The following is a 55,909-nucleotide window of genomic DNA, read 5'->3' on the forward strand; positions in this document are numbered from 1 at the left end:
ACCGACCGTCCGGATCGGCTTGGCCATTCCTAGCGTCCCCTGCCCACCGACCAGCCGGTCGCCGACACCGCCCTCACCCTTCTCGCCGTGGCAGGAAGCGCATTGCTGATCGAACACCTCGCGTCCGTGGCTGACTGTGCCGCGGCCCTGCGGCAGATTGCTGCCGTCGCGCCCAATATCGATGTTCCAGCCCGCGATCTCAGTCGGCGCCGCCGGCCGTCCGATGCCGTAGGCGGTTTGCGCCCGTGCGCTCGCCACGCAGGCCAAGATCAGGATCGCGAACGCGACGCACCGAAGCTCACGCCTGCGCATTGGCCACCTCGCCGTTCGCCGCGATTCGCCAGGGCCAGATTGCATTGTTGTGATAGAAGTGATTGTCGCCTCGCACTGCGAGCAGCTCGGCGAGCGTCGGCTGCACATAGCCGGTCTCGTCGATGGCGCGGCTCTGTATCACCGCCGGCTGACCATCCCATCGCCAGGGCAGACGGAAGCGTGTCAGCGCACGCGTCAGCACCGGCTCCTGCAATTGCGCGTCCTGCCAGTTCTTGCCGCTGTCGACCGACACCTCGACACGCGCGATCTTGCCGTGTCCACTCCAGGCAACGCCCGTGATTTCGTGGAAACCTGCCGCTGTCAGGCGCTGCCCGCCCGAGGGACGCGTGATGATCGACTTGGCTTCCATGTAGAAGCTGAATTCACGCGCGCTGCCGTCCGGCATCAGGTCGGTGTATTTCGAGGTCTCCTCGCGCGAATAGATCGGCTCCGCCGTCACATGCAGGCGCCGCAGCCATTTCACATTCATGTTGCCCTCGAGGCCTGGCAGCAACAGCCGCAAAGGATAACCCTGCTGCGGGCGCAGCCGCTCGCCGTTCTGGCTGTAGACCAGCATCGCGTCCTCCAAGCATTTCTCGATCGGGATGCTGCGGGTCAGCGCGGCGGCGTCGGCGCCTTCTGCGACTACCCATTTCGCCCCGGGCTGCAGTCCGGCCTCCTGGAGCACCAGCTTCAGGCTCACACCGGTCCATTCCGCGCAGCTCAAGAGACCGACGAGATCCGACGCCGTCTTGCCGTAGGGCTTCGTGTAGACGGGGTTGCCGGAGCATTCGAGAAAGTAGATGTGCGACTCCGACGGAAACCGCCGCAGTTCGTCCATGGTGAAGATCAAGGGACGGTCTACGAGGCCGTGCAGCATCAGCCGATGTTGCGCGGGGTCGATCGTCGGGACGCCACCGTGATGGCGCTCATAGAACAGGCCATTCGGCGTGATGATGCCGTCGAGCTCCTGCAACGGTGTCCGGCCCGACGCGGAAATGTATTGCTTGAGATTGGGTGAGATGTTCTTGACGACGCTTTTCTCGAATGGCGACGGCGAGCCATAAGGCTGGCTTCCCATCGGCTCGCCCGGCGCCCTCATCCATTCGGGCACGTTGGGCGGAAGGTTGTCCGTCTCAGCGGCCGCAGACGCGCCTGCGCCGAGAACAGCGCCACTCACCGCCGCGGTACTGCCCTGCAGGAAGCGTCGGCGTGAGGCCTTCGCAAGATCGTCGTTGGCGCTTCTTGTGCTCATCGTGAGTCCTCGGCTGGCGTTCGGCACGCATAAGACCTTCCGAGAAGCGCTTTTGCAATTCGTCCGCGTTTCAAAAGCAGGCGGATTTCGATCAGGACTGATCTAAATCCGCTTGCGGCAACAGCAGTTCCGTTCTTTGCGACGCACAACGCCTGGCCAACGGGTCCGTTTCACTCGCCCGGCGCAATCGCGTTGCTCGGCGTGGGCCGGTCGGTGATCTGCTGCCCGAACAGACTGCCGATCAGCTCGACGGCGGTGCGAGCAGTGCGCCCGCGCTCGTCGAGGAATGGATTGAGCTCGACGATGTCGACCGACCCTACCAGCCCGCAATCGTGCAGCAGCTCCATGATCAGATGTGCCTCGCGGTACGTTGCCCCGCCCGGCACCGTGGTGCCGACGCCCGGTGCGACGCAAGGGTCGAGAAAGTCGACATCGAAACTGACATGCAGCACGCCGTTTCTCACCTTGACGCGCTCGATCACGCGCCGGATCAGCACGGCGACGCCGAACTCGTCGATCTGGCGCATGTCGGCAACCCTGATCCGGCGCGCGCGCATCAGATCCCTCTCGAGCTTGTCGATCGATCGCGTCCCGAACAGATCGAGCCTGTCGGGATCGATCGAGGCACGCGGATCTTCACCCAGCAGGCCGTCGAGGCCCGGCTCGCCACACAAAAAAGCCGCCGACATGCCGTGCATGTTGGCCGTGATCGTCGTCTCCGGCGTGTTGTAATCAGCATGCGCATCCAGCCAGAGCACAAACAGCTCACGTCCGCACTCGCGCCAGTGGCGAGCCATTGCGTTGACCGAGCCCATCGACAACGTGTGATCACCGCCAAGAAAGATCGGGATCGCGCCGGTCTGCGCGATCTCATAGCCGCGGCAGCTCAGCATGCGCGTCCAGCGCTGGATCTCCCGGTAGTGATTGGCCTTTGCGGGCGGCCTGTCAGCGAGATCCGCTAGTTCGGCGACGGAGAGATCGCCGTAGTCAACGACCTCGAAGTCGAGGCTCTCGAGCAATGTCGTAAGGCCGGCGGTACGCAGCGCCGCAGGTCCCATCAGGGTGCCACGCTGCGAAGCCCCCATGTCGATGGGCGCGCCGAGCAAGGCGATGCGCCGGGCTCGATCCGTCATGGTCCGGTCGGTCACGGCAATCTCCTGGGTCAGCAAGGTTGAACCTTGAGGTCGTGCCTCGAGGTATTGCCTGGCGCCAGCCTAACAGAGATTCGTGCCCGTCGTTTCACGGGGAGCCAATCCCCGCTCTGGAACTAAATCCCTGGCGCCGAATTGCCAGCCCAAGGCCGGCACCCGCCGTTGATGACGGCGCCTGTCGCGGATAGCCAAAGGCCTTTCGGCCCGCTGTTCAAAACGAGCGCACGCGCGGATAGCCAAAGGTGCCGGTCTCAAACTTATCGTCAGGCGTGGAGGTCGCGAGCTTGAGCACGGAAGTACCGCAGCCCAATCCCCAGCCCGGCATGGCCGAGCGCGCCATCGACGCAGCAACCGACGTGTCGCGCACGATCGGCGAAGTCGCGGGCGGTTTGCACGCCGCAGTCGATCGCCTCACCTTTGCAATCGAGCAAGCGCGAAGGCCCGGCCGGCCGCTCGCAACCGTCGCGGCGATCACGCGCGAAGCGCCTCTGGCCAGCCTCTTCGTCGCCTTTCTCTTTGGCGTTGCGGTCGCGCGCCGGCGCTAGCGATCGGAATCCGCCGCGTATGTTCGTTCAGGCGGCGCAGACGAAGCGCTTCGGCGGGCATCGGCCGGCCGAAGAAATAGCCCTGCCCTTCCGCACAGCTCCTGGATCCGCCTGAACATGTCCAGCACACGCCTCTCGTCGAGCAGCAGGATATCCTCGGTGACCTCGAGTTCGAGCAACGAGGGCGTGAGCCCCGTCGCGTCGAGGAGCTCCGCAACCGTATGCGCGAGATCGCCGGAGTGAAGCTGCGACGGCGACAGGTTGATTGCGACACGGGCATTTCGGCCGGACAACTCCCAGGCCCGCGCCTGCCGGCAGGCGGCCTCCATCACCCAGTTCGTAATCCGCTCGGATAGTGCCGAGGTGTTGACCACCGGCATGAACTCACCGGGCGAGACGTAGCCGCGTACAGGATGCCGCCAGCGGATGAGCGCCTCGGCCCCACCAGGCTGCCATCGACCAGGCGAGCCTGCGGCTGGTAGAGCAGTTCGAACTCGCCACGGTCCGCGGCGAGAGCAAGCTCGCTTTCGAGCGTCAGCCTGTTCTCCAAGTCTTGCCTGATGGTACTTTCGAAGATCACATGGCTGCTCGCGCCGCGTGGCCTCTGCCTTGGACAGCGCGAGATGGCTGATGTTCAAGAGCTCGTCGGCGCTGTTGCCGCCCTGCGGGCCAGCACCGTCCCCTTCCTGTCGCAATGGTCGGCACTCACTCTCACGCTGGCAGGGGCGCTCACGCTCTCCAGCGCGCTGCGTCTCTGCCTGGAGCGCGGCTAGGCAGGCTGTCCCTAGCGTCAGCTTTTTGCGCTGCACGCCCCGCGCGCAGCCCCTTTTGGGCGCCGTCTCTCACCGACTTGCCTAAATTTAATCCCTTAGCTTGCTCACGATCGCTCGATCCGGGAGTTCCCAATGACCATGTTCAGTCAAAAGTGATTGAGATGGAACCATGAAGAGGGTGTTTGCGATCCTGGCTTTCCTCTGCGTGCTGGGCGTCGGCCAATATTTCGTCGTCTCCAAGTTCGCCATTCGTCACGAGACGCTGAGTCTGTTCGATGCCGCGCGCCAGCGGCCGATCACGGTCGACCTCGCGGTGCGGCGCGACTACGAAACCAAGGCCAATCTTGGCCTCTGGAAACTCCCGCTCGCCATCATCAGCAACGGTAATACCGTGAAGGCTACCGAGTATTCGTTCCTTGCCAACGCGCTCGCGGCGCGCGGCTATCTCGTCACGAGCATCCAGCAGGACCTGCCGAGTGATCCGCCGCTGATGACTCATGTCGGAGAGCCCTATGTCGGCCGGCGTCAGGTCTACATCCGCTGCGAGGCTAACATTCTTTTCGTGCTCGGCGAGCTTAAGAAGCGGCAGGAGAACGCCGAATATGATCACATCACGCTGGTCGGCCATTCCAACGGCGGTGACGTCTCCATGTATGTCGCTCATCAGCATCCGGAGCTGGTGTCGAAGGTGATCACGCTGGACAATCTGCGCGTTCCGTTCGTGCTCAGCGACCGCTTGAAGATCCTGTCGTTCCGCTCGAAGGATCCGAATTTCGTGACCGACCCCGGCGTCCTGCCAACGGCGGAAGAGGCCAAGGCGCGCGGCATCGACATCGTCGATACCGGTGCGCAGCATACGGAGATGAGCGACCGCGGACCGGACGCGGTCAAGGAGAAGATCCAGGCGACGCTTGACCGCTTCCTGCGCGACAGCGCCAGCAGCGCGCTCGCGCCGGCCGATACGACCAGTCCGATGATCATGAACCCCGCCGATTACTAGCCCACCTGCCTTGCGCCAGATCAAGGCGCCTCCGGTTTGGGCGCGATAGGAAGGCCACCTCGCATCGGAGGGGCATATGCCGTACCATACCGAGAGCCTTGGCCTGCCCGCGGCCGGAGCGGCGGCGCTGCTTCATCGACTCTATCGCTCGGTCCGCAGACGGCTCCGATCGATCATTGCCCGCATTGATCTCTCACAGTTCCCGGGATCGTGCTGCGGCTGAGTACGATGCTTTGCCACTGCCGGAAATGCAAATCCCTGCCGGTTGAACCGACAGGGATTTGCGCAGGCGGCGGCTGACTCAGGACTTACCCTTGCCGGACTGCATGAAGCTGCCGGTCATTTGGCGCATATGGTCGCCGGCACTGGTGAACTGGCTGCGCAGGAATTCGGACTGGATCTGCATGGCTTCCTGAAGGTCGGTGGCATGAACGAGCTTGCGTGCATGCTCGAACGCCGACTTCATGTTCTGCTCGGTGAACGCGAGCGCCTGCTTCGACACCTCCGTGCCCGCGCCCGGCACCGTCGACATCGATTTGGTGGCGGCTTCGAAAAACATGCCGAATGCCTTTTCCGCCTGGTCGATCGTCTTCTCGGCCAAGTCGCGCAATTCGGCCGGAACTTCGATCTTCGGTTCGATCATGTCGCACTCCTCCCTCTTTTTCTTACTGATTATCACACTTGGCGCATCGGCTTCCAGCGGCCAGACCCGGCGCCAGGCGCAATCGGGCGGCCCGGCTATACGGCGGCACGAACCCAAGGACAGGCGCGGCGCCGGCGCGTCGCCTGCCTTACGAGAGGGGACGCTCGGGGAGGGATTCGTCAGTGGCGAGGTCTTCGACGAGCTTGATGACCTCAAAACGCTGCCGGGGCGCAAGCTTCAGAAACGCACGCAGCAGGCGCAGGCTTTCGACGGTACTGCTTGCGGGCGCGCCGAGCTTGAGGTGCAATTCAGCCGCGAAATTGAAGTTCTTCATCTCGCACCTATGACAGGGGTCGGCCTTCGTTGGTCGTACGTCGCGGTCTGGCTCGAGAATCGAACGCCATCGCGGCGAAGGATTCTCGGCCGGGGGCACCTCAGGAGATTGGTACGCTAAACCGCACATCCAAGCGGATGGCCGATCGGTTGCAACTATGCCAAGAAACAACCCCTCAGGCAAGCCAAACCATCAGCGCAGCGACGCCTCGCCAGCATCGCACCACGGCAATTCCGGATAACAGGAATATGCATCGACGTCACCCACCTGCGTCAAGAAGCGGCATCGCTGCACACGCCCGCCTTGATCGACCTCAATGCCGTGGCATTGCTCTTGGCTTTGTGTCTGAATGTGAACAGAGCTGCGGTTCGCAATCGACTTGAGAGATCGCTTCCGATCGGGATTGTCGAAGCCCTGGGCCGACCCGCGCCCGCTTCTTCAGGATATACACGTAATTGTTGAGTCCGATCTTGGACGGTTGCATCGCCGACGAAACGAAAGTCGATCTCGCAACCGATCAGTTTCATTTGACGCGTCCCCTTGAAGCCCCACCTTGGCCTCCGCTCGCCGCGTCACGGTTCATCGATCCCGATATTTTCCAATCCGTGAACCGCCATTCAAGTTCGGACGACCAAGCCGTTGCGAAACGGCCACGCAGATCACGGGCGCCATGGCTGACTGACCTCTTCGATTCGGGCGCGCCTCAGCACCAAAGGACGACGGCATGCTTTCTCGCTGCGATGTCATCAAGGGCACCACGGTTGCGCTCCTCACTCTCTGGATACCCGTCGCATGGGCGCAGGAGACCAAAATGAACCTCTTCAAGATCGTCACCATGAAGGACGAAATCATCGTAGGATTGTCAGCCGAGGAGCTGCAGACACTCGGCGGCAATGATGCGAGCGCCGTTGCGCACGCGCTGGCGCAGAAGGGCGACCTCACCGTCTGGCAGTACAACGTGCGTCGCGGCCAGAACGGCGAGTTGCAGCAGGCACCGACCGCCAAGATCGGGCTCCTGGCCAACGCCTCGCTCCGCGTCGAGCCTTATGCGACGCCGTACCAGATCGCGCCGCATCCGTAGGCGGCGAACGGGCACGCCGGCGGCCTGCCGCTCTCATCGGCGCCTTTCCGCGCGCGGCGTTCCCGTTTCCGTCGCAAAGCCGTAGACCAGCGCAAGCCGGTCGAGACATTCGCGGAACCGCCGCGCGAAATAGTCGTTCCAGCGCTGGCTGCGCACGGCGCGGCGCTGCCCGATCTGATCCATGGTCAGGCCCAGGACCAGCACGTCGTGCACCAGCGCGGCACCGTCGGTGCCGAGTTCGCGCTCGACGCGGTTCAGCCGCAGCACCGCCTGACGCTGACTCTCGGTAACCGCCTCGCGCATGCGCACGCCGTCGACATATTCGCGGGTCGGATCTACCGCCTGGGGACCACGCTCCGCCCGCTCCCAGTCGTTCTGGAAGGCGCGACCACCGCGGTATTGCGCCTCGTCGATCTGGTGATGGGAATAGAGCCGGCCGAGCGGATCACTGCGGATCGAGCGCATCGCGACGATCTTCTCGCCCGGTTCGAGCGCCAAGGGATCATCGACCTCGATTTCGGCCACTTCGGCATTGAACGGCAGATCGCACGCGCGCCGATCGTAGAGCTTTGCCAACCTGTAGGACTTGTTGCGTCTGGCGCGTATCACGCGGACACTCCTTGAGAAATTGACGATGGAAACGACGGCCGTCAGGCGGCTGAAACGAGCCTCAGCACGACGGGGCCCGTGGCGCGCGCGCCCGTGCCGGGCCCGCGCGTCAGATGAAAATGCGGCGTGCAATAGCTCGCGCCAGGCTGCCGGGGATGACCGCAGAAAGTGATCTCCTCTTCGTCCTTGTCGCCGCCATAGGGATAGCGGCAGTCGCCCGGCGTAAGTTCGAGCAGCGAGATCAGGCGCGGCTTGATGCCCACGCAGCGCAATTTCACCGGCCCGGCCGGCTTCGTCGCTGATTTCGGCGGCACGCTCCAACTCTGCAACGCCTGCGGCCGCGGTAGAAACGGACAGGGCTCGCCGGGAAAGGTCGGGACGATCGATGGACTCTTCATTCGCGAGGGCGCGGCGAGCCCGAGCCGCTTGGCGCGGCCGACCACCGCATTGCGCGTATAAGCCGTTCCGAATCTTGAGTTAATTTCTCTTCCGATCTCCGCATAAGACATGCCCTTGAGAAAATAGTCGCGAAGCGCGTCGGAGTGCTCCGACGTCCAATTGCCCGGTTCCATGCTGCTGTCCTGTGATGCGCCCCTCTCCGGCCGCACGGCCGGGATGGCGAACACACATTCCGGTATTCCGAAGCTCAAGTCAAGTGATAATTCTGATATTCATAATTGCATCAATTCCGAATTTCGGATTAGAAGAGACGAGGCCATGGGCAATCGAGGGAATCACCATGTTGGACGTTGCGATGATCGAGCGGGGTCTGGAGAAGACGGGCAAGAGCAAGGGCGGGCTCGCGGCGGCGATGGGGGTGCGCCCGGGTGCGGTGTCGGAAATCCTCGGCGGCGAACGCCTGGTGAAAGCGTCGGAAATTCTGCCGATCATGGAATACCTGGAACTGAATCTTGCGCCGATCATGGGCCGGGTCGGCGCCGGCGCCGTGATCGAGCCGGATTTCGAGCAGGTTCCGCCGGAGGGGCTAGGCGAGATCGTGCTGCCTTTTCCGATCATGGAAGAAACCGTCGCCTTCGAGATCGTCGGAGATTCGATGCTGCCAAAATACGAGAGCGGCGACGTGATCGTGGTCTACAAGGACCAGCGCTATCCGCTGTCGAGCTTCTACGGCGAGGAGGCCGTGGTCCGGCTCAAGACCGGCGAACGCTATCTCAAGACCATCGAGCGCGGCAAAAGCCCGTCCGTGGTCAACCTCACCAGCTTCAACGCCAAGCCGATCGTCGGCGTCAAGCTGGAGTGGGTCGGTGAGATATGCCTTTCGATGCCCAAGGGCCAGCTCGAGCGGCTGCGGGCGAAATCCGCGCGTCCGCGCAAGAAGGGCAGGTAAGCGGAAACTGGCGCCGATTTCCGATTCTTGGAAATCGCGCTTGACCAAATTCCGTTTTTCGGAAACACTCTGCCGCAAGCTCGCGCCACGCAGGCCGCGGCAGGGACAATTTGATGCAATATTTCGTCGTGATGATCGACTATGGGCGACGCGGCCGCGAAGCGATCGTCGATCCCGAGATCACGCGGCGCGAGGTCATCTCGCGCGTCGCCTCGGGTGAATACAGCAACATTTCCTTCATTCACGAGATCGCGGATAGCTCGGTCGAAGACGTGACCGAGGCCATCCTGACTGAGGCCGCCCTTCCCCGGGTTCCACCTGACGAGATCGACCTCCAGGCGATCCACCTCGATCATGCCCGCGACCTGCGCAAGCATGAACGGACGTGACGCAGGCGTCGAACGCCTGCGTCATCGTGCGATCGGACCTCACACCAGGAGCACGGTCGATCCCGTCGTCTTGCGGGCAGCAAGATCGGCATGCGCCTTGGCGGCGTCCTTCAGCGGATAGGTCTGGTGTACCTCGATCTTGACCGCGCCGGACTTGACGACGTCGAATAACTCATTGGCCATCGCCACGAGATTCTCGCGCTTGGCGGCGTAGGTGAACAGCGTCGGCCGGGTGACGTAGAGCGATCCCTTCTGCGCGAGAAGGCCGAGATTGAGCGGCTCGACCGCGCCGGAGGACTGGCCGAACAGCGCCGCGACGCCGAGCGGCGCGAGGCAGTCCAGCGACTTCAAGAACGTGTCCTTGCCGACGGAATCGTAGACCACCGGCACCTTCTTGCCGCCGGTGATCTCGTCGACCCGTTTCACGAAATCCTCGCGCGTGTAGATGATGACATGGTCGCAGCCATGCGCCTTGGCGAGCTTGGCCTTCTCGTCGTTGCTGACCGTGCCGATCACCGTGGCGCCGAGACGCTTGGCCCACTGGCTCAGGATCGTTCCGACACCGCCGGCCGCGGCATGGAGCAAGATGGTGTCGCCGGCTTTCACGCGATAGGTCTGCCGGATCAGATATTGCGTGGTGAGGCCCTTGAGCATCATCGCCGCCGCGGTCTTGTCGTCGACGCCGTCAGGCAGCTTCAGCAGCCGATCCGCGGGAATCAGCCGCGCCTCGGAATAGGCGCCGAGCGGCGAGGCGCCATAAGCGACACGATCGCCGGGTTTCAGGTCCGTGACGCCGGAGCCGACTTCCTCGACGACGCCGGCCGCCTCGCTGCCGAGCCCGCTCGGCAATTGCGCCGGGTAAAGGCCCGAGCGGTTGTAGATGTCGACGAAGTTGAGACCCACGGCGGTGTGACGGATACGCGCTTCGCCCGGTCCGGGCTTGCCGACGCTGACCTCCTCCCAGACCAGGACTTCCGGACCACCGGTCTTGTGAAAACGAATAGCATGCGTCATGGGCGTTGCTCCCTTATTGTTGGAGTTGAGGATCGGATCAGCGGTTCGGGCCGTGAAATAGGCATTTAATCCGCCCGTTACAGTACAGGGACGTAACAAGAATGTCACAGCGAACGACAAACGCCCATCGTTCCAGCTCTGTTCGAAAGAGTTGATGACGGTATCGGGGCGCTCGGCAGTACCTTCTGCGCGGGGTTCGGTGGTTGTCTGCGAAGGAGACCCGAGATGCCAGCCTATGTACAGCATCATCAGGATATCGATATCGCGCCCGTGAATTGCCCGACCTGCATGGGGTTCCTGCCAATGTACGTGCGCGAGGTCGAGCCGCATTGGAGTCTTGCTACGATCGACTTCGTCTATGAATGCGCCGATTGCGGCGCCGAGCTCAGGCAGACTCTCCACAAACCGGAGGTGCTGCGGCACTGACGGGGCGTATTTCTCCCCGTGATCTATTTGCGCTAAGCGGAAAATCACCCGCTCGCGCGGATCTGGCTCCTCCCAAACGAGGCTTGTTCTTTGCCGGGAACGCAGGCAGAACAAGCCGCAAGCAAGACCTTTGGGAGCGCCCATTCGTGGCTGATCAGAAGGCCTCGACCTCGATCGAGGCAGTGGAGAGCGGCCTCGCCGCGCAGGGCTACATCGCGAGCCGTCAGATCGCGACCGCCGTCTATTTGTCGCAACAGATCGAGAAGCCGATCCTGGTCGAAGGCCCCGCGGGTGTCGGCAAGACCGAGCTTGCCAAGGCCATCGCCGCTTGGCGCGGCATGAAGATGGTCCGCCTGCAATGCTACGAAGGCCTCGACGAGGCCAAGGCCCTCTACGAGTGGAAGTATGCAAAGCAGCTTCTCTATACCCAGATCCTCAAGGACAAGTTGGGCGAAGTGCTCGGCGGCGCGCAGACCTTGCACGCCGCGCTCGACCAGCTCCACGACTTCGGCGACGTGTTCTTCTCCAAGGAATTCGTCGAGCCGCGGCCACTGCTCCAGGCGCTGGAGCAGCCCGGCGGCTGCGTCCTGTTGATCGACGAGATCGACAAGTCGGATGCCGAGTTCGAATCGCTGCTGCTGGAGATCCTGTCCGATTTCCAGGTCACGATTCCCGAGCTCGGCACAGTCTCCGCGATCACACCGCCGACGGTCATCCTCACCTCCAACAGCGAGCGTGATCTCGGCGACGCCTTGAAGCGGCGCTGCCTGCACCTGCATATCGGCTTCCCTGAGCAGCGGCTCGAGGAGCGCATCGTCGAGAGCCGCGTGCCCGGCATCTCGCAAACGCTGCGCCGGCAGATGGTCGGCTTCATCCACGAGATCCGCACGCTCGACCTGAAGAAGCTGCCCTCCGTCAGCGAAACCATCGACTGGGCGCGCGTGCTGGTGCTGCTCCAGGCCGCCGAGCTCGATACCGAGATCGTCAAGGACACGCTCAACGTGCTCTTGAAATACGAGGCCGATATCGAGGCGGCGGCGCCCCAAGTTACGACTTTCATTGCCAAGGCGGCGCGGTCCAACGTCTTCGGTTGACGCCGATGCGCGAGAACCTCCATCGTTTCTTTCGAGCGGCACGCGGCGCCGGCGTCCATGTCTCGCCTGCCGAAAGCATCGATGCGATGCGCGCGGTCGCCCAGGTTGGCTTCTCCGACCGCGACGTCTTGCGCGATGCGCTGCTATTGACACTCGCCAAGTCGCAGGACGAGAAACTCGCGCTCGGCGACTGCTTCGATCTGTTCTTCAGCCAGCCGGAACCCCGGCAGGAGCAAGCCGGGGCCGGTAACGGCGATTCAGCGCAAGAGGCGGATCAATCTCCCTCGTCCGGTGTGGCCAGCGACGCGGGCGGCAGTGAACCTCCCGAGGGACTGGGCTCGCTCGCACAGATGCTGCTGTCGCAGGACCGCAATGCGATCGCCGCGGCGATCGCCAGCGCCGCTGGCGCGGCCTCGCTATCCGACATCCGCTACTCCACCCAGCGCGGGATCTTCTCAAGCCGCATCCTCGATGCCATGGGCCTGCAGCGGCTGCGCGACGACCTCGATGAATTGACCGCGACCAACCCCTCGCTGGCCGAACGCCTGCGCGCCGCCCTCGACGGCTTGCGCGAAGCAGTCCGCGATACGGTGTCGCAGGGGCTGGCGCTCTACGCCCGCGAGGAGGCCGAGAATCTCCGCAACGAGATCCTGCGCAACGCGCCGCTCGCGCGCATCGAGCGGCGGCAGGTCGAGGAAATGCGCGCGCTGATCCGCCGGATCGCGCGGCGCCTGCGCGAGCGCTATTCGAAGCCGCGCAAGCGCCAGCGCCGCGGCCATCTGGACGTGCGCCGCACGTTGCGCCGCAATGCCGCCTGGGGCGGCGTGCCCTTCCTCACCGCCTGGAAGCGCAAGCACCGCGACCGGCCGAAGATCGTTGCGCTCTGCGACGTCTCGGGCTCGGTCGCGCAGGTATCGGATTTCTTCCTGCTCCTGATCCATTCCCTGCATGAAGTGGTCGACGACGTCCGCTCCTTCGCCTTCTCCTCGCACCTGATCGAGGTCAGCGACATCCTGGAGACGAAGTCGCCCGAAGACGCCATGGCCGAGATCATGTCCAAGGTCGGCTTCGGCTCGTCGGACTACGGCTCCGCGCTCGTCGATTTCGAGAAGGAGTGGATGAGCACGCTGACGCCGCAAACCACGGTCATCGTGCTCGGCGACGCCCGCAGCAACAATCTCGATCCCCGCGCCGACATCTTGCGCCGCATCTCCGAACGCTCGAAACGGCTGGTCTGGCTCAATCCCGAAGGACGCCTCGCCTGGGGTTTTGGCGATTCCGAGATGCCCCGCTACGCGACTTTCTGCAGCGTGGTGCGTCAATGCGCCACTGCGCAGCAGCTCGAGCGCGCGGTGTCCGATATCGTGGCGACGTATCAGTAAGCCGCGATCGCGTCAGCGGAAAACACAAGGCCGGCGCTCAGCCCCGCATCAACTCGGCGTGCGCGAGGTTGCACTCCCGGAAGTGATCGGCAATTTCGTCCAGCGCGCGCTGTTTCCATTCCTCGGCCTGCGCGAGCCAGAAACCCCGGCGCTCCGAATCGAGCGCAGCACGCACCCGACAGAGGGACTCCTGACTGCGAATCTCTACCAGCCTGTTCATGCACTCCACTCCTGCCGCGTGTGAAGCCATTCCCTGATATCACCGTAACAGAGTCTTGAACAACGCGTCTCGGATTTCTGTGCACATCGCGACGCAGAATGGGACACGGCGTTTCCTGTGCACCGCGGCAATTCGCAGCGCAACATCAATTGCAGATCAGCAATTAGTGATCAAAGAGCGGAACGATCTTCGTCCACGAACGATCTTAACACTTGTGGTGCAATGAACTGCGGCAATTTGTGAAGAGACGTTCTAAACGCCCCACCGAATTCCGGACTCAATGTCGTCGCATGGTCTTCATGCACCGCAGTTAAGTGGTGCCCGCGAACGATACTATCGCTTGAGGCAGCATGAGCAACGACGTCGACTTCGACCTTTCATCGGACCAATGGGAAGCACTGAAGGCGCTTCGCAATCCGGCATCGACTGGTCACCTCTCGAAGGCGTATGTCGTCGAAGGACTCGCCAAGCTCGGTCTCGTCGTCATCGACGACGGCGTGCCGGCATTGACGCCGACCGGACGCAAGGTCCTGGTGCGGGGATCGTGCCGACTGCTGGACGTCGCCGCATGAAGGCTGGCCGCTGCCGCGCTCTTGTGACCGCTCGCAAGTCGCCTATGCGGGCATGCCGAAGAGAATGCAGACAGGACTTCCAACCTGGACGGTTCGGTCCGTCCTGACGAGGCGGCCGCTGTCGGCATCGCGCTCGAAGAGCACGACGGCGTCGCTGTCTTCATTCGCCACGAACAGGAATTTGCCTGTAGGCCCGAGCGCGAAGAAGCGCGGTGTTTTTCCACCACTTGCGCTCCAGTCAACAGGCGTCAGTCGTCCGCTCGCAGCGTCGACGGCGAAGACCGCGATACTGTCGTCGCCGCGACTGGAGGCGTAAACGAAGCGTCCATCGCCCGACACTGCGATCTCGGCCGCGCGGCTGTTGCCGGTAAAGGCATCAGGCACCGCGGAGACGATCTGGAACGGCGCAAGGGCGCCGGTTGCCGGATCGAAGCGGTAGCCGGTGACAGTCGAATCGAGCTCGTTGATGACGTAGGTGAGCCGCCCGCCCGGATGGAACGCAACATGACGTGGACCGGCTCCCTCGCGCGCCTGCACAGGTTTCGTGGCAAGGACGAGCTTTCCCTTCTCGGCATCAATCCTGTAGGTGAAGACAAGGTCGAGCCCCTTGTCCGGCACCACAATGAACGCGCCCGATGGATCGAACTCGACCTGATGCGGCTTGGCGAACGGCTGCTCTACGCGATGCGGCCCGATCTTGCCTTCCAGCTTGACGAGGTCGATTACGACGCCGAGCGAGCCGTCGTCCTGCCGCGACAGCAGCGCAAGCGTCGAAGTGATGTGATTGGCGACCACCACGAAGCGGTTGGTCGGATCGATCGCGAGATGGACGGGGTTCTTTCCTTCCGTACTCTGCCGATTGATCACGGCGAGCTTGCCGCTCACAGCATCGATCGCCATCGCCGAGATGTCGCTGAGGTCGCCATGCACCGTGTAGAGGAAACGGCGCGTCCGGTCGAAGGCGAGAAACGATGGATTGACGAGGTCGCCGAGAAGCTGGACGTGGCGCCAGGTGCCGGTGGCATTGTCCATCGCGTAGACATTGAGCCCGTCGCCACGGGCATTGCGCTCTCTGGTGGTGCGCGCCCCGACATAGACGAATGAGCGTGAGCCTTCGATCATGCTGTTCTCCGGATGGGACTTCCGCGTTTGAGAGAGCACCGGTACGCCGGACCATGCGGTCGCGAAGGTGCCGACGGCGAGGAGGCGCGCGAGCGTGCGCCGCGATAGAGGCGCATCCTCAGCGTGGATTGACGACTCCGGGCCCGCAATAAAATCCATAGGCGTTAATCCCCCATATTGTTTTTTATTTTTTAAAACACAACTCTGGACAAGACGCAAGAACGCCCGGCGACGCTTGTGCCGCGCGTGCTGGTAAGCGACATCTCTTCACATCAGGACCAACCCGAGTCGGCCAATGCCACGTCCCAATCTCGCGACCCAGATGACGGCGCGGATCCTCGACTACATCCGCGCCAACGGCCTTCAGGCCGAGCAGCATCTGCCGAGCCAGACGCTGGCGGATGCGCTGCGCGTCTCGCGCGCGCCGATCAACGCGGCGCTGCAAATCCTCGAAGACATGCAGGTTGTCCGCTCCGAGCCCAATCGCGGCTTCTTCCTGGTCAAGAGCGCCGCTGAGCTTCCCGACCTGCCGGAGGCGGAGGACACCGAGCCGGAGCGCGAGGATGAATGGTACTTTGCCATCGCCGAGGACCGCCTTGCGGGAAAGCTGCCGGACAAAATCAGCGAGAACGAGCTGATGCGCCGCTACGGCCTCTCACGCACGCGTCTTTTGAAGATCCTCACAAAAATAGCCGATGAAGGCTGGATCGAGCGCCTGCCCGGCAATGGCTGGGCATTCGGCCCGCTTCTCACCTCGCGCGAGAGCTATCAGCAGGGCTATCAGTTGCGCGTCGCGCTGGAGCCGCAGGCACTGCTGCTGCCGAGCTTCGAGATTGATCGCGCGGCGTTCGCGGCCGCGCGCGAGCAGCAGCAATGGCTGCTCGACGGCGGCTACAAGCGCGCGTCGCGCTCGGAGATTTTTGCTGCCAATGCCGAGTTCCACGAGATGCTGGTCGGCTGCGCGCGCAATCCGTTCTTTCTTGATGCCGTGAAGCGCGTGAACCGGCTGCGTCGGCTGGTGGAGTACCACATCACGGTGGACCGCAGTCGCCTGCCCATCCAGTGCCGCGAGCACATCAACATCCTGACATTGCTGGAAAAAGGCCTGCACCAGGAAGCCTCGGACTTCCTTCGCGTCCACATCGAGGGCGCCGGCCTGATCAAGGTCCCGAAGGTCTGAAAGCGGCACTATTGCATTTTATACTATAAAATGCATACATCCCCACAAGGCGCCGCCTGTGGGGGGAGGTTGGCGTTGCCTGAAAGCCCCAAGGAATCGCAGCAAGGGAACGCCAATGTCCGCCACGGCAGCGACCATCGAGCAATCCACCGCGCGCAAGGTGTTCTGGCGCATCGTGCCTTATTGCTTCGGCCTCTACGTGATCTCCTATCTCGACCGCGCCAATATCGGCTACGCGGCACTCCAGATGAACAAGGAACTCACGCTGTCCAGCGAAGCCTTCGGCTTCGCCGCCGGCATCTTCTTCATCGGCTATTTTCTGTTCGAGGTGCCGAGCAACGTCGCCCTCAACAAATACAGCGCGCGTGTCTGGATCTCGCGTATCCTGATTAGCTGGGGCGTCGTCGCTACCGCAAGCGCCTTCGTGCAGAGCGCGACGCAGCTCTACGTCCTGCGCTTTCTTCTTGGCGTTGCCGAAGCCGGGTTCTTCCCCGGCATCATCATCTACCTGACTTACTGGTTCCGCGCCAAGGAGCAGGCGACGACGGTTGCACTGTTCACGGCGGCCATCCCTGTGTCCTATCTGATCGGCGCGCCCCTGAGCACCTGGATCATGGACCACGTCGCCGGCTTCGGCTTGAGCGGCTGGCGCTGGATGCTGCTGCTGGAAGGTGGCCCCGCCATCGTCGCCGGTATCGTCAACTTTTTCATCATGACCGATCGGCCCGAGCAGGCGAAGTGGCTCACGCCGCAGGAACGCGACTGGCTCACGGAAGAGCTGCGCAAGGATCGGACCGGCCGTCGCAATGTTCAGCATCTCGGCATCATCGCCGCGATCACCAACCCGAAAGTGCTGTTCCTGTCGGTGATCTATTTTATCTACCAGGTCGGCAATCTCGGCATCGGGCTCTGGATGCCGCAGATCATTAAGGGCCTCTCTTCGACGCTGACCAATTTTGAAGTCGGTCTCGTCGCGATGCTGCCTTACGCGTTTGCAACCGTGGTGATGGTGCTGTGGTCACGCAACTCTGACCGGACCGGCGAACGGCAAAGGCATTCAGCGATTCCGCTATTGTGGGGCGCAATCGCGCTCGCGCTGACCGGCCTTGTGGTCCAGCCGGCGATTGCGATGACGCTGATCTCGCTCTCGCTCGCCGGCATCTACGCCTTCAAGTCGCCGTTCTGGTCGTTGCCCGGCCTGTTCCTGACGCGCTCGACCGCGGCCGTGTCGATCGCGGCGATCAACTCCATCGGCAATCTCGGCGGCTTCGCCGGCCCCTACGCCATCGGCGCAATCAAGGATTGGACCGGCAGCACCTATGGCGGGCTGCTGTTCCTCAGCGGGTTATTGTTCGTGTCGTTCCTGATGACCTGGTTCGCCAGGATGGAAAGCGCCGACGAGGCACAGACGCAACCGGCCGAGCAACACGCCTGACTGCACGGTCAGGTCCTAACGATGATCGATTTCGCAACGCTGCTGAGCGGGTCGCAGACCTATCGCATTGCCGACATGGCGGCCGTAGCGGCCGAGGATCTCCCTCGCCTGCCCGTGATCCTGCGCATCCTGCTCGAAAACGTCCTGCGCAACAGCGGCGACGACCGCGATGAATCGGTTGCCGCCATCCTCGGGTGGCTCGCCAGTGGACGCAGCGAGAGCGAGATCGCCTTCCAGCCGTCGCGCATACTCATGCACGACACGACCTGCGGGCCTGCGCTGGTGGATATCGCGGGCTTGCGCGCGTCACTTGCCGAAGCCGGCGGCGATCCGACCCGCCTCAATCCGGTGCTCCCGGTCGACATATCGACCGATCACTCGCTCGGCGTCGACGTGTTTGCGCAGCCGGACGCCATAGCGCGTAACATGGCGCATGAACTCACACGCAATGGCGAGCGGTATCGCTTCATGAAATGGGCGAGCCAGGCGCTGAGCGGTGTACGCGTGCATCCGCCCGGCACCGGCATCATGCACACGCTGAACCTCGAACGGCTGGCAAGCGTCGTCACGACGTCGAGCCGCAACGGCGAGACATGGGCCGTTCCCGACACGCTGATCGGCACCGACAGCCACACACCCATGATCAACGGGATCGGCGTGCTTGCCTGGGGCGTCGGCGGGCTCGAGGCCGAAAGCGTGATGTTCGGCATGCCTGTGACGATGCGCGTGCCCGATGTCGTCGGCGTTCGCCTGACCGGACGCCCGCGTGAGGGCGTGCTGGCGACCGATCTTGCGCTGACCGTCACCGCGCGCTTGCGGCAGGTTGATCTCGCCGACCGTTTCGTCGAGTTCTTCGGACCCGGCGTCTCCGCGCTCTCGGCTGGCGACCGCGCCGTCATCGCCAACATGACGCCGGAGTTCGGCGCCAACTCCGGCTACTTCCCGATCGACGGTCGGACGCTCGACTATCTCGGGCAGACCGGCCGGTCGCGCGAACAGCTCGCCCTGGTGGAAGCCTATGCGCGCCATCAAAAGCTCTGGTTCGATCCCGAGGCGACGCCGCGCTACACCGAGACGATCAGCATCGATCTCGACGCGGTCGAGGTGAGCCTCGCCGGCCCGCGCCGACCGCAGGATCGTATCGCGGCCGGCAATACCGCCGAAGCGCTGTCGCTGGAACGCCGCTTTGCAGGCACTGATGCGGATCGCGCAAGCCCGCCGGCCGATGGTGCGGTCGCGATTGCCGCGATCACGAGCTGCACCAACACGTCGGATCCGAGGCTCCTGATCGCCGCGGGTCTCCTCGCCCGCAAGGCGCGCAGCCTCGGGCTCAAGCCGCCCGTCTGGGTGAAAACATCGCTCGCCCCCGGCTCGCCGACCGCGGAGCGCTACTTGCGGCGCGCCGGCCTGCTCGACGATCTCGCGGTGCTCGGCTTCGGCATCGTCGGCTATGGCTGCACGACCTGCATCGGCAATTCCGGCCCGCTGGCGCCGCGCATGGCCCGCGCCATGGCGGAACAGCAAATGACGCCGGTCGCCGTGCTGTCAGGCAACCGCAATTTTCCCGGCCGCGTGCATGCCCAGATCGAGCACGCGTTTCTCGCTTCGCCTCCGCTGGTCGTCGCCTTCGCGCTGGCCGGCGATGTCGCGCGCGACATCCTGCGCGATCCGATCGCGCACGATACGGCCGGCATCGAGGTGCGCCTCGCCGACATCTGGCCGACGGGTCGCGAGATCGATGCCGCGCTGGCGATCGCGCGCGACGCGAGCGACTACTCCGGTGCCTATGACGCCGCGGAAGCAAGCGCCGATTGGGCCGCGTTCGAAGCTCCCGGCGCGGCGCTGTTTCCCTGGGACGACGCCTCCACCTATATCCGCCGCCCGCCATTTGCGGACTTCGGCTCCGGAACGCGCCTCGGACACTACGCGGCGACGCCGCTCCTGGTGCTCGGCGACGACATTACGACAGATCACATCTCGCCCGCGGGCGCGATCGCGGCGAATAGCGAGGCGGCCCGCTACCTCGTCGCACGCGGCGAGGATCCAAACGACCTCAACGTCTTCGCCGCGCGCCGGGGGAACTGGGAGGTGATGCTGCGTGGGCTCTTTACCAACAAGAGCGTGCACAACCTCCTCGGCCCCGACCTGCCGGCGGGACAGACGATCCTCGCCGCCTCCGGCGAGCGCGTCTCGCTCCGGCTTGCCGCCGAGCGCTATGCGGCGGAGAAGCGCCCGGTTGTCATCGTGGCCGGCGAGCGTTACGGCATGGGCTCCTCGCGCGACTGGGCTGCGAAGGGCGTCGCGCTGCTCGGCGCGCGCGCCGTGCTTGCGACGAGCTTCGAGCGTATCCACCGCTCAAATCTGATCGGGATGGGCATCTTGCCGCTGCGGTTGCCGCCGGATCGCCGACCGCAAACGCTGGGCTTAAGGCCGGACGACAGGCTCGAGATCGACGCGCCCTCCAAAATGCTCAAGCCGCGCGCGGCGATCACCATTCGCATCTTGCGAGACGACGCCGAGATCGACTGCTTTGTTGCGATTGCCGCGGTAGAAACCAACCTCGAATGCGCGACTCTGCGCGTCGGCGGATTGCTGCCGCTCATCTTGCGACGGCACTCGGGCGGGTCCGGCGTCTCGGCCGGCACGGGAGACATCGCCCCGGCGGGTCAGTCATTCCAATGGAGCAGCGGCGTTCCGAACGCCCTGCTCCAGACGGACAGGAAGCGGGGAAACCAGGAGTGAGCCACGGCTCCCCGATAGGCCCAGGTGCGGTATTTCAGACCTTCCTCCGACAACAGCTCCTGATATCCGCCGTGGACCTCGGTCGCGGTACGAATGTCCTTTAATATCCCCTGGGCGTAGGACCGATAGACATCGCTTCCTGAGAATTCATCGTAATCCAGCATGCGATCGGCAAATTCGACGTTGAACGTCGGCCAGGAGGAACGTCCCTGGTAGGCGGGAGCCGCAATCTTGTGGATCACCTTGTTCCGTGGATTATCCGCGGACACCAGGAAGTGGAATGTCCCGGGTATGCGAAAGCGCGGTTCGGCGATAATCAGATCAGTCGTGGCTGCGAACAGCTCGCGTTCGCGCGCCTCGCTCAGATCCCAAAACCCGTGATGCACATTGACGAAATCCAGGGCGACGGAAGATGCCGGCGCACCCGCCGGGCCATCGAGGGAATGCCTGATATAGCCCTCCTTGCCGAACAGACGGAGCAGGTCTTGCTTGTATTGCGAGAGCTCGCGCCCGAGCAGCGGCTTCAGCTCGCATCCGTCGATGACTCCGAGTTGCACGCCCCACACAAACGTCGTGTAGACGCATGCGTTGGTCACGAAACGCCTGCGTTCAGCGCGGGTGTCCGTTGCCGCGGAACGAGGTGCGGTGTCATCGCAAAGCAAATACCTGACGCCATAACGATCGAACGGCTCCAGCTCACTTGCGAGCCGCAATATCGCGCGCTTCAGGTCGATGCCGTATTCGGCCAGCAGCAGACGGCCGGCATGGGCGCATTGTGACATCGCCAGATAGGACGTTTCCCTCCGGTCGGCGCTTATCATCTGTTGCAGACCGGCAAGGATGCCCAGCAGCGTGTCCGAGGGGCGTGAAAAGTAGTTCACGCCGAGATACCGCGCGCGGCCTGCCGGGACGATGGTCGTCGTGACGACGTTGGCGCGAACCGCCTCCAGCATCAGGCGGACGCTCTTTTCGAGCAAACGAACGCGCCGGATCGCGTCCTGCGAATCCATGATGGTTTCGGGATCGAGCACGTCGGGATAGAACCAGGCGAAGTCGCGCGGGTAATAGGCGGATGCATGCGGCGCTCCCGTGACGAGGAAGGACTCGGTCACAGAAAACGCCTTGTTCATCGAGGACCGGTAGAGGTCCTCGATCGCCGAGGACAAATGATGCGACTCTCTCAGGAAACGATCACCGAGAAAATTCACCGCCTGAAGCGCGTTGGCGATCCAGGTCGCCGCTACGCCTTGGTAAAATCGATTTGCGCGATCGGATGGAAAGGAAATGTCGCTGTTCATATTCGTGATCGGATGATGTCGTGTGATCTCGAAGGCTGGCCGTCAGCACCCTAAACAAGCTTGATTCGTATCTCTACCCGATGACTTGCGGGATGGTAACTTGCGGGCCATCGTCATCCCGCGTCGGCATGCCCTTCCCGCGGTCGGAAATTCTCGATCACCCTGAGCAGCACGCGGGCACCGGCATCGGCGTCGGCGAGCTCGACATGCTCATCAGGGTGATGGCTGATGCCGCCGCGGCAGCGTACGAAGATCATGGCGACGTCGGCGATGTCGATCATGGCCATGCCGTCGTGGCCGGCGCCGCTCGCCAGTTCGAACACCTGGCAGCCTTCGGCTCCGATCGCCTCCGCGATCTGCGCCTTCAGCCACGGCGCGCAAGGCGCGGTGCGGTTCTCATGGGTGATGTCGAGCTGCAGCGCGAGTTGCCGGCGCTTTGTGATCGCCTCAATCTGGCGGACGATTTCGGCCACCGCGCGCTTGCGATGCATGTCGGTCGGCGCGCGCATGTCGATGGTGAACGACACCTCGCCTGGAATGACATTGGTCGCACCCGGCCTCGCCTGGAGATAGCCGACGGTGCCGACCAGCCCATCCTCGTCGGTGCGGCAGAACTGCTCGATCGCGCCGATGCACTCGGCTGCGCCGGTCAGGGCGTCACGCCGCAGCGCCATCGGCACCGTCCCGGCGTGACCTGCCATGCCGGTGAGCCGCGCCGCGAGCCGCGTCGCGCCGGCAATCGCGGTGACCACGCCGACAGGCAGGTGCCGCGCTTCCAGCACAGGCCCTTGCTCGATGTGCAGCTCGAGATAGGCGAGCAGCTCGCGTCGTGCGCGCGCGGCGGCGCCGATATGGTCGGGATCGAGGCCGAACTGCACGAGCGCCTCGCGCATCGAGACGCCGTCACGGTCACGCGCACTCAAGACGCTTTTATCGAAAGTCCCGGCCACCGCGCGGCTGCCGAGCAATGTCGAGGCGAAGCGCACGCCCTCTTCGTCGGCGAATCCAATAACCTCGATCGCGAACGGCAGGCGCTTGCCGCGACGATTGAGGTCGGCGACGCAGGCGATCGCCGTGATGACGCCCAGCGGCCCATCCCATTTGCCGGCGTCGCGCACCGTATCGTAGTGCGAGCCCAGCATCAGGCAAGGTGCGCCTGGCCGCGCGCCCTCGTAGCGGCCGCAGACGTTTCCGATCGCGTCGAGACGGGCGCTCATGCCGGCCTCGCGCATCCAGCCGAGGATGAGGTCCGCGGCCGCGCGCAGCTCCTTGCTGAGATAGATGCGCGTGAGCTTGCCCGTCTCCTCCGAGATCGCAGCAAGCTCGTTGATGCGACGGACGATCTCTTCGCCGAGCGATGCATCCTGAACGGCGGTACCAGCAGCCATCTCGGTCAAGCTTCCCATCCTGGGGACTGCGCCGAGGCGCAAGTCCTGGTGACAATCGATACAAGTTCGGTGCCAGCGAAAAATCCGTGGCCGGCGCCCGCCCCAGTCGATGACTGGTTAGCACGGTTGCCGCGGCCGGCAGACCGCTCAGCCAACGCGATACACACTCAGCAGCCGGTTAACGCTGCTTAACTCCCTTGCATACAACTATGGAATACTGCCCAAATAATAACCACACACTTCTCTGCCAAAGATTCAGACATGGAATTTTTTGCAGCAATATCATTATATTAAATCCGAATGCTCGCCTGATAGCCTCTGGCACGAAGCTTGCGACACCTTGTTCCGGGCTCCGCCAGACCGGCGCAGCCGCCAGAGATCGGGGCGGTCCATCCCCCAAGGGAGCATCCAATGGATTTTGGCAGGATTTCACGACGGCATCTGTTGCAAGGCGGCGCGGCGCTTACCCTCGGCGCGGCGGTCGGCGCACGCCCGGCCTTCGCGGCCGAGACGACCATCGGGTTCATCTATGTCGGTTCACGCGACGACTACGGCTACAACCAGGCGCACGCGCAAGGCGCGGCGGCGCTGAAGAAGATTCCTGGGCTGAAGATCATCGAGGAAGAGAAGGTGCCGGAGACCGACGCCGTCGAGAAGACGATCGAGTCCATGATCAATCTCGATGGCGCCACCCTGCTCTTCCCGACCTCGTTCGGTTACTACAATCCGCACATGGTCAAGATGGCCAGCAAGTACCCGAAGCTGCGCTTCGAGCACTGCGGCGGCCTTTGGAGCGACAAGGACCCGAAGAACGCCGGCAGCTATTTCGGCTACATCGACGAGGCGCAGTATATCTCCGGCATCGTTGCCGGCTACACCTCCAAGAGCGGCAAGCTCGGCTTCGTCGCCGCGAAGCCGATCCCACAGGTGCTGCGCAACATTAACGCCTTCACGCTCGGCGCCAAGCTCGCCAACCCGAGGGCCACGACGCAGGTGATCTTCACCGGCGACTGGTCGATGCCGGTCAAGGAAGCCGAGGCCACCAACAGCCTGATCGACCAAGGCGTCGACGTGCTGACCTGCCATGTCGACGGTCCGAAGACCATGGTCGAGAACGCGGCGCGCCGCGGCGCCTTCGTCTGCGGCTATCACACCAACCAGTCGGCACTCGCACCGAAAGCCTATCTCACCGGTGCCGAGTGGAATTGGGAAGCGCTCTATCCCAAGTTCGTCAAGATGATCGCCGCCGGCCAGGAGATCCCGAACTTCTACCGCGGCGGCCTGAAGGAAGAGATCGTCAAGGTCTCGCCCTATGGCGAAGCGGTGTCGGCGGAAGCACGCAAACATGCCGACGACATCAAGGCCAAGCTCGCTGCGGGTGCCTACACCATCTTCAAGGGGCCGATCGTGGACAACAAGGGCAAGACGGTGATCGCGGCCGGCACAGATCGCGGCCAGCAGGATCCCGAGCTCGAGAAGATGGACTATCTCGTCGAAGGCGTGATCGGAGCGACTTCGTGACAACGGAAGCGGCGGATCCCGTCGGTGCGGTCGGGGCCGTCGCCCCGGCCGCTGATGCGGGATTTCTCCAGCGCCACGGCGCGACCATCGAGTATGTCCTAATCCCGGGCGCGGCGCTCGTCGGCGCGCTCGCGGTGTTCGGCGTTTTCGTCGCGCTGTTCGGCAAAAACCCGCTCGATCTCTATTTCTATATGTATCAGGGCGCCTTCGGCACCTGGTTCTCCTGGCAGAACACGCTGACGCGCGCGGCGCCCCTGATCCTTACCGCGCTCTGCACGGCACTGCCGGCGCAACTCGGCATGGTCATCATCGGCGGCGAGGGCGCGCTCCTGATCGGCGCGCTGTCGGCGACCAGCGCCGCGTTGGCGCTGCAAGGCCTGCCCCCGCTCGCGATCCAGATCGCCATGGTCTGCGCCGGCGCGATCGGCGGCGGCTTGTGGATCACGCTGTCGGGCGCGCTGCGTCAATATCGCGGCGTCAACGAGACGATCTCAAGCCTGCTGCTCGTCTATATCGCGCTCGCGATCCTCAATCATCTCGTCGAAGGCGTGATGCGGGACCCCGCCAGCCTCAACAAGCCCTCAACCCGCGAGATCGGCGCCGCCAACATGATCGGCACGATCCCCGGCACGGACGTGCATTGGGGTCTCGTCTTCGGATTGATCGCGGCCATCGCCGCCTACATCCTGATATATCACACCGTGTTCGGCTTCGCCGCGCGGGTCGCCGGCGGCAACATCCGCGCCGCGAAGATCGTTGGCCTCGGCGTCAGCAAGCTCATTTTGACGATCTGCTTCCTCGCCGGCGGCGCCGCTGGCCTTGCGGGCATGGTCGAGGTCGCAGCCGTGCAAGGGCGCACCAATGCCAATCTCGCCGCGGGTTACGGCTTCACCGGCATTCTCGTCGCATTCCTGGCGAGGCAAAATCCGCTCGCGATTATCCCTGTAGCGATCCTGCTCGGCGGCATCAGCGCCAGCGGCGGGCTGTTGCAACGCCGCCTGGGGCTACCCGATGCCTCCGTGCTGGTGCTCCAGGGCGTCATCTTTGTCTTCGTGCTGGCAAGCGATGCGCTCTACGGCCGCATCGGATTTCTGAAAGGCAAGTCCTGAGATGGCGGACGGATCGATCGGACTATGGACCGTGCCGCTCGCCGTGCTCGGCGGCGCCATTCGCGTCTCCACGCCGTTCCTGTTCGTGAGCTTAGGGGAATGCATCACGGAGCGTTCGGGCCGGATCAATCTCGGTCTCGAAGGCACCCTCGTGATGGGTGCGATGAGCGCGTACGGCATCTCCTTACTCTCGGGCTCGCCGTGGCTGGGCGTGCTCGCCGCAGGCATCACCGGCGCCTTGCTGGGTGCGCTGCATGCCGGCATCTGTTCGCTGCCGCGCGTCAATGACGTCGCGGTCGGGATCGCCTTGATGCTGTTCGGCACCGGACTCGCGTTCTATCTCGGCAAGCCGCTGATCGAGCCGACTGCACCACGCTTACCCGCAATCGATTTTGGCTGGTGGAGCGACATTCCGCAGGTGCGTGCCGCGCTGCGCGTCAACGTCCTCTTCCTGATTGGCGTTGCGCTTGCCCCGATCCTCTATTGGGCCTTCCGCACTACACGATGGGGCCTCCTGATCCGTACCGCGGGCGAGAGCTCGGACGCCGCGCGCGCGATGGGCCACTCCGTGCTGCTGATCCGCCTGCGCGCGACCATGGTCGGCGGCTTCCTCGCCGGCATCGGCGGCTCCTTCCTGTCGCTGTTCTATCCCGGAAGCTGGAACGAGGGCCTGTCCTCAGGCCAGGGCATCACGGCCGTGGCGCTGGTGATCTTCGCGCGCTGGGATCCCCTGCTGTGCCTGTGGGCCTCGCTCGCCTTCGGCGGCGCCGCGGCGCTGGGCCCGGCGCTGCAATCGGTCGGCGTCACCTCGGGCTATCATCTCTTCAACGCCGCGCCCTATATCCTGACGCTGGCGATCATGATCATCACCTGCTCGCCGAAGCGGACGCTGACCGGCGCTCCCGCTGAACTCTCGATTACACGGTAATCCTGCGCATCCACGAGGTCGTCCATGCCCGAGCGCTATATCAAGTCCGAGCCATACGCCTGGCCGTATAACGGCGACCTTCGCCCGGCTAACACGGCACTCGTCATCATCGACATGCAAACCGACTTCTGCGGCGTCGGCGGCTATGTCGACAAGATGGGTTACGACCTCTCGCTGACGCGGGCACCGATCGAGCCGATCAAGAAGCTGCTCGCGGTCATGCGCAAGCAGGGCTATCACATCATCCATACCCGCGAAGGCCATCGCCCTGATCTGTCCGACCTGCCCGCCAACAAGCGCTGGCGCTCGCGGCAAATCGGCGCCGGGATCGGCGATCCCGGTCCCTGCGGCCGTATCCTGGTGCGCGGCGAGCCCGGCTGGGAGATCATCCCTGAGCTTGCGCCATTGCCTGGCGAACCCGTCATCGACAAGCCCGGCAAGGGTTCGTTCTGCGCCACCGATCTGGAGCTGATCCTGCGCGTCCGCGGCATCGAGAACATCGTGCTGACCGGCATCACCACCGACGTTTGCGTCCACACCACCATGCGCGAGGCCAACGATCGCGGCTTCGAATGCGTGCTGCTGCACGACTGCTGCGGCGCGACCGACAGGAGCAACCACGACCACGCGCTCAAGATGATCAAGATGCAGGGCGGCGTGTTCGGCGCGGTCGCAACGTCCGACGCCCTGATCGGAGCGATCTCGTGATCATCGGCGAGACGCCACCGCCGAGCGGCGCCTTCGGCGTCGATGCCATCGCCATGACCATGCGCTTCGGCGACTTCCTGGCGCTGGACAATGTCGAGCTGAGGGTCCGCCCGGGCTCCTTCCATGCGCTACTCGGCGAGAACGGTGCCGGCAAGTCGACGCTCGTCAAATGCATCATGGGCTACTACCGCGCGACCGAAGGCGACGTCCTCGTCGGCGGTCGCGAGCAAGCGATCAGCAACCCCAGGGACGCCCACGCGCTCGGCCTCGGCATGGTCTACCAGCATTTCACGCTGGTGCCGGCTATGACCGTAGCCGAAAATCTCGTGCTGGCGCGCGACGACGTGCCGGCCGTGGTGAACTGGCCAAAGGAGATGAAAGAGCTCGAGGCCTTCCTGGCGCGGATGCCCTTCAAGGTGCCGCTCGGCGCGAGAGTCTCGGACATCTCTGCCGGCGAGCGCCAGAAATGTGAGATCCTCAAGCAACTCTATTTGAAACGCCGCTTCCTGATCCTGGATGAGCCGACCTCGGTGCTGACGCCGGCGGAAGCCGACGAGGTGCTCGGCATGCTCCGCGACATGGTCGTGAAGGGCGAGCTGACGATTCTGATGATCACGCACAAGTTCCGCGAGGTCATGGCTTTCGCCGACGAGGTCACGATCCTGCGCCGCGGCAAGCTCGCCGGACACGGCAAGGTCGCCGAGCTGACGCCGGATGCGATGGCGCGTACCATGATCGGCGCCGAGGAGCTGACGGTGCAGCCGGCCCGCACCGGTGAAGCCGGCAAGGCGCGGCTGGAGCTGGCAAAACTACGCGCGCTCGACGATGCCGGCGCGATCGCCGTGCATGACGTCTCGCTCACGGTCCGCGCCGGCGAGATCGTCGGCATCGCCGGCGTCTCGGGCAATGGGCAGCGCCAGCTCGTCGAGGTCCTGGCCGGCCAGCGCGAGGCGGATAGCGGTGAAATCCGCGTCGCGTGCGATCCCTATCACGCCAGCCGCGAGGAGATGCGCCGGCACAGGATGTCGCTCCTGCCCGAGGAGCCGCTCAAAAACGCCTGCGTCGGCGGCATGAGCGTCGCCGATAACATCGCCTTCCGCGAATTCGACCGTGCGCCCTTTGCATCTGGCGGCTGGTGGCTCAACCGCGGCGCCTTCCGTGACAGCGCAAAGAAGAAGATCGCGCAATACAGAATCAAGACGCGCACGCCGGAGACCCCGATTTCGGCGCTGTCCGGCGGCAACGTGCAGCGCGCCGTGCTTGCCCGCGAGCTTGCCGGCAACGTCGAGGTTCTGATCGCCGCCAATCCCTGCTTCGGGCTCGACTTCGCGGCGGTGGCGCAGATCCACGCCGAGATCATGGCCGCACGCAATCGCGGTGCCGCCGTGCTGCTGGTCAGCGAGGATCTCGACGAACTGCTCGAACTGTCGGATCGATTGGTGGTCATGTTCCACGGCGAATTCGTGTATGAAGTACGGACCAGCGAAGCCGACCTCACGGTGGTCGGCCGGCATATGGCGGGACATTAACCCGCGGAGCGGCGATGAGCGGCACATCGGGACGCGACCAGCACTTCTTGCGCTTGTCCTTTGCGGTCGCCCGCCGCTCCCTCACCCATGGCAACCATCCCTTCGGCTGCGTCGTGGTCGATATTGACGGCAAGGTGTTGATCGAAGCCGAGAACGGCTACATGCCCGACCATGACGGCACCGCCCATGCCGAGCGCCTGGCGGCTACACAAGCGTGCCGCATGTTCAGCCGCGAAGTCCTGGCAAAGGCGACCCTCTATTCCTCCACTGAGCCCTGCGCGATGTGCGCCGGCGCAATCTACTGGGCCGGCATCGGCCGCGTGGTCTATGGCCTCAGCGAACACCGCCTGCGCGGCCTCACCGGCGATCATCCGGAAAATCCAACGCTCGACCTGCCATGCCGTGCTGTTTTCGCCAGTGGCCAGCGTCCCATGGAGGTCGTCGGCCCGCTGCTCGAAGACGAAGCCGAAGCGCTGCACGACGGCGTGTGGACGAGGTGAGCGCTGTCGTAGGGTGGGTTAGCGAAGTGTAACCCACCACTTCTCTCTAAACGCGGAAAGTAAAGAGGTGGGTTACGCCTACGACTAACCCACCCTACGATTCTATTCTTCAGACGCAGATGACGCCGCGCATTCCCGCGCGACGCCATCCTTCTGAACGTCCTTCCGCCGATCAGAACTTCATGGTGACACCACCATAAACTGTGGACTCGGTGCAGCTCTTGGTGCTCTGGCCGGTCGCGGCGATCGTGCAGACGCCGGGCATGGCGTTGTGATCGAGGCCGAACTTGTTCTGCCAGTAGCGATAGGCGACCCAGAGGTCGACGAAGTGCGAGTATTTGTCGCCCCAGACCGCCTTCGACGCGTCGAAGGTGAGGCGGATCGGCTCGCTGTTCAGCTCGGTCTTGGTCGCTGTGGAGAAGCGGCCGACGCCCGAGAGCGCAGGAAGGCCGTTCGAATCGCCCTTCGGGCCGTACCAGCCGGCACGGCCGCTAATCGACCAGAACTGCATGCTGGGCGGCAGGAAGCCGAGGTCCATGTAGTAGTTGATTTCGACCGCCCAGGTCGGGTTGTAGCTGACATTGCCATCCGAGTTACAGACGACGCCCGCAGGCCCGGCGACGAACAGGCCGCACTGGGTGAAGGCGTTGTGGTTCGAGAATTCCCAGTACATCAACGGCGCGACGTTGATGTAGCCCTTGTAGGGAAGGTCGAAGGCAAACTGCAGACCCGCGACGACGTCGCGTTTCGCCGGCGCGAGGAAGGTGTTCTCGCTGTTGCCGTCCATACCGACTTCGAACGAGATATTGTGCAGCGGCCCCATGGTGAAGGCCTTGGTGTTGAACAGCTCGTTCCAGCCGAAGGTCGAGCGGAACAGGCCGTAGATCTCGGTGGCGCCCGCGCAGTCGCCGGCACCGCCGGTGATGGTCACGCCAGGCGCAGTGCATGGTGAGGCCGGATCGTTGTGACCCGACTTGAACATCGAGATGGTGAAGAAGTTGGTGCCGTAGGACCACAAGTCGAAATGGGTGAAGGAGTAGACCTGCTTGGCGGTGGTGCCGTTGATGCTGCCGTCGGGTTGGACGCTCCACATGCCGGGATCCGTACCCTTGGGCATCCAGGAGAACGTCACGCGATTGTCGATCACGAGGAAGAACGGAAGATCGGGCGCCTTCTTGGCCGCCTTGACCGGCAAGTCCGCCGCGTGAGCCGGGCCACCATTGGCCAGCGTAGCAATTGTCAGCGCCGTTGCTGCAATTGCCATGAAACGAGACGACATCCTCAATACCCCCATGTTTTGACAAGCCAAAATGAACGCCCTTGGCTGCGACACTTGCGCCGATATCCCGAAGTGAGAAGCCTCATCTTTTTCCATGGCGTGCCGCATGTTTTAGCGACACGCAGCTTGTCATCGCAGATTTTGCAGGTGTCGCGCATGCTGCTTGCGCGCGCAGCGTGCATGCGCATTGCCGCACTTTCTCGTTTGGTTTTGCTGGGCTTTTGTTGACGCCGCCCGGCGCAGCAATCGCGAGATGCGGCGATCGCTGCCGCGTCGCGGCGCAGCATGCAGGGATGGCGGTGCCGGTGCTCAACTTCAGGTCAAGCCTGCACAGCGGGTTCCGATTTGGCTTGAACCGTCACAAATTTGCAACAGACGCTATCCACGGTCGCGGCAATCTTGGACGACGATCAGCGCCGCTTGCCGGGGACGACGCGGATACAAGCGAACGCCGGCGCCTGCCGAAGCGTTGAGCAAGGGATGACGCTTTTTCACATCTTACGCGGCGGTTCAAACTAGCCCACTATTGAGGCACCTCATCCCGTGCAAGCGTGTCAGCGCATGTTAGATCCAACGCCCAACGGCCTGCATTCCGGCGAACCGCCGCTGCTTCAGACGCTCGGCCTTACCAAGCGCTACGGTGATCTGCTTGCCAACGACTCCATCGATATCGACATCAGGCCCGGGGAAATCCACGCGCTGCTGGGCGAAAACGGCGCCGGCAAATCGACGTTGGTCAAGGCGATCTACGGGCTGATCCAGCCCAGCGCCGGCGAGATCCGGTGGCAGGGGCAGCCGATCGTCCTGTCCGGACCGGCGGACGCACGCCGCCGCGGCATCGGCATGGTGTTCCAGCACTTCTCGCTGTTCGACAATCTCACTGTCGCCGAGAATGTCGCGCTCGGCCTCGACGGAAGAGAGTCCTTCAAGGACATGTCGGCCCGGCTGGAGCAGGTGTCGAAGACCTACGGCCTTCCGCTCGATCCCAGGCGCGAGGTCTGGCAATTGTCGGTCGGCGAACGCCAGCGCATCGAGATCGTCCGCGCGCTGATGCAGGATCCGAAATTCCTGATCCTGGACGAGCCCACCGCGGTGCTGACGCCGCAGGAAGCCGATCAGCTCTTCATCGTGCTGGAACGGCTCAAGGCCGAAGGCCGCGCCATCCTCTACATCAGCCACAAGCTCGACGAGGTGAAGCGGCTCTGTGACACCGCCACGATCCTGCGTGGCGGCAGGAAGGTTGCGACCTGCGACCCTCGGCTCGAGACCGCGGCCTCGCTCGCGCGCATGATGGTGGGCAGTGAGATCAAGGAGGTGAAGGCCGCGGCCGGCCGGCAGACCACGGTGCCGCGGCTGGTCGTCAACGATCTCTCGCTGGCGCCAGCCGAGGCGCACGGCGTAAGGCTCGAACACATCTCGTTCGAACTGAAGGGCGGTGAAATCCTGGGCATCGCGGGCGTCGCCGGCAACGGGCAGGACGAGCTGTTCGCCGCGCTCTCCGGCGAGCGACTGGCGAAGGATCCGGGCACGGTGGTGATCGAAGGCATCGCCGCCGGCCACCTCTCGATCACGGGACGGCGCAAGCTGGGCGCAGCATTCGTGCCGGAAGAGCGGCTCGGCCACGGCACCGCGCCGCGCATGAAATTGTCGGAGAACGCGCTGCTCACCGGTCACGCCGCAAGCGGCATGGTCCGTCACGGCTTCATCGATATCGCAGCCACGCTGGAGACGGTCGATAAGGCGACGGAGACGTTCGACGTCCGCAAGGCCAAGCGCGATCCGGAAGCGGCAAGTCTCTCCGGCGGCAATCTGCAGAAATTCATCGTCGGCCGCGAGATCCTCCGCAACCCGGCCGTGCTGGTGGTGAGCCAGCCGACCTGGGGCGTCGATGCCGGTGCGACCGCCGTGATCCGCCAGGCGCTGCTTGATCTGGCGGCCGCGGGCGCGGCGGTACTTGTGACGAGCCAGGACCTCGACGAGCTCGTCGAAATCACCGACCGCATCGCGGTGATGTTCCACGGACGCTTGTCGGCGCCGCTGCCGACCCGCGAAGCCACGCGCGAACAGCTTGGCCTGTTGATGGGCGGCAGCAGCCTGGAGCCGAAGGAGGCCGCGCATGCAGTTGGTGCTTGAGAAGCGCGCCGAGCGCTCCGGCACGATCGCGCTGGTCTCTCCCCTGATCGCGATCGGGCTGACGATCGTGACCATGGTCATCCTGTTCGCGATCCTCGGCAAGAATCCGCTTCTCGCGCTCGATGCCTATTTCATCGCGCCGCTGACCGACGGCTATTCGCTGCAGGAGATCGCGGTGAAGGCAACGCCGCTGGTGATGATCGCGATCGGCCTGTCGCTGTGCTATCTCGCCAATGCCTGGAACATCGGCGCCGAGGGACAGTTCCTCATCGGCGCGGTAGCCGGAAGCTTGATCGCCGTGAAGACGCAAGGCAGCGACGCCGGGGCCTGGGTGCTGCCGGCCATGCTGCTGCTTGCGGCCGCCGCAGGCGCGCTCTATGCGCTGATCCCGGCGATTTGCAAGGTGAAGTTCGGCGCCAGCGAAATCCTGACCAGCCTGATGCTGGTCTATGTCGCCGAGCTCTTCCTCGACTACCTCGTGCGCGGTCCTTGGCGCGATCCGCACGGCTTCAATTTCCCGACCACGGCGGAATTCGATCCGGTCGCAACCGTTCCCCTGCTGATCGAGGGCGGCCGGCTGCATCTCGGTTCGCTCATCGCGCTGCTGGTCGTCGCAGCGGCGGCGATCCTGCTCGGCCGCACCATCAAGGGATTCGAGATCCGTGTGGTCGGCGCGGCGCCACGCGCGGCGCGGTTCGGCGGCTTCAACGCCAACCAGCTCGTCATCCTGACCTTTGCGGTCTCCGGCGCACTGGCGGGCCTTGCCGGCATGATCGAGGTCGCGGGCCCGGTCGGGCACCTTCAGCCCGGCATCTCGCCGGGCTATGGCTTTACCGCGATCATCGTCGCCTTTCTCGGCCGCCTGAACCCGGTTGGAATACTAATTGCAGGTCTTTTCCTCGCATTGACCTTTATCGGCGGCGAGCAGGCGCAGATCGCAATGAAGATTCCGTTGGATGTCACCAAGGTTTTCCAGGGCATTCTGCTGTTCTACGTGCTCGCCTGCGATTCCCTCATTCTCTACCGTTTCCGGCTGGTCTTCTCGAACCGTCAGGTGATCCGTGGAGCTGGTTGAAGCCATCATCCTGTCGGTGCTCGCCGCATCGACGCCGCTCCTGATTGCGGCGACCGGCGAGCTCGTGACCGAGCGCTCCGGCGTGCTCAACCTCGGCGTCGAGGGCATGATGATCATGGGCGCGGCCTGCGGTTTTGCCGGTGCCTGGCTGACCGGTTCGACCTTCATCGGGGCGCTCTGCGGCATCATCGCGGGCACGCTGATGTCCCTGATCTTCGCGCTGATGGCGCTTGGCCTCGCCGTCAACCAGGTCGCGACGGGCCTGGCACTGACCATCCTCGGCATCGGACTCTCCGGTCTGATCGGTGCCGGCTTTGTCGGCGAGCGCATCACGCCGGCTGCGCATCTCGACATTCCCGGTCTCACCAACATCCCGCTGATCGGCCGCGTGCTGTTCGGCGAAGACGCCTTCGTCTATCTCTCACTGGCGTTGATCGTCGGCGTCTTGTGGTTCCTGTACCGTACCCGGCCGGGGTTGATCCTGCGCGCGTGCGGTGACAATCACGTCTCCGCGCACGCGCTCGGCTATCCGGTGCTGCGCATCCGCACCTTCGCCGTGATGTTCGGCGGCGCCTGCGCCGGGCTTGCCGGCGCCTATCTGCCGCTCGCCTACACGCCGTTCTTCATTCCCGGCATGACCGCCGGCCGCGGCTGGATCGCGCTGGCACTGGTCGTGTTTTCGTCCTGGCGGCCCGGCCGGCTCGTCGTCGGCGCCTATCTGTTCGGCGCGGTGACGATCCTGCAACTCCACGCGCAAGGCTGGGGCGTCGGCATTCCCTCGCAGTTCATGTCGGCGCTGCCATACCTTGCGACCGTCATCGTCCTGGTCCTGCTCTCGCGCGCGCGTACCGGCGGCTCGACCGCGCCGGCCGCACTCGGCACCGTGTTCGTGCCGGACCGCTGAGCTTTTTTCCGCACCGTGCACGATGGGGCGCGCATGGTGCGGACCGTAGCTACCCCGACTTGTTTGGAGATCGATGATGAGGAAAATACTTCTTGCGGCCGTTAGCGGACTTTTGCTTGCCGGGAGCATCAACGCTGCCTCTGCTGCGGACAAGCTGAAGGTCGGCTTCATTTATCTCGGTCCGATCGGCGATCTCGGCTGGACCTATCAGCATGAGCTCGCCCGTCAGGCACTGGTGAAGGAGCTCGGCGACAAGATCGAAACGACCTATCTTGAAAATGTCCCCGAAGGTCCCGACGCCGAGCGTGCCATCGAGCAACTCGCCCGCGCTGGCAACAAGCTGATCTTCACGACTTCGTTCGGCTACATGGATCCGACACTGAAGGTTGCCAAGAGATTTCCGAATGTGCATTTCGAGCACGCGACGGGCTACAAGCGTAACCCGAACATGTCGACCTATTCGGCCCGGTGGTATCAGGGCCGCTACATCCAGGGCCTGATCGCGGCCAAGATGTCGAAGTCCGGTGTGCTCGGCTATATCGGCTCGTTCCCGATTCCCGAGGTCGTCTCCGGCATCAACGCGACGATCCTCGCAGCGCAGACCATCAATCCGAACATCAAGGTCAAGATTATCTGGGCCAACACCTGGTTCGATCCGGGCAAGGAAGCCGACGCTGCCAAGGCGCTGATCGACCAGGGCGCCGACATCATCATGCAGCACACGGATTCGCCGGCGGCGATGCAGGTCGCCAGCGAGCGCGGCAAGCTCGCCTTCGGCCAGGACTCCGAGATGATCAAGTTCGGGCCGAAAACGCAGCTCACCTCGATCCTCGACACCTGGGGCCCCTACTACATCTCCCGCGTCAAGGCCGAGCTCGACGGCACCTGGAAGTCCGAGGATAGCTGGGGCGGCCTCGACAGCCACATGTTCGCGATGGCGCCGTACACCAACTTGCCCGACGACGTGAAGAAGATGGCAGAGGAGGCCCAGGCCGCGATCACCGCCGGCAAGCTGCATCCGTTCAAGTGCCCGGTCGTTGGGCAGGACGGCAAGACGATCGAGTGCAAGGGCGGCGATCATCTCGACGACGGCCAGATCCTCGGCATGAATTTCTACGTCAAGGGCATCGACGACAAGCTTCCGGGCAAGTAGCACGCTTCTTGCTTTAGGGAATTCACCTGCTCCTCGCGGAGGAGGCTCGGAGGGGGTAGCCACAAGCACCCGGCACTTGCGGTTGCCCCCTTCTTTATTATCCTGCTTGCATCGCCCGCGCGGCGGAGCTGTGGCGGCGGACGAGATCCGCCACATCCAATCCCGGGATCACACCGTCGACCACCGCCCATTTGCCGGCGACCATCACCCGGTCGGCCCGGTGCGCACCGCACAGCACGAGCGCGGCCAAGGGATCGCCGTGGCCGGAGAAGCGCAACTCGTCGAGCCTAAACAGCGCGAGATCGGCCGCCTTGTCGACGGCGATCTCGCCGAGTTCCGGACGACCGACACACGCCGCCGAACCCTTGGTGACCCAGCGCAACGCATCCTTGTGGCTGACCTTGGTCACGCCATAGCGCGCCCGCTGCAGCAGGAACGCCGCGCGCACTTCCTGCATCAGATTCGATCCATCGTTGGAGGCAGAGCCGTCGACGCCGATCCCAATGCCGACGCCCGCCTCCTCCATCTCGCAGACCGGACAGCAGCCGGACGCGAGAAGCTGGTTGCTGCAAGCGCAATGACTGATGGTCGTCTTCGCCCTGCCGAGCCGCTTCATCTCGTCGGCGTTGAAGAAGATGCCGTGGGCGAGCCAGGTGCGCGCATTGAGCCAGCCGCACTGCTCGAGATAATCGAGCGGACGGCAGCCATACATTTGCTGGCAGAACCGGCTCTCGTCCTCGGTCTCTGCGAGATGGGTGTGCAGGCGGACGTCGAGCTTCTCGGCAAGGTCGGCCGTGGCGCGCATCAAGGACGTCGTCACCGAGAAGGGCGAGCATGGCGCCAGCGCGATCTGCACCATCGCATCCGCGCCGCGCTGGTGATGCTTTGCCACCACGCGGGCGCTATCCGCCAGAATCGTGTCCTCGTCCTGCACGACGCTGTCCGGCGGCAGGCCGCCGTCGCGCTGCGACAGGTTCATCGAGCCGCGCGTGAGCAGCACCCGCACGCCGAGCCGCTTGGCGACCGCGACTTCGATGTCGACGGCGTCTTCGAGCCCCGCGGGGAACACGTAATGATGATCCGTCGTGGTGGTGCAGCCGGAGAGCAGCAGCTCGGACATCGCCACGGTGACGCCGAGCTGCAGTGCTTCCGGCGTCAGCTTCGCCCACACCGGATAGAGCGCCTGGAGCCAGGGAAAAAGCTTCCGGTCCATCGCAGCCGGCAATGCGCGCGTCAGCGTCTGGTAAAAGTGGTGATGCGTGTTGATCAACCCAGGTAACACAACGTGCTCGCCAGCGTCGAACACCGCGACATCCGCGGTGGCAGGCTGTCCGCCCGCCGGCACGAGCTCGACGATCCGGCCATCCCTGACCACGATCCCCCGTTCCGCGCTATCGGCGAAGATGGCCAGCGGATCCCTGATCCAGATCGGCTTGGTGTCGCTCATGATCCGTTTCTCCTCACGTCCGCCGATCACCGGCCTGCAAGCCAGGGGCCAGGCACAATCGCGTTGGTCTTGCTACTTGTTGTTGCCACTTGGCGCCGGTCTTGCAAGACTTTCCCACGTAGCAACGCATCCGGTCGAGGCTGGCGTAGCCATGGATTTGAACACCATCACGACGGTGGCCCATCCCAGGAGCCGCGCCCAACTGCCCGTTTGGGCGGCAGGCGATGCTTGGCTCGCGGGCGGCACGTGGCTGTTCTCGGAACCGCAGGTCCACCTCACGCGGTTGATCGATCTCACCGACCTGAAATGGCCTGCGCTGACCGTCACCGACACGCACCTCTCGATCTCCGCCACCTGCACCATCGCCCAGCTCGATGCGCTCGTCTGTCCGCCCGACTGGATCGCGGCGCCGCTGATCAACCAATGCTGCCGCGCTTTCCTCGCCTCCTTCAAGATCTGGAAGACGGCGACCGTTGGTGGCAATCTCTGCATGTCGCTGCCGGCAGGGCCAATGATCTCACTCACCGCGGCGCTCGACGGCGTCTGCACGATCTGGAAGGCCAGTGGCGGCGAACAGAAGATTCGCGTCGTCGAGTTCGTCACCGGTGACCAGCGCAACCGCCTGACAGCGGGCGACCTCTTGCGACAGATCGATATCCCGCTTGCCGCGCTGAAGCGCCGCTCGGCCTTCCGCCAGATCTCGCTGACGCCGGTCGGCCGTTCGGCTGCGCTTCTGATCGGCAGCCTCGATGGCGGCGGCACGCTGACACTGACGGTGACCGCATCGACGGTGCGCCCGATCCAGCTCTCGTTTCCGAAGCCGCCCGATGCGAGCGCGCTTCGCGCTGCGATTGCGGAGCACATCACCGACGAAGAGTACCACGCCGACGTCCACGGCAAGCCGTTCTGGCGCAAGCACATGACGCTGCGGCTCGCCGAGGAGATCCGCGGCGAATTGCTCGAGATGGCGCGGCCATGAGTTACGAGATCAACGGCAAGCCGTTTCCGCAGACGCCGCGCGCCGGCCAGTGCCTGCGCACGTTCCTGCGCGAGCTCGGTCAGTTCGGCGTGAAGAAGGGCTGCGATGCCGGCGACTGCGGTGCCTGCACCGTGCTGCTCGACGGCGAGCCGGTGCATAGCTGCCTGATCCCGGCCTTTCGCGCCGACGGGCGCGCGATCACGACCATCGAGGGGCTTGGCGGTGGTCATGGTACGCATCCGATGCAACAGGCCTTCCTCGATGCCCAAGGTTTCCAGTGCGGATTCTGTACCACCGGCATGATCGTCACATGCGCCTCGCTGAACCAGGCGCAACGCACCGATCTCGGAGCCTCTCTCAAGGGCAACATCTGCCGCTGCACCGGCTATCGCTCGATCGAGGACGCGCTCCTCGGCACGAGCAATGTCGATGAGACCGTCGGCGCCGCGTTCGGCCGCAGCCTGCCGGCGCCCGCCGGCCCCGACATCGTGCGCGGCAAGGCGCGCTACACCTTCGATACCGAGATCGACGGCCTCCTGCATATCAAGCTGCTCCGCTCCCCGCATGCGCACGCCAAGATCGCCGCGATCGACGCGTCCGCCGCGCTGGCTGTTCCGGGCGTACATGCGGTGCTGACACACGAGGATGCGCCGCCGGCGGTGTTCTCGACCGCGCGGCACGAGAAGGACTGGATGGACCCGGACGATACGCGCGTCCTCGACGACGTCGTCCGCTTCATCGGGCAGAAGGTCGCCGCCGTTGTCGCCGAGAGCGAAGCCGCGGCCGAGGAAGGCTGCCGACGGCTCAAGGTTACCTACAACCTCCTGCCCGTCGTGATTGATCCGGAGCAGGCGAGCGCACCGGACGCGCCGATCATCCATCCCGACCGTACGGCTGCAAATCGCGTCGCTGATGCACAGCGCAATATCGTCGCGGAGAGGCACGCGGAGTTCGGCGACGTTGCGGCCGCGCTGGCCGCGTCGGCAGTGACCTATGAAGGCACGTTCACGACCCAGCGCGTGCAGCACGCGGCGCTGGAGACTCATGGCGGCCTCGCCTGGCTGGACGAAGCCGGCGTGCTCAACATCCGCTCCTCGACCCAGGTGCCGTTCCTGACCCGGCGCACGCTGTCGGGTATTTTCGGTCTTCCTGCCGACAAGGTCCGGGTGTTCTGCGAACGCGTCGGCGGCGGCTTTGGCGGCAAGCAGGAGATGTTCGTCGAGGACATATTGGCGCTCGCCGCGCTGAAGACCGGGCACCCTGTCAAGCTCGAGCTCACGCGCGAGGAGCAGTTCATCGCAACCTCGACGCGGCACCCGATGCGGATCCACGTCAAGGCCGGCGCGGACGCGAACGGCGAGCTGACCGCGTTGCAACTCGACGTGCTCTCCAACACCGGTGCCTACGGCAATCACGCAGGTCCCGTGCTGTTCCACGCAGTGTCGGAGAGCCTCGGCGTCTACAACTGCCCAAACAAGAAGGTCGACGCGGTCGCGGTCTACACCAACACGGTGCCGGCCGGCGCGTTTCGCGGCTACGGCCTGCCGCAGTCACTGATCGCGGTGGAAGCCGCGATCGACGAGCTGGCACGACAGCTCGGCATCAGCCCCTTCGACATGCGCCGCCGCAACATCGTCAAGCCCGGCGATCCCATGCTGTCGCCACCGCCGTCCGAATATCACGACGTGCTCTACGGCTCCTACGGGCTCGACCAGTGCCTCGACTTCGTCGAGCGCGCACTGCAGGCGGACGCAGCAAACCCTGATCTGTCGCCGGAGTGGCTGATCGGCGAAGGCATTGCACTGACCATGATCGACACGGTGCCGCCAGCCGGTCACATCGCCGACGCTACGGTCGCGCTCAACGACGACGGCGGCTTCGATCTCACCGTCGGCACCGCCGAGTTCGGCAACGGCACCAGCACCGTGCATCGTCAGATCGCGGCCACAGTGCTTGCGACCACCGCCGACAGGATCCGCCTGCGCCAGTCCGACACCGCCCATGGCGGCCATGACACCGGCGCCTATGGCAGCGCCGGCATCTTCGTTGCCGGCAAGGCGACGCATGCGGCGGCCATGCAGCTTGCGACCGAGCTGAAGGCGGCCGCGGCCGGCGCGTGGCTTTGCGATGCCGGAGGCTGCGCACTCGAGAACGAGTGTGTCGTCAGCGGCGTACGGCGGATACCGTTCACCGAGCTGGCTCGGCTTGCGCGCGAGCGCGGCCGGCCGCTCGCAGCCAGCGGCAATTCAACCGGCACGCCACGCTCGGTTGCCTTCAACGTGCAGGGTTTTCGCGTGGCCGTGAACAAGGGCACCGGCGAACTCAGGATTCTTCGCAGCATCCAGGCAGCAGACGCGGGCCGCGTTGCCAATCCCATGCAGTGCCGCGGCCAGGTCGAAGGCGGCGTGGCGCAAGCGCTTGGCGCTGCGCTCTTTGAGGAGATGGTGATCGATATGGATGGCCGCGTCACCAATCCGAAATTCCGCGACTACCACCTGCCCACCTTCGCCGACATCCCGCGCACCGAGGTGCTCTTCGCCGACACATCCGACACGATCGGGCCGATGGGCGCGAAATCGATGAGCGAGAGCCCCTACAACCCCGTCGCGGCGGCGCTCGGCAATGCGATCGCCGATGCGACAGGCATCCGCTTCACGTCGACGCCGTTCAAGCCGGATCGGCTATTCCCGGCGCTGCGCGAGAAGTTTGGCGGCTAGCACCCGACGAAAAGCAATGCAGCGTCTGCGGCGAACCTGCGCTCCCTCTCCCCGTAAGCGTGCGAGGTAAGTTGGCCGCGCCTAACTTCCGCGATACGTCGCATAACTCCAGGGGGTGACCAGGAGCGGCACGTGATAGTGGCCTTCGGGCTCACTGATCGCAAAGCGCAGCGGGATCTCGTCGAGGAACGGCGGATCGGACGTCGGCACGTTACGCTCGCCGTAATATTTGCCGACCCTAAAGCGCAGCTCATAGCGGCCGATCGGCAACGGACGGCCACCGATCAGCGGATCATCGGTGCGGCCATCATGGTTGGTGACCGCACGCGTGATCACGCGGCTCTCGCCGAGGCTTGCGAGCTCGACCAGATCGACGGCGATGCCGGAAGCGGGCTTGCCGCTGTGATTGTCCAGCACGTGGGTCGAAAGCCGGCCGTGCACCTTGAGCTTGTCATCGGCTGCGACGAGCTGATCGAGCCGCAGCGCGGCGATGCGACAGATCTCCTCGATCGCACGGCGTGTCTCGGTCTTGGCAAGGTTGGACAGCCGCGTCTCGAAGTCGCGCAGGATGGAGTCCTTGGTGTGACGGCGTACGCAGACGATATAGGGGAAGCCGAATTTCGCGCGATAGGCATTGTTGACGCGCTCGAACGCCGCGTATTCCGCCTCCGACAGCCGGTCGAGGCCGGCGCTGTTCTGCTCGGCGTTCGATTCGGCGGTGAGCCCCACCGCACGCTGGGTCTTGTCGGCGAGGTCGGGATGCGCGCGGATCAGCGCAAGCTGCACGTCGGGCGCGGCACCCTGGATCGCCACCTTGATCGCATCGAACAATTCATGGATGCCGGCGAACGGACGGCGCGCGGCCACTTGTTCGGCAATCCACGGTGAATACTCGACGACATTGGCGAGCGCCGCGACGAAGTCGGCTGGGCTCGCGGCATTGAGATCGGGCAGCGCGACCTGCGTCATCGCCTTCTCTCCTAGATCTCGAATGCGCTTTCGGCGAGATTCACGTGCTTGTCGTGCCAATGCTGCGCGATCTGCAATCGCGTCGGCACCCAGACACGGTCGTGTTTGCCGATGTAGTCGAGAAAGCGGATCAGGCCCGCGGCGCGGCCGGGCCGGCCGGCGAGACGGCAATGCAGCCCCACCGACATCATCTTCGGCGCGGTCTCGCCTTCGGCATAGAGCACGTCGAAGGCATCCTTCAGGTAGGTGAAGAACTGCTCGCCGTCCGCAAACCCCTGCGCGTTGATGAAGCGCATGTCGTTGGCGTCCAACGTGTAGGGAATGATGAGCTGCTTGCCGTTCGCGCCCTTGACCCAATAGGGCAGATCGTCGGCATAGGAGTCGCAGACATAGAGGAATCCGCCCTCCTCCATCAACAGGCGGTTGGTGTTGATCGAGGAGCGCCCGGTGTACCAGCCGAGCGGCCGCGAACCGGTGGCTTCGGTGTGGACACGGATCGCTTCCGCGATCTCGGCGCGCTCCTGCGCCTCCGTCATGTCCTTGTGCTCGATCCATTTGAGGCTGTGGCTGGCGATGTCCCAGCCCGCCTCTTGCATCGCGGCGACGATTTCCGGGTTGCGCTTCAGCGCGGTGGCGACGCCGAACACGGTCGTCGGCCACTTCCGTTCGGTGAACATCCGCCACAGCCGCCAGAATCCGGCGCGCGAGCCATATTCGAACATCGATTCGATGTTGGCGTGGCGCTGGCCCGGCCAGGGTTGCGCGCCGAGCACGTCGGACAGGAACGCTTCCGAGGCGCGGTCGCCGTGCAGAATGTTGTTCTCGCCGCCCTCCTCGAAATTGACGACGAACTGCACCGCGACCCGCGCATCGCCCGGCCAGTCCGGATGCGGCGGGTTGCGGCCATAGCCGCGAAGATCGCGCGGGTAGCGGGCGTCTGCCACTCAGACTTCCTCGAAGCGGATTGGCTGGGCACCCTTCCACAGCACGGTCTTGCCGAGCGCGGCGAGATTTTCCAGGCCTGAGGTAAGCGTGATGAAATGATTGCCGGCGAGCTGGCCCATCTTGCTCGCGAAGTGCACGCCGCCATAGGCGAGCAGGATCTCAGTCTCGCTGATGCCACCGGGATAGAGGATGATCTGACCGGGCGCCGGATAGCTGGTGTGGTTCTCGTAGCCGACGCCGAAGTCGAGATCGCCGAGCGGCATCCACACGCCCTCGCCGCTCCAGCGCACATGGATGATGTGGCTCTCGAACGGCATCGCTTTGCGGAAGGCGGCGACGGTCTTGGGCGCAAGCTGCTCCTCGAAGCGGGCATCGAAGGTGAAATCGCCGGCGCGGATAACGAGTTTGCTCATCTCATCTCTCTGGGTCGGAAGGCGCTGGCCCTCCAGTGGGAACTTGCAAGCAAAGAGCATTCCGGAGGGGCTCGCGCAAGTGGCACGGTCCATCATCTGCGGTCATAGGACCAGCCGAAAATCCCGCTTCGCCGCACCTCCGGCTCCGGCTCTGCGGCCGGCTGCGGCGCCTCCTTCAGTTCCGCCTGCGGAGGCGGCGCCGGCAGGTTCTCGCATGTCATGGCATAGACCAGCTTGCCGTCCGCGGTGCGCCCGATCGGGGCGCAAGGATCGGGCCGCGCCGCCGAATTCTTCGGCGTCAATTTGACTTGCGCCGCGGCCGGCGAGGCCATCAAAAGCAGGACCAGCAGATATCTCGACATCGTTGTCGCTCGAAACCTCAGATCGCCCCATTCAACCGGATTGCGTCGGCCAAGTCCATCGACAGCACGGGTGCGATTGCCGAATATTTAGCCGCGACCAAAAACTTTGCTCGCTGCATCGTGATGGCGCCACCCGTAATAGTCGGCGGGACACATCGCCATCTCAGCCGCGACGACGCACGCGCGAGACAATCTGCTCGCAACCGAAGCGTCATTACGGGAGAAACGACGATGCGAACGAGTTTCACGATCATCAGCGCCACGCTGATCACCGCAATCACGATCCACACGGCCGCAGCAGCAAGCGACCGCCACCACACCCGCAAGGCGACACCCGCTCCCATCACCCAGCCGGTGCGCGACTCCAATGCCGCGCTGTGGCCGTCACAGCCGACCCAACCCGACTGGTCGCGCTATGCCAACGGCGCGATGTCGGCACCTGCGGGACGGTGATGTGAGCGGGAATGGCGGCACCACACGCGTAGGGTTAGTTAGCCGACTACGTCCGCCGTAGCTCCACCAGCGAAGGCGGAAGCAGTAACCCACGCTTCCCTCGACGCGGAGAACAAAGAGGTGGGTGATACTAAGCTAACCCACCCTAGGTAACGGGCATCGGCCGAACTCAATAGCCCGGATAGACCGGACCGCCATAATAGCGCGGTCCTCCGTAATATGGGGCCGGAGCATAGGCAGGACCGCCGTAGTAACCTGGGCCCGGACCGTAATAGTAGCGATCCTCGTAATACTCGCGGCGACGGCTCTCGGCGATCGCACCCGCGATGAGGCCCGTTGCCATACCCATGAAGGCGAGTCCCGCGGCACTTGGTCCCCGACGGTAATAGCGGTGACGGCGGGCGGAGCTGAAGTCGGTCGCCGCGGATGCGGCCGGGGTCGCGGCGACCGCCTTGGCCGTCGGCGTGGTTGGCGCGGCAGCGGAGGGCGAAGCGGAGGCCGCAACCAGGGCGAGGCTTGCGAACGCGGCCAGCACGGTGTTGCGGCAAACCTTGGAATTCACGAACCTCTCAGTCATCTGACCGTCCTCTGTTCTCGCCCAAAGCAGAGACCTGCAAACTGCACCTAATGCGCAAACCATTGAGATGGTTTCATCATCGCGGCAATCCGCCGCGCTTTGAACGATTGTAAACCGAATGACCAAGTCCAGCTTGATCGAGTCAAGCTGAGCGGATAATGAACATCCGCGCCGTTTTTCGGTCGCCGTAAGCGTTTCACGTGAACCAACGCATCAACCGACGCGATCGGGATCGATGCAATTTTTCAGGGTTCAACGTGATCGGCGCGTCCTTTTCCCCAGAGAGAAACAGATGATTGCGGTTCGCAAACTGCCGGCGCGCTATGCGCCGATCGTCATGCCATTGGTGCTTTCCATCCTCATGACGGCCGTGGTGTCGATCATTTCGACACTGAGGAGCCTCGGGCCGACGCCTGCCTTCCTGGCCAGCTGGCCGGGCGCCTGGGCGCTGTCCTGGCTGGTCGCTTTTCCGACGCTGCTGGTGGTCCTGCCTATGGTCCGCCGGATCGTGGCGTGCCTCGTCGCGCCCTCACCTCAACCAGGCCAATAGCCGGCGCGGACGGCGCCGGAAGCGGCCCGCCGTCCTGCTTTCATGACAGCTCAACACCTTGGATCGCGATGCTATCCCCAGCGCTCCTTCAGGTGGAGCGGCTGGAATGAGCTTGCGAGCACGGGCGCTCGTCTCCGCAAACCGAGCGGGGCCGAGGCGCGAAAGGAATATCGATCGCGACTATTGCTGTGCGGATTGGAGCTGCACCGGCACCGGCCGTCGCATAGTGGCATGCGGTGACGGCGTTGCCGGCTTGCGCGTGGCGGCCGCAGCCGGACGTGGCGCGGGCACCGGTGCTGCGGTCGCCTTCTGCCCCGCGTTTGGTCGGTCGGGCGCTTTCGCGGCGGTCTCGGGCACGTTGTTGTCGGGCGCCTTGTTGTCAGGCGTCTTGGCAACAAGACGCGCCATTTGCTCCTGCCCCGCCTTCAATTCGTCGGCAAGCTTGACGGTGTCGACGGACATTTGCTCCTGGTTCGCTTTCAATTGCGCCTGACTCGCCTTGAGCTCGTCGATGCCTTGCTGGACGTTCGCGAGATCGCTGGCCATTTTCTGGAGCAACTCCGTCAACTCCGGAGGGAGCGTGGTCCCGGCCGGCGCGACCGCCTCCGGCACGTCCTGAGCGGCCGGCGCCGGTTGCGGCGATGCCGACGGCGCCTGGGCAAGCTGAGCAGTCGGGCTCGGCTGAGCGTCGGGCGCCGGTTCTGCTTGAGCCTGTGACGGCGTCGCAGCGCGCAGCGGTGCCCAGCCCGCGATCATCTGCCTGACCGTATCACCGTAGGATGATTGCGAGATCAAGGCGGCGGTGCCAATCCCCGCTGCCAGCGCCAAGCCGACGAGTCCGCGGAGCGCCGGCCGGCCACGCGGCGGCCGCCTGCGCGCGTCGTCGCGCTCCAGCCTGGAAAGCTGCTCGCTCGCACGCGCGATCTGTTCATCCACGCTCTTGATTTTTTCAAAGGTGTGCGTGAGCTCTTCGTCCATGCGCGCGGACAGCGCGTCACGCGGCTCGATCGGTGTCGTTACGGAATTCATTGGCGCTCCCTGCCCCAGCCCAATGTCGCCCGAAGGCGTCCGTCGCATTTGCGCTTAGCTGATCATCGTCAACGCGATTTGTCGAAAGCAAGACCCCATCATGGAAAGTCTGGGGCCAGCGGGCGAACGAGCGTCGCGGCGCCCCTCCCCTGATACCTATCCTCGAGGCCGCAGAAAGCTTACGACAATGCCCCGAGCACGCCGCGCGTGGCCTTGTCGATCTCCTCGACATAGCGGCGGCGGGCGAAGGTCTCGGTCAAAAAGCCCACCACCTTGCGGCTGTCGGTGGAATCGACGACCGCCAGCATCTCGGCCTCGGCTTCGTCGAACACCGCCATTGCCGACTTCACGTTCATCTCCGGGATCAGCACGATGTCGACGTAGCGGGCGAGCTCGACCACCTGGATGTCGTCGGCAATAGCGTCGAGGTCGCTGGAGAACAGGTCGGGCAGCATGACGAGGCCGACATATTCGTCGGCATTGTTGACGACGACGATGCCGGGGCGCGAGCCGAGCGCGAACTCGCTCCGGGTCGCGGCAATGGTCGTGCTCGACGGCACCTTGCCGACATCGGAGCGCATCAACCGCTCAACGGTGAGATTGCGCAGCCAGCCGACATCGTTGGCGCTGCGGATGGTCTCGCCGCGCAGGTGCAGGCGCCAGGTCGAGAAGGAATGGCCGAACATGAAGCGGACGCAGATCGAGGTGACGATGCAGCCCGCCAGCACCACAGCGGTGACGTCGACATTGCGCGTCATCTCCAGGACGAGAAACGACATCGTCAGCGGCCCGCCGACGATGGCGACGCCGAGCGTCGCCATGCCCGTCAGCATCGCCACCAGCGGGTCGATCGCGAAATTCGGGCTGATCAGCAGCAGCAGTGCGGCGAAGAATTTCCCGATCAGGCTTCCGACGAACAGCGAAGCGAAGAACAGACCGCCGCGGAAGCCCGACGCCAGCGAGATCAGACAGGCCGTCAGTTTCAGGGCAATGATCAGCGCGATCAGGCCGATCGTCATCTCGTGAAAGAGATCGAGCACCATGGCGCCATGGCCGGCCGCGAGCACCTGCGGGGTGACGATCGCAAAGCCGCCGACGATGAGGCCGCCGATCACCGGGCGCAGCCAGACCGGCAGCCAGGCGAACAGTCGCTCGAAATTTGGGGACGAGCGCATCACGGCGATGCCGACGCCACCGGTGACGAGGGCGAGTCCGATCAGCGCAAGATATTGCTCGATGCCGACCGAGCTGACCTTGGGTATTTCGAGAGAGTACGGCGCGCCACCGAGCCACTGCGCGGTCAGCGCACCGGCGAGCGAGGCCGCCAGGATCGGCGCTGCGCTGCCGACCGAGTAGACGCCGACGATCAGTTCGCAGGCATAGAAGGCGCCGGTGATCGGCGCGCCGAACGCCGCCGCGATCGCCGCCGCGGCGCCGCAGCCGACGATCAGGCGCAAATCGTTGCGGCGGAGATTGAAGAACTTGCCGAGCAGCGAGGCGATGCCGGAGCCGATCTGGGTGTATCCCGCCTCGAGGCCGACCGAGGCGCCGCAGCCGTTGGAGATCAGCGTCTGGCTCGACACCACCACGCTGTCGCGCATCGAGAGATTACCGCCGCGCAACGCGTTGGCCTCGATCGGGTCAACTGCGTTCGAGATCTTCATCCGTCGCCGCGACCATTCCATGATGCCGAGCGACAGCCCGCCGAGCGCGGGGGCGATCAGCGCCGCCCAAGGGCTGACACGGGCGTTGGCGGAAAGGCGGACGTCTACGGGGATGCCATAGATCAGGACGTGGGCGATCTGGGCGATCTCGGCCATCAGCGTCACAACTGCACCGGCGAGCGTGCCGATCACGAGCGCGAGCGGGATCAGGTAGAACTCGTTGCTGCGCAGCAGCGCGCGCAAGCGAACCATGACGCGGTTCGAACCCTTGCGATCGACGATATGCTTGATCCGCACGAACACCGACTGCCCCGCCTAGCCTTCGGACATGCCGTGGCTGATATCGCCCGAGGTGCCCTGGTTGATGCCCAGCGCATTCATGGAGGCGTCGATGATGGCCTGTCTCTTATCGAGCTCGTCTCCTGTCATCGACATCTCGCATTTCCGACGATGGGCGCTTGGTAGAGGGGAAGTACGTCAAAGCAATATGGCAGTGCAAGAGAAAGCGGACCGCTCAGCGCATTGTCACGCTGACGGCACTGCAATGGGTTAAAATAGACAATAAAATCAATATATTACCAGATTGGCGCAGGATCAGGGCAAACCCGCCCGGACAGCCGCAATGCCGTTGATGACGAATTGCACCGAATAGGCGGCAAGCAGCATGCCGAGCACGCGTGACAGCACGGCATTGCCGGTGCGCCCGAGCGTCCGCGCGATCAGCGAAGCCGAAGCAAAGCAGAGCATGCAGAGCAGGCACACCGAGAGCACGACCGCGATGATGAGCGCGAGCCTGGCTCCGTAGCCGGCATCGCCCGCCAGCAGCAGCGTGGTCGCGATCGCGCCGGGCCCGGCCATCATGGGGATGGCGAGCGGAAACACCGCGACGTCGGAGGCATGCTCGGAGAGCGCCTTGTCCGCCTCGCGCGCCTCGCGATGCGGACGGTCGCCGAAGATCATCTGGTAGGAGACGCCGAACAAGAGCAGCCCGCCGGCGATCTGGAATGCGGGGATGCCAATCCCGAGCTGGCGTAGCAGCCAGTTTCCGACCAGCGCGATCACCACCAGGATCGACGCCGCGATCAACGGGGCGCGCAGCGCGATAGTCCGCTTGATTTTGTCCGGCATGCCCCCGGTCGCGGCGAGGAAAGCCGGCGCAAGGCCGACGGGATCGACCACCAGCAGCAGCGTCACGAAGGCGGACAGGGCGAAGTCGAGCATGTGTCGGCGTGCTCCTCGGGTGCTGGAACGGTGGCTGGCGGGCTGACTTAGCCCAGCAGAGCCGCTTTGGAAATCAGTGGAGACGAACAATGAGCGACAGCGGAATCGGAATGCTGCTGAGCTATCTCTCGACCAACCTGCTTTGGCTCTGGTTCATCCGAGCGTTCCTGCCCGATGCAGTCTGGTCCCGGTCAGTCAGACCGGGCATACCCTGAACGCGCAATGCTGGATTTCCGGGGAACCGTCCCCATATGCTGGTCTTCCAATCGCAGCGCCTTCCTCAGAGCCTTGCCATGCAACCGAAAAATCCCCTCGACTGGATGCTCTCCGAAGCCTTGGACTCGCTGACCCGCGCCGAGCGGCTGCGCCAGCAGTTTGGCCGTCAGGAAGCTTGCTGGGAACCGCCGATCGACGTGCTCGAGACCGAGCATGAGCTCCTGATCCTGGTCGCACTTCCCGGCGTTAATCCCGACAATGTGGAGACGGTGATCCATGACGGCGCGCTCGTCATCTCCGGCCAGCGCACGCTGCCCTCGGAACTGCGCAATGCTCGCATCCATCGACTCGAACTGCCGCAGGGACGTTTCGAGCGCCGCATCGCGCTTCCGCTCGGCCGCTATGCCATCAGCCGCTTCGTGATGGACGGCTGCGTCGCACTGCGCCTCGCCAAATCCTGAGGTCCGATCATGGCCGAACAGATGAACAATACGCCGAACACCGAATCCGTCAGCATCCCGGATGATGCGCTGATCATCATCCCCGTCCGCGAGATGGTGCTGTTTCCCGGCGCGATCGCGCCGATCGCGGTCGGCCGTCCGAAGTCGGTCGCGGCCGCGCAGCAGGCGCTGCGCGAGCAGCGGCCGATCGGTATCCTCCTGCAGCGCAATCCCGAGATCGACGATCCCGGCCCGGACGATCTCTACCGGGTTGCCACAATCGCCAACATCGTGCGCTACATCACCGCGCCCGACGGGACCCATCACGTCGTCTGCCAAGGCGTGCAGCGCGCCCGCATCCTCGACTTCCTGCCCGGCACGCCATTTCTGGCTGCACGGATGCAGCAGATTCCGGAGCCGGCCGCGAGCTCGCCGGAGATCGAGGCGCGCGCGCTGAACCTGCAGCGCCAGGCAATCGAGGCCGTCGAGCTGCTGCCGCAGGCGCCGCCGGAGCTGGTCACGATGTTCCAGACCACCACGGCGCCCGGCGCGCTCGCCGACCTTGCGACCTCCTTCATGGACATCAAGCCGCAGGACAAGCAGGAGATCCTGGAGACCATCGATCTCGCCTTGCGCGTCGAGAAGGTGTCGAAGCAGCTCGCCGAGCGGCTGGAGGTGTTGCGCATCTCCAACGAGATCGGGCAGCAGACCCGCGCCGCCTTCGACGAGCGGCAGCGCGAGGCGATCCTGCGCGAGCAGATGGCGACCATCCAGCGCCAGCTCGGCGAAGGCGACGGCAAGGCGGCCGAAGTCGCCGAACTGACCGCGGCGATCGCCAAGGCCGGCATGCCGCCGGAGGCGGAGGCGCATGCGAAGAAGGAGCTGCGGCGCTACGAGCGCATGCCGGAAGCTGCCGGCGAAGCCGGCATGGTCCGTACCTATCTCGACTGGCTGATCGAACTGCCCTGGGCGCTGCCCGAGGAGAAGCCGATCGACATCAAGGAAGCCCGGCGCATCCTGGACGCCGATCACTTCGGCCTCGAGAAGATCAAGAGGCGGATCATCGAATATCTGGCGGTGCGCAAGCTCGCTCCCCAGGGCAAGGCGCCGATCCTATGCTTCGTCGGGCCGCCCGGCGTCGGCAAGACGTCGCTCGGACAATCCATCGCGCGCGCGATGGATCGCCCCTTCGTGCGCGTCAGCTTGGGTGGCGTGCATGACGAGGCTGAGATCCGCGGTCACCGGCGCACCTATATCGGCGCGCTGCCTGGCAACATCATCCAGGGCATCAAGAAGGCAGGCAGCCGCAACTGCGTCATGATGCTGGACGAGATCGACAAGATGGGCCGCGGTGTGCAGGGCGATCCGTCCGCCGCCATGTTGGAGGTGCTCGACCCCGAGCAGAACGGGACGTTCCGGGACAACTATCTCGGCGTGCCGTTCGACCTGTCGCGCGTGGTCTTCATCGCGACCGCCAACATGCTGGAGTCGATTCCGGGCCCGCTGCTGGACCGCATGGAGCTGATCAGCCTCGCCGGCTACACCGAGGAGGAGAAGCTCGAGATCGCGCGCCGCTACCTGGTGCGGCGGCAGCTCGAGGCCAACGGGCTGACGGCGGAGCAGGCCGAGATCGAGCCGGAGGCGCTGAAGCTGATCGTCAAGGGCTACACCCGCGAGGCCGGCGTGCGCTCGCTGGAGCGCGAGATCGGCAAGGTGTTCCGCTACGCTGCGGTGCAGGTCGCCGAGGGCACGGTCGCGAAGGTCGTGATCAACCCGACGGATATCAGCACCGTGCTCGGCCAGCCGCGCTTCGAGGGCGAGATCGCGCTGCGCACCAGCATTCCGGGCGTGGCCACGGGCCTCGCCTGGACTCCGGTCGGCGGCGACATCCTGTTCATCGAGGCGACGCGCGTTCCCGGCAAGGGCGGGTTGATCCTGACCGGCCAGCTCGGCGACGTCATGCGCGAGAGCGTACAGGCGGCGATGACGCTGGTGAAGAGCCGCGCCACCCAGCTCGGGATCGAGCCTTCGCTGTTCGAGCGGAGCGATATCCACGTCCACGTGCCGGCGGGCGCAACCCCGAAAGACGGACCGAGCGCGGGCGTGGCGATGTTCACCGCGCTGACCTCGCTGCTCACCAACCGTACGGTGCGCAGCGACACCGCGATGACCGGCGAGATCTCGCTGCGCGGTCTGGTACTCCCGGTCGGCGGCATCAAGGAGAAGGTGGTGGCGGCTGCAGCAGCAGGGCTGAAGCGGGTGATGCTGCCGGCACGCAACAAGCGGGATTACGACGACATCCCGAAGAGCGCGCGGGACAACCTCGAATTCATCTGGCTGGAGCGCGTGGACGAGGCGATCGCTGCGGCACTCGAGCCGGCCGGGGCCAAGGTCGAGGCGGCGGAGTGAGGTGAGATGAACGAACGACTGGAAAGAGCGAGAAAGTCGCGGACGGCGCAGCGCCTGCGCCAATTGGTCGATCGCGCAATCGACCGGCTTCGGGAGGTGCTGCCCGGTGCTCCGCAGCCCCGGCTTCAGCCGGTTCCGGTCCGGGTGAAGCGCCGCAAGGGCTGACCCCTCCGCCTTAAGCCCTCGCGGTCGCCCAAAACAAAAGGCCCCCTCCTTAGAGGGGGCCTTTTCTTTCTTAGGCCACGGCGTCCTTGGCGGCCTTGACCGGGCGGGCGCGGACGATCTTCCGGGCCGGCTTGGCCTTGAACATCATCTCTTCACCCGTGAACGGGTTGGTGCCCTTGCGCGCCTTGGTCGCGGGCTTCTTGATGACCACGAACTTGGCGAAGCCCGGCACCAGGAAGATGCCGTTCTTCTTCAGCTCCTTGTGGCCGACGTCCGTCAGAGTCTCCATGACGTTCTTGACGTCGCGCTTGGAAAGCTCGGTGGCGTTCGCAATCTTTTCGATCAACTGCGATTTGGAAAGTTGGGTTGGCATCGTGTCTCCTCTGATTCGTTGCCGGTTGCATATTAGACCAACCGTTGAAGGCCTAGAGCCTTCTGCACAGTTTTATCGCGAAAATACGGGCTTTTTTGCCCCCTGTGGCAAAAAACCCTGATTTTTAGCCACTTCCGGAGCGGAGGAAGCCTCGGCAGCGGGCTTTTGCCTTGTTTCAAAGGCCCGCACGCCGCCTTGCTAAAGCTGATTCCACGCCTTCGACAAGCGACGACCGGCCTCCATATACGAGGCCGGTCGCGATTCACCCTGGAAAATAAGGCTAGACGCGCTCGATGATGATGGCCGGGGCCATGCCGCCGGCGGCGCACATGGTGACGAGACCGCGCTTGAGATCGCGCCGTTCGAGTTCGTCCAGCACGGTGCCGATCAGGATCGAGCCGGTGGCGCCAATGGGATGGCCGAGCGCGATCGAACCGCCATTGACGTTGACCTTGGCGCGGTCGAGCTTGAGGTCGCGGATGTATTTCTCCGCAACCACCGCAAAGGCCTCGTTGATCTCGAACAGGTCGATATCGTCGATGGTGAGCCCCGCCTTCGCCAGCACCTTGCGGGTCGCCGGCACCGGCGCGTTCAGCATCAACGTCGGCGAGTCCCCCATATTGGCCATCGCCACGACCCGGGCGCGCGGCTTCAGGCCATGCGCCTTGGCGTAAGCGGGCGAGGCCAGCAGGATCGCGGCGGCGCCATCCACGACGCCGGAGGAGTTACCGGCGTGATGCACGAAGTCGATCTTGAGGTCCGGATATCTCTGCAGGATCAGGCCGCGATAGGTCGTGCCCTTGTCGTCGAGCGCATAGTCGGCGATCGCGGGGAATGCGGGCTTCAGCGAGCTAAGCCCTTCCATCGTGGTCTGCGGCCGCGGATACTCTTCATGGTCGAGCGCAAGGCTGCCGTCCTCGCGATGGACCGGTACGAGGCTCTTCTTGAAGTGGCCGTTGGCCATCGCTTGCGCGGCGCGCTTCTGGCTCTCGAGGCCGAGCGCGTCGACGTCCTGCCGGGTGATGCCTTCGAGCGTCGCGACCGCATCGGCGCAGACGCCCTGATGCGACTGCGGATGCCTGGCGCGAAGCCGCAAGTTGCCGGAGTCCATCATCATGGGACCACCGCCGCGCCGGCCCTCCATCGACATCATCTCGCAGCCGCCAGCGATGACGAGGTCCTCCGCGCCCGCCATGATCGAGGCCGCCGCCATGTTGACGCTGGTGATGCCGGAGCCGCAGAAGCGGTCGAGCGTCACGGCGCTGGCGCGCACGTCGTAGCCGGCATCGAGCGCCGACATCCGCCCGAGATCGCCGCTTTGGGTCGCGACCTGCGCGCTGCAGCCCCAGACGATGTCGTCGACATCGGCCGTGTTGATCCCGGTGCGGTTCGCGAGCGCGCGCAGGACGGTTGCACCCAACTGCTGCGGATGAATGCCGGAGAGCGCCCCCTTGCCGGCCTTGCCGATGCCCCGCGGCGTCCTGCAGGCATCGATGATCAGCGCGTCAGCCATGGCGTTACCTCTTAATTTATGGATGTTGAGGGCGTTTTGAATCAGGAGGAGAGGAGAGTCAATGCGAGGGGGCCACGCCCCTTCTGCGTAAAAAAATGAAAAACAACCCCATGCAAAGTAGAAATGCGGCAGCGGGATGACACTTGGCGCATTCGCGAACCAGTTGACTCGTCGGGCAAAACACCTGCATCAATGTATGATCGCGCAATCGGTACGAGAGCTCTCGGGGAGAGGGAGAGAACTACGCCCCCGCCGCATTCTTCGCGATCACGTTGCGGTAGAAGCTTGCACTGAGCTTGGGCGTGCGGACCTGGGTGTCGAAATTAACGTGGTAGAGGCCGAAGCGCTTGTTGAGGCCGAAGACCCACTCGAAATTGTCCATCAGGCTCCAGAGGAAATAGCCACGCACCGGCACGCCCTCCTCCGTCGCGCGCTGGAGCTGCGCGAGATAGTTGCGCAGATACATGATGCGGTCGGTGTCGTAGATCTTGCCGTCGGGCGTGACCTGGTCGTCGCCGGAGGCGCCGTTCTCGCTGATATAGATCGCGCTGGTCTTCCAGATCTTCGCAGCTAACTTCGGCACCCAATAGATCGTCTCGGGCCCGACGCGAAGCCAGTCCGAGTTCATGTGGGGGAACGATTTCGGGATCGGCAGCGGCGCAAAGCCCGCGCCCTGGTCGGATGGCACCACATAGTGCTGCGGCGCGTAGATGTTGAGACCGAGGAAATCGACCGGCGAGGAGATGATCCTCAATTCCGCGTCGGTGTATTTCGGCGCGTTGGGGCCGGCGAATTTCAGGAAGGCGTCGGTATAGCGGCCCTCCATGATGACGTTGAGATAGCCGGCATTGAACTCGCGCAGCGCGATCTCGGCGGCGCGGACGTGCTCGGGCGTATCGATCGCGGGAATGCAGGCGTCGACGTTCTCGGCCGGACCAACGCGCGTGCCGCGGCGGCCGCGGGCACGCACCGCCTGCACGGCGAGCCCATGCGCGAGCGCGCTGTTGTGCCTGATCTGGTTGATCTCGGCTTGCGGCAGCATCAAGCCAGGCGCGTCGATGCCGTTGCCGTAGCCGAAAAAGACGAAACGGCCGCTCTCGTTCAGCGTGAACACGTTGCTGACGCGATCGGTCAGGCGCTCGGCGACATAGGCCGCATAATCGCCGAACGCCTTGCAGGTCTCGGTCGAACGCCAGCCGCCGAAGCGATCCTGGAGCGATTGCGGCAGGTCCCAGTGATAGAGCGTCAGCCACGGCTCGATGCCGTTGCGGAGCAGCTCGTCGATCAGGCGATTGTAGAAGTCGAGCCCCTTCGG

At 64.3% G+C, this 55,909-nt stretch carries 55 protein-coding genes and 2 pseudogenes (1 of these 57 cut by a window edge); 29 read left to right on the plus strand and 28 right to left on the minus strand.

Annotated features, from left to right (window positions below; genetic code table 11):
• The 3 genes from MTR72_RS25155 to rocF all read right to left on the minus strand — a co-directional run.
• Positions 1-312, minus strand: a 312-nt coding sequence (locus tag MTR72_RS25155) for a c-type cytochrome (RefSeq protein ID WP_341511409.1), incomplete at its 3' end; no start/stop codon positions are given.
• Positions 299-1,567, minus strand: coding sequence for a sulfite dehydrogenase (gene soxC, locus MTR72_RS25160; RefSeq protein WP_341511410.1), 1,269 nt, complete (start codon positions 1,565-1,567; stop codon positions 299-301). The genes MTR72_RS25155 and soxC, both read right to left, overlap by 14 nt.
• Positions 1,568-1,737: 170 nt before the next feature.
• A complete protein-coding gene (rocF, locus tag MTR72_RS25165; protein ID WP_280969578.1) occupies positions 1,738-2,715 on the minus strand; it encodes an arginase in 978 nt (325 codons plus the stop codon).
• A 287-nt stretch (positions 2,716-3,002) separates the two neighbouring features.
• On the opposite strand from rocF, the gene MTR72_RS25170 reads away from it, so the two are divergent.
• A complete protein-coding gene (locus MTR72_RS25170; RefSeq protein WP_280969577.1) occupies positions 3,003-3,263 on the plus strand; it encodes a hypothetical protein in 261 nt (86 codons plus the stop codon).
• 95 nt (positions 3,264-3,358) lie between these two features.
• On the opposite strand, the pseudogene MTR72_RS25175 reads toward MTR72_RS25170, so the two are convergent.
• Positions 3,359-3,931 (minus strand): annotated as a pseudogene (locus tag MTR72_RS25175) (EAL domain-containing protein); the annotation flags it as partial.
• Between MTR72_RS25175 and MTR72_RS25180 the strand changes: the two are divergent.
• Both MTR72_RS25180 and MTR72_RS25185 read left to right on the plus strand, forming a co-directional pair.
• Positions 3,887-4,036, plus strand: a complete 150-nt coding sequence (locus MTR72_RS25180; RefSeq protein WP_341511546.1) for a hypothetical protein — start codon at positions 3,887-3,889, stop codon at positions 4,034-4,036. The pseudogene MTR72_RS25175 and the gene MTR72_RS25180 overlap by 45 nt on opposite strands.
• Positions 4,037-4,205: 169 nt before the next feature.
• Positions 4,206-5,036 carry an alpha/beta fold hydrolase gene (locus tag MTR72_RS25185; RefSeq protein WP_341511411.1) on the plus strand — a complete coding sequence of 277 codons (831 nt, stop codon included), beginning with the start codon at positions 4,206-4,208 and terminating at the stop codon, positions 5,034-5,036.
• A 301-nt stretch (positions 5,037-5,337) separates the two neighbouring features.
• On the opposite strand, the gene MTR72_RS25190 is transcribed toward MTR72_RS25185, so the two are convergent.
• The 3 genes from MTR72_RS25190 to MTR72_RS25200 form a co-directional block, all read right to left on the minus strand.
• Positions 5,338-5,679: a phasin gene (locus MTR72_RS25190; protein ID WP_341511412.1), complete on the minus strand. Its 342-nt coding sequence runs from the start codon at positions 5,677-5,679 to the stop codon at positions 5,338-5,340.
• 148 nt (positions 5,680-5,827) lie between these two features.
• Entirely contained in the window at positions 5,828-6,013 is a 186-nt protein-coding gene (locus MTR72_RS25195) for a hypothetical protein (RefSeq protein WP_280969574.1), read from the minus strand.
• Positions 6,014-6,285: 272 nt separating this feature from the next.
• Positions 6,286-6,540: a hypothetical protein gene (locus MTR72_RS25200; protein ID WP_341511413.1), complete on the minus strand. Its 255-nt coding sequence runs from the start codon at positions 6,538-6,540 to the stop codon at positions 6,286-6,288.
• Between the two features lie 197 nt (positions 6,541-6,737).
• On the opposite strand from MTR72_RS25200, the gene MTR72_RS25205 reads away from it, so the two are divergent.
• Complete coding sequence (locus MTR72_RS25205) at positions 6,738-7,094, plus strand: hypothetical protein (protein ID WP_280969573.1); 357 nt, start codon at positions 6,738-6,740, stop codon at positions 7,092-7,094.
• A gap of 33 nt (positions 7,095-7,127) precedes the next feature.
• Here the strand turns inward: MTR72_RS25205 and MTR72_RS25210 are convergent, their stop codons facing one another.
• Together MTR72_RS25210 and MTR72_RS25215 are read right to left on the minus strand one after the other, a co-directional pair.
• Positions 7,128-7,703, minus strand: coding sequence for a hypothetical protein (locus tag MTR72_RS25210; protein WP_341511414.1), 576 nt, complete (start codon positions 7,701-7,703; stop codon positions 7,128-7,130).
• A 41-nt stretch (positions 7,704-7,744) separates the two neighbouring features.
• The gene (locus MTR72_RS25215; protein WP_341511415.1) at positions 7,745-8,275 is read right to left on the minus strand and encodes a GcrA family cell cycle regulator; all 531 of its coding nucleotides are present in this window, start codon (positions 8,273-8,275) and stop codon (positions 7,745-7,747) included.
• 167 nt (positions 8,276-8,442) lie between these two features.
• Between MTR72_RS25215 and MTR72_RS25220 the strand changes: the two genes are divergently transcribed.
• Complete coding sequence (locus MTR72_RS25220) at positions 8,443-9,051, plus strand: S24 family peptidase (RefSeq protein ID WP_279376023.1); 609 nt, start codon at positions 8,443-8,445, stop codon at positions 9,049-9,051.
• A gap of 113 nt (positions 9,052-9,164) precedes the next feature.
• The gene (locus tag MTR72_RS25225) at positions 9,165-9,440 is read left to right on the plus strand and encodes a hypothetical protein (RefSeq protein WP_341511416.1); all 276 of its coding nucleotides are present in this window, start codon (positions 9,165-9,167) and stop codon (positions 9,438-9,440) included.
• Between the two features lie 39 nt (positions 9,441-9,479).
• Here MTR72_RS25225 and MTR72_RS25230 read toward each other — a convergent pair whose 3' ends face one another.
• Positions 9,480-10,454 (minus strand): quinone oxidoreductase family protein, encoded by a 975-nt coding sequence (locus tag MTR72_RS25230; RefSeq protein WP_341511417.1) that lies wholly within the window; start codon positions 10,452-10,454, stop codon positions 9,480-9,482.
• 225 nt (positions 10,455-10,679) lie between these two features.
• Between MTR72_RS25230 and MTR72_RS25235 the strand changes: the two genes are divergently transcribed.
• From MTR72_RS25235 to MTR72_RS25245, 3 genes are all read left to right on the plus strand, one after another.
• Complete coding sequence (locus tag MTR72_RS25235) at positions 10,680-10,880, plus strand: hypothetical protein (RefSeq protein WP_280969568.1); 201 nt, start codon at positions 10,680-10,682, stop codon at positions 10,878-10,880.
• Positions 10,881-11,026: 146 nt separating this feature from the next.
• On the plus strand, positions 11,027-11,974 hold the full coding sequence (locus tag MTR72_RS25240; protein WP_341511418.1) for an AAA family ATPase: 948 nt from the start codon (positions 11,027-11,029) through the stop codon (positions 11,972-11,974).
• Between the two features lie 5 nt (positions 11,975-11,979).
• Positions 11,980-13,356, plus strand: a complete 1,377-nt coding sequence (locus tag MTR72_RS25245; protein WP_341511419.1) for a vWA domain-containing protein — start codon at positions 11,980-11,982, stop codon at positions 13,354-13,356.
• A 37-nt stretch (positions 13,357-13,393) separates the two neighbouring features.
• Here MTR72_RS25245 and MTR72_RS25250 read toward each other — a convergent pair whose 3' ends face one another.
• Positions 13,394-13,576, minus strand: a complete 183-nt coding sequence (locus MTR72_RS25250) for a hypothetical protein (RefSeq protein WP_280969565.1) — start codon at positions 13,574-13,576, stop codon at positions 13,394-13,396.
• Between the two features lie 350 nt (positions 13,577-13,926).
• Between MTR72_RS25250 and MTR72_RS25255 the strand changes: the two genes are divergently transcribed.
• Positions 13,927-14,148, plus strand: a complete 222-nt coding sequence (locus MTR72_RS25255) for a hypothetical protein (RefSeq protein ID WP_280969564.1) — start codon at positions 13,927-13,929, stop codon at positions 14,146-14,148.
• Positions 14,149-14,190: 42 nt separating this feature from the next.
• Here the strand turns inward: MTR72_RS25255 and MTR72_RS25260 are convergent, their stop codons facing one another.
• Positions 14,191-15,270, minus strand: a complete 1,080-nt coding sequence (locus MTR72_RS25260; protein ID WP_341511420.1) for a lactonase family protein — start codon at positions 15,268-15,270, stop codon at positions 14,191-14,193.
• 295 nt (positions 15,271-15,565) lie between these two features.
• On the opposite strand from MTR72_RS25260, the gene MTR72_RS25265 reads away from it, so the two are divergent.
• The 3 genes from MTR72_RS25265 (at position 15,566) to acnA (ending at position 20,627) form a co-directional block, all read left to right on the plus strand.
• Positions 15,566-16,450, plus strand: a complete 885-nt coding sequence (locus tag MTR72_RS25265) for a GntR family transcriptional regulator (RefSeq protein ID WP_341511421.1) — start codon at positions 15,566-15,568, stop codon at positions 16,448-16,450.
• A 115-nt stretch (positions 16,451-16,565) separates the two neighbouring features.
• Positions 16,566-17,885, plus strand: a complete 1,320-nt coding sequence (locus MTR72_RS25270; RefSeq protein ID WP_341511422.1) for an MFS transporter — start codon at positions 16,566-16,568, stop codon at positions 17,883-17,885.
• Positions 17,886-17,906: 21 nt separating this feature from the next.
• On the plus strand, positions 17,907-20,627 hold the full coding sequence (gene acnA / locus MTR72_RS25275; RefSeq protein WP_341511423.1) for an aconitate hydratase AcnA: 2,721 nt from the start codon (positions 17,907-17,909) through the stop codon (positions 20,625-20,627).
• Here the strand turns inward: acnA and MTR72_RS25280 are convergent.
• Both MTR72_RS25280 and MTR72_RS25285 read right to left on the minus strand, forming a co-directional pair.
• Positions 20,552-21,925 (minus strand): hypothetical protein, encoded by a 1,374-nt coding sequence (locus MTR72_RS25280; RefSeq protein WP_341511424.1) that lies wholly within the window; start codon positions 21,923-21,925, stop codon positions 20,552-20,554. The genes acnA and MTR72_RS25280 overlap by 76 nt on opposite strands.
• 113 nt (positions 21,926-22,038) lie before the next feature.
• Entirely contained in the window at positions 22,039-23,313 is a 1,275-nt protein-coding gene (locus MTR72_RS25285; protein WP_341511539.1) for an allantoate amidohydrolase, read from the minus strand.
• A gap of 411 nt (positions 23,314-23,724) precedes the next feature.
• Here MTR72_RS25285 and MTR72_RS25290 point away from each other — a divergent pair, with 411 nt between their 5' ends.
• The 6 genes from MTR72_RS25290 to MTR72_RS25315 are packed head-to-tail and all read left to right on the plus strand — an operon-like array spanning position 23,725 to position 29,608.
• The gene (locus tag MTR72_RS25290) at positions 23,725-24,834 is read left to right on the plus strand and encodes a BMP family ABC transporter substrate-binding protein (protein WP_341511425.1); all 1,110 of its coding nucleotides are present in this window, start codon (positions 23,725-23,727) and stop codon (positions 24,832-24,834) included.
• Positions 24,831-25,943: an ABC transporter permease gene (locus MTR72_RS25295; protein ID WP_341511426.1), complete on the plus strand. Its 1,113-nt coding sequence runs from the start codon at positions 24,831-24,833 to the stop codon at positions 25,941-25,943. Before MTR72_RS25290 ends, MTR72_RS25295 begins: the two co-directional genes overlap by 4 nt.
• Position 25,944: 1 nt before the next feature.
• On the plus strand, positions 25,945-26,871 hold the full coding sequence (locus MTR72_RS25300) for an ABC transporter permease (protein ID WP_280969556.1): 927 nt from the start codon (positions 25,945-25,947) through the stop codon (positions 26,869-26,871).
• A 24-nt stretch (positions 26,872-26,895) separates the two neighbouring features.
• Positions 26,896-27,579: a biuret amidohydrolase gene (gene biuH / locus MTR72_RS25305; protein ID WP_341511427.1), complete on the plus strand. Its 684-nt coding sequence runs from the start codon at positions 26,896-26,898 to the stop codon at positions 27,577-27,579.
• On the plus strand, positions 27,576-29,108 hold the full coding sequence (locus MTR72_RS25310) for an ABC transporter ATP-binding protein (RefSeq protein WP_341511428.1): 1,533 nt from the start codon (positions 27,576-27,578) through the stop codon (positions 29,106-29,108). The genes biuH and MTR72_RS25310 overlap by 4 nt, the downstream gene beginning before the upstream one ends.
• Before the next feature lie 14 nt (positions 29,109-29,122).
• Entirely contained in the window at positions 29,123-29,608 is a 486-nt protein-coding gene (locus MTR72_RS25315) for a nucleoside deaminase (RefSeq protein WP_341511429.1), read from the plus strand.
• Between the two features lie 172 nt (positions 29,609-29,780).
• On the opposite strand, the gene MTR72_RS25320 is transcribed toward MTR72_RS25315, so the two are convergent.
• On the minus strand, positions 29,781-30,887 hold the full coding sequence (locus MTR72_RS25320; RefSeq protein ID WP_341511430.1) for a hypothetical protein: 1,107 nt from the start codon (positions 30,885-30,887) through the stop codon (positions 29,781-29,783).
• Positions 30,888-31,448: 561 nt separating this feature from the next.
• On the opposite strand from MTR72_RS25320, the gene MTR72_RS25325 reads away from it, so the two are divergent.
• From MTR72_RS25325 to MTR72_RS25340, 4 genes are all read left to right on the plus strand, one after another.
• Positions 31,449-33,020 (plus strand): ABC transporter ATP-binding protein, encoded by a 1,572-nt coding sequence (locus MTR72_RS25325; protein ID WP_341511431.1) that lies wholly within the window; start codon positions 31,449-31,451, stop codon positions 33,018-33,020.
• Entirely contained in the window at positions 33,004-34,095 is a 1,092-nt protein-coding gene (locus MTR72_RS25330; RefSeq protein WP_341511432.1) for an ABC transporter permease, read from the plus strand. The genes MTR72_RS25325 and MTR72_RS25330 overlap by 17 nt, the downstream gene beginning before the upstream one ends.
• Entirely contained in the window at positions 34,082-34,999 is a 918-nt protein-coding gene (locus MTR72_RS25335; protein WP_341511433.1) for an ABC transporter permease, read from the plus strand. Before MTR72_RS25330 ends, MTR72_RS25335 begins: the two co-directional genes overlap by 14 nt.
• 76 nt (positions 35,000-35,075) lie before the next feature.
• Positions 35,076-36,152, plus strand: a complete 1,077-nt coding sequence (locus MTR72_RS25340; protein ID WP_341511434.1) for a BMP family ABC transporter substrate-binding protein — start codon at positions 35,076-35,078, stop codon at positions 36,150-36,152.
• 97 nt (positions 36,153-36,249) lie between these two features.
• Here the strand turns inward: MTR72_RS25340 and MTR72_RS25345 are convergent, their stop codons facing one another.
• On the minus strand, positions 36,250-37,599 hold the full coding sequence (locus MTR72_RS25345) for an 8-oxoguanine deaminase (protein WP_341511435.1): 1,350 nt from the start codon (positions 37,597-37,599) through the stop codon (positions 36,250-36,252).
• Positions 37,600-37,750: 151 nt separating this feature from the next.
• Here MTR72_RS25345 and MTR72_RS25350 point away from each other — a divergent pair, with 151 nt between their 5' ends.
• Together MTR72_RS25350 and MTR72_RS25355 are read left to right on the plus strand one after the other, a co-directional pair.
• Positions 37,751-38,578: an FAD binding domain-containing protein gene (locus MTR72_RS25350; protein ID WP_341511436.1), complete on the plus strand. Its 828-nt coding sequence runs from the start codon at positions 37,751-37,753 to the stop codon at positions 38,576-38,578.
• Positions 38,575-41,295, plus strand: a complete 2,721-nt coding sequence (locus MTR72_RS25355) for a molybdopterin-dependent oxidoreductase (RefSeq protein WP_341511437.1) — start codon at positions 38,575-38,577, stop codon at positions 41,293-41,295. Before MTR72_RS25350 ends, MTR72_RS25355 begins: the two co-directional genes overlap by 4 nt.
• Positions 41,296-41,376: 81 nt before the next feature.
• Here MTR72_RS25355 and uraD read toward each other — a convergent pair whose 3' ends face one another.
• The 4 genes from uraD to MTR72_RS25375 all read right to left on the minus strand — a co-directional run bounded on the left by uraD (position 41,377) and on the right by MTR72_RS25375 (position 43,984).
• Positions 41,377-42,264 carry a 2-oxo-4-hydroxy-4-carboxy-5-ureidoimidazoline decarboxylase gene (gene uraD / locus MTR72_RS25360; protein ID WP_341511438.1) on the minus strand — a complete coding sequence of 296 codons (888 nt, stop codon included), beginning with the start codon at positions 42,262-42,264 and terminating at the stop codon, positions 41,377-41,379.
• Between the two features lie 11 nt (positions 42,265-42,275).
• Complete coding sequence (puuE, locus tag MTR72_RS25365; RefSeq protein ID WP_341511439.1) at positions 42,276-43,208, minus strand: allantoinase PuuE; 933 nt, start codon at positions 43,206-43,208, stop codon at positions 42,276-42,278.
• A complete protein-coding gene (locus MTR72_RS25370; RefSeq protein ID WP_279375997.1) occupies positions 43,209-43,622 on the minus strand; it encodes a DUF3830 family protein in 414 nt (137 codons plus the stop codon).
• A 92-nt stretch (positions 43,623-43,714) separates the two neighbouring features.
• Positions 43,715-43,984, minus strand: coding sequence for a hypothetical protein (locus MTR72_RS25375; RefSeq protein ID WP_280969542.1), 270 nt, complete (start codon positions 43,982-43,984; stop codon positions 43,715-43,717).
• A 231-nt stretch (positions 43,985-44,215) separates the two neighbouring features.
• Between MTR72_RS25375 and MTR72_RS25380 the strand changes: the two genes are divergently transcribed.
• Positions 44,216-44,437 (plus strand): hypothetical protein, encoded by a 222-nt coding sequence (locus MTR72_RS25380; RefSeq protein ID WP_280969541.1) that lies wholly within the window; start codon positions 44,216-44,218, stop codon positions 44,435-44,437.
• A gap of 169 nt (positions 44,438-44,606) precedes the next feature.
• Here MTR72_RS25380 and MTR72_RS25385 read toward each other — a convergent pair whose 3' ends face one another.
• Positions 44,607-45,014 (minus strand): hypothetical protein, encoded by a 408-nt coding sequence (locus MTR72_RS25385; RefSeq protein WP_280969540.1) that lies wholly within the window; start codon positions 45,012-45,014, stop codon positions 44,607-44,609.
• Positions 45,015-45,306: 292 nt separating this feature from the next.
• Here MTR72_RS25385 and MTR72_RS25390 point away from each other — a divergent pair, with 292 nt between their 5' ends.
• The gene (locus MTR72_RS25390; RefSeq protein ID WP_341511440.1) at positions 45,307-45,564 is read left to right on the plus strand and encodes a DUF2798 domain-containing protein; all 258 of its coding nucleotides are present in this window, start codon (positions 45,307-45,309) and stop codon (positions 45,562-45,564) included.
• A gap of 180 nt (positions 45,565-45,744) precedes the next feature.
• On the opposite strand, the gene MTR72_RS25395 is transcribed toward MTR72_RS25390, so the two are convergent.
• From MTR72_RS25395 to MTR72_RS25410, 4 genes and pseudogenes are all read right to left on the minus strand, one after another.
• Positions 45,745-46,593 (minus strand): hypothetical protein, encoded by an 849-nt coding sequence (locus MTR72_RS25395; RefSeq protein ID WP_341511441.1) that lies wholly within the window; start codon positions 46,591-46,593, stop codon positions 45,745-45,747.
• 179 nt (positions 46,594-46,772) lie between these two features.
• A complete protein-coding gene (locus tag MTR72_RS25400) occupies positions 46,773-48,560 on the minus strand; it encodes a chloride channel protein (RefSeq protein ID WP_341511442.1) in 1,788 nt (595 codons plus the stop codon).
• A gap of 27 nt (positions 48,561-48,587) precedes the next feature.
• Positions 48,588-48,692, minus strand: a pseudogene (locus tag MTR72_RS25405) (class II aldolase); the annotation flags it as partial.
• Positions 48,693-48,851: 159 nt separating this feature from the next.
• Positions 48,852-49,478, minus strand: coding sequence for a MarC family protein (locus MTR72_RS25410; protein ID WP_280969536.1), 627 nt, complete (start codon positions 49,476-49,478; stop codon positions 48,852-48,854).
• A 293-nt stretch (positions 49,479-49,771) separates the two neighbouring features.
• On the opposite strand from MTR72_RS25410, the gene MTR72_RS25415 reads away from it, so the two are divergent.
• Positions 49,772-50,155, plus strand: coding sequence for an Hsp20/alpha crystallin family protein (locus tag MTR72_RS25415; RefSeq protein WP_280969535.1), 384 nt, complete (start codon positions 49,772-49,774; stop codon positions 50,153-50,155).
• A gap of 6 nt (positions 50,156-50,161) precedes the next feature.
• Complete coding sequence (gene lon, locus MTR72_RS25420; RefSeq protein WP_445819638.1) at positions 50,162-52,543, plus strand: endopeptidase La; 2,382 nt, start codon at positions 50,162-50,164, stop codon at positions 52,541-52,543.
• Positions 52,544-52,778: 235 nt separating this feature from the next.
• Here the strand turns inward: lon and MTR72_RS25425 are convergent, their stop codons facing one another.
• The 3 genes from MTR72_RS25425 to MTR72_RS25435 all read right to left on the minus strand — a co-directional run.
• Complete coding sequence (locus MTR72_RS25425) at positions 52,779-53,081, minus strand: HU family DNA-binding protein (protein ID WP_280969533.1); 303 nt, start codon at positions 53,079-53,081, stop codon at positions 52,779-52,781.
• Positions 53,082-53,361: 280 nt separating this feature from the next.
• A complete protein-coding gene (locus tag MTR72_RS25430) occupies positions 53,362-54,594 on the minus strand; it encodes an acetyl-CoA C-acetyltransferase (RefSeq protein ID WP_341511444.1) in 1,233 nt (410 codons plus the stop codon).
• A 241-nt stretch (positions 54,595-54,835) separates the two neighbouring features.
• Positions 54,836-55,909, minus strand: the 3' portion of a protein-coding gene (locus MTR72_RS25435) for a GH1 family beta-glucosidase (protein ID WP_341511445.1). 390 nt of this gene lie beyond the right edge of the window; the window shows 1,074 of its 1,464 coding nt (coding positions 391-1,464); its start codon lies beyond the right edge, outside the window; its stop codon occupies positions 54,836-54,838.

Origin of the sequence: Bradyrhizobium sp. ISRA442 (assembly GCF_038085055.1) — a bacterium.
Classification (GTDB): domain Bacteria; phylum Pseudomonadota; class Alphaproteobacteria; order Rhizobiales; family Xanthobacteraceae; genus Bradyrhizobium.

Coding starts and splice junctions, on each gene's coding strand:
- soxC (WP_341511410.1), bottom strand. CDS start 1,567: ATGAGCACAAGAAGCGCCAACGACGATCTTGCGAAGGCCTCACGCCGA.
- MTR72_RS25180 (WP_341511546.1), top strand. CDS start 3,887: ATGGCTGATGTTCAAGAGCTCGTCGGCGCTGTTGCCGCCCTGCGGGCC.
- MTR72_RS25185 (WP_341511411.1), top strand. CDS start 4,206: ATGAAGAGGGTGTTTGCGATCCTGGCTTTCCTCTGCGTGCTGGGCGTC.
- MTR72_RS25190 (WP_341511412.1), bottom strand. CDS start 5,679: ATGATCGAACCGAAGATCGAAGTTCCGGCCGAATTGCGCGACTTGGCC.
- MTR72_RS25195 (WP_280969574.1), bottom strand. CDS start 6,013: ATGAAGAACTTCAATTTCGCGGCTGAATTGCACCTCAAGCTCGGCGCG.
- MTR72_RS25200 (WP_341511413.1), bottom strand. CDS start 6,540: ATGAAACTGATCGGTTGCGAGATCGACTTTCGTTTCGTCGGCGATGCA.
- MTR72_RS25205 (WP_280969573.1), top strand. CDS start 6,738: ATGCTTTCTCGCTGCGATGTCATCAAGGGCACCACGGTTGCGCTCCTC.
- MTR72_RS25215 (WP_341511415.1), bottom strand. CDS start 8,275: ATGGAACCGGGCAATTGGACGTCGGAGCACTCCGACGCGCTTCGCGAC.
- MTR72_RS25220 (WP_279376023.1), top strand. CDS start 8,443: ATGTTGGACGTTGCGATGATCGAGCGGGGTCTGGAGAAGACGGGCAAG.
- MTR72_RS25225 (WP_341511416.1), top strand. CDS start 9,165: ATGCAATATTTCGTCGTGATGATCGACTATGGGCGACGCGGCCGCGAA.
- MTR72_RS25230 (WP_341511417.1), bottom strand. CDS start 10,454: ATGACGCATGCTATTCGTTTTCACAAGACCGGTGGTCCGGAAGTCCTG.
- MTR72_RS25235 (WP_280969568.1), top strand. CDS start 10,680: ATGCCAGCCTATGTACAGCATCATCAGGATATCGATATCGCGCCCGTG.
- MTR72_RS25245 (WP_341511419.1), top strand. CDS start 11,980: ATGCGCGAGAACCTCCATCGTTTCTTTCGAGCGGCACGCGGCGCCGGC.
- MTR72_RS25250 (WP_280969565.1), bottom strand. CDS start 13,576: ATGAACAGGCTGGTAGAGATTCGCAGTCAGGAGTCCCTCTGTCGGGTG.
- MTR72_RS25255 (WP_280969564.1), top strand. CDS start 13,927: ATGAGCAACGACGTCGACTTCGACCTTTCATCGGACCAATGGGAAGCA.
- MTR72_RS25260 (WP_341511420.1), bottom strand. CDS start 15,270: ATGATCGAAGGCTCACGCTCATTCGTCTATGTCGGGGCGCGCACCACC.
- MTR72_RS25265 (WP_341511421.1), top strand. CDS start 15,566: ATGCCACGTCCCAATCTCGCGACCCAGATGACGGCGCGGATCCTCGAC.
- MTR72_RS25270 (WP_341511422.1), top strand. CDS start 16,566: ATGTCCGCCACGGCAGCGACCATCGAGCAATCCACCGCGCGCAAGGTG.
- acnA (WP_341511423.1), top strand. CDS start 17,907: ATGATCGATTTCGCAACGCTGCTGAGCGGGTCGCAGACCTATCGCATT.
- MTR72_RS25280 (WP_341511424.1), bottom strand. CDS start 21,925: ATGAACAGCGACATTTCCTTTCCATCCGATCGCGCAAATCGATTTTAC.
- MTR72_RS25285 (WP_341511539.1), bottom strand. CDS start 23,313: ATGGCTGCTGGTACCGCCGTTCAGGATGCATCGCTCGGCGAAGAGATC.
- MTR72_RS25290 (WP_341511425.1), top strand. CDS start 23,725: ATGGATTTTGGCAGGATTTCACGACGGCATCTGTTGCAAGGCGGCGCG.
- MTR72_RS25300 (WP_280969556.1), top strand. CDS start 25,945: ATGGCGGACGGATCGATCGGACTATGGACCGTGCCGCTCGCCGTGCTC.
- biuH (WP_341511427.1), top strand. CDS start 26,896: ATGCCCGAGCGCTATATCAAGTCCGAGCCATACGCCTGGCCGTATAAC.
- MTR72_RS25315 (WP_341511429.1), top strand. CDS start 29,123: ATGAGCGGCACATCGGGACGCGACCAGCACTTCTTGCGCTTGTCCTTT.
- MTR72_RS25320 (WP_341511430.1), bottom strand. CDS start 30,887: ATGTCGTCTCGTTTCATGGCAATTGCAGCAACGGCGCTGACAATTGCT.
- MTR72_RS25325 (WP_341511431.1), top strand. CDS start 31,449: ATGTTAGATCCAACGCCCAACGGCCTGCATTCCGGCGAACCGCCGCTG.
- MTR72_RS25330 (WP_341511432.1), top strand. CDS start 33,004: ATGCAGTTGGTGCTTGAGAAGCGCGCCGAGCGCTCCGGCACGATCGCG.
- MTR72_RS25340 (WP_341511434.1), top strand. CDS start 35,076: ATGAGGAAAATACTTCTTGCGGCCGTTAGCGGACTTTTGCTTGCCGGG.
- MTR72_RS25345 (WP_341511435.1), bottom strand. CDS start 37,599: ATGAGCGACACCAAGCCGATCTGGATCAGGGATCCGCTGGCCATCTTC.
- MTR72_RS25350 (WP_341511436.1), top strand. CDS start 37,751: ATGGATTTGAACACCATCACGACGGTGGCCCATCCCAGGAGCCGCGCC.
- MTR72_RS25355 (WP_341511437.1), top strand. CDS start 38,575: ATGAGTTACGAGATCAACGGCAAGCCGTTTCCGCAGACGCCGCGCGCC.
- uraD (WP_341511438.1), bottom strand. CDS start 42,264: ATGACGCAGGTCGCGCTGCCCGATCTCAATGCCGCGAGCCCAGCCGAC.
- MTR72_RS25370 (WP_279375997.1), bottom strand. CDS start 43,622: ATGAGCAAACTCGTTATCCGCGCCGGCGATTTCACCTTCGATGCCCGC.
- MTR72_RS25375 (WP_280969542.1), bottom strand. CDS start 43,984: ATGTCGAGATATCTGCTGGTCCTGCTTTTGATGGCCTCGCCGGCCGCG.
- MTR72_RS25380 (WP_280969541.1), top strand. CDS start 44,216: ATGCGAACGAGTTTCACGATCATCAGCGCCACGCTGATCACCGCAATC.
- MTR72_RS25385 (WP_280969540.1), bottom strand. CDS start 45,014: ATGACTGAGAGGTTCGTGAATTCCAAGGTTTGCCGCAACACCGTGCTG.
- MTR72_RS25390 (WP_341511440.1), top strand. CDS start 45,307: ATGATTGCGGTTCGCAAACTGCCGGCGCGCTATGCGCCGATCGTCATG.
- MTR72_RS25395 (WP_341511441.1), bottom strand. CDS start 46,593: ATGAATTCCGTAACGACACCGATCGAGCCGCGTGACGCGCTGTCCGCG.
- MTR72_RS25410 (WP_280969536.1), bottom strand. CDS start 49,478: ATGCTCGACTTCGCCCTGTCCGCCTTCGTGACGCTGCTGCTGGTGGTC.
- MTR72_RS25415 (WP_280969535.1), top strand. CDS start 49,772: ATGCAACCGAAAAATCCCCTCGACTGGATGCTCTCCGAAGCCTTGGAC.
- MTR72_RS25425 (WP_280969533.1), bottom strand. CDS start 53,081: ATGCCAACCCAACTTTCCAAATCGCAGTTGATCGAAAAGATTGCGAAC.
- MTR72_RS25430 (WP_341511444.1), bottom strand. CDS start 54,594: ATGGCTGACGCGCTGATCATCGATGCCTGCAGGACGCCGCGGGGCATC.